The organism is Gemelliphila sp. 1F1 (genome assembly GCF_056897515.1).
The window spans coordinates 1-57,671 of sequence record NZ_JBXHBE010000002.1 but is presented as its reverse complement, the minus strand read 5'-3'; the positions used below and the strand labels follow the sequence as shown (position 1 = coordinate 57,671).

48 protein-coding genes and 1 CRISPR repeat array (1 of these 49 running past the window's edge) are annotated in these 57,671 nt (G+C 27.9%); of the genes, 40 read left to right on the top strand and 8 right to left on the bottom strand.

The genetic code is table 11. The features are described from left to right. From hisS to AC1XWJ_RS02490, 8 genes are all read left to right on the top strand, one after another. Positions 1 to 323 carry the 3' portion of a histidine--tRNA ligase gene (gene hisS / locus AC1XWJ_RS02525; RefSeq protein WP_483334585.1) on the top strand. The gene continues 952 nt to the left of window position 1, outside the view, so only the last 323 of its 1,275 coding nucleotides appear in the window; the start codon falls outside the window, past its left edge; the stop codon is at positions 321 to 323. Positions 324 to 325: 2 nt separating this feature from the next. Beyond that, positions 326 to 2,098: an aspartate--tRNA ligase gene (gene aspS, locus AC1XWJ_RS02520; protein ID WP_483334320.1), complete on the top strand. Its 1,773-nt coding sequence runs from the start codon at positions 326 to 328 to the stop codon at positions 2,096 to 2,098. A gap of 142 nt (positions 2,099 to 2,240) precedes the next feature. Next, positions 2,241 to 2,789: a ribonuclease M5 gene (gene rnmV / locus AC1XWJ_RS02515; RefSeq protein WP_483334319.1), complete on the top strand. Its 549-nt coding sequence runs from the start codon at positions 2,241 to 2,243 to the stop codon at positions 2,787 to 2,789. Next, a complete protein-coding gene (rsmA, locus tag AC1XWJ_RS02510; RefSeq protein ID WP_483334318.1) occupies positions 2,789 to 3,655 on the top strand; it encodes a 16S rRNA (adenine(1518)-N(6)/adenine(1519)-N(6))-dimethyltransferase RsmA in 867 nt (288 codons plus the stop codon). The genes rnmV and rsmA overlap by 1 nt, the downstream gene beginning before the upstream one ends. Positions 3,656 to 3,851: 196 nt before the next feature. Continuing rightward, positions 3,852 to 4,820: an ABC transporter permease gene (locus tag AC1XWJ_RS02505; protein WP_483334317.1), complete on the top strand. Its 969-nt coding sequence runs from the start codon at positions 3,852 to 3,854 to the stop codon at positions 4,818 to 4,820. Then, positions 4,810 to 5,772: an iron chelate uptake ABC transporter family permease subunit gene (locus AC1XWJ_RS02500; protein WP_483334316.1), complete on the top strand. Its 963-nt coding sequence runs from the start codon at positions 4,810 to 4,812 to the stop codon at positions 5,770 to 5,772. Before AC1XWJ_RS02505 ends, AC1XWJ_RS02500 begins: the two co-directional genes overlap by 11 nt. After that, positions 5,759 to 6,517 carry an iron ABC transporter ATP-binding protein gene (locus tag AC1XWJ_RS02495; RefSeq protein WP_483334315.1) on the top strand — a complete coding sequence of 253 codons (759 nt, stop codon included), beginning with the start codon at positions 5,759 to 5,761 and terminating at the stop codon, positions 6,515 to 6,517. Before AC1XWJ_RS02500 ends, AC1XWJ_RS02495 begins: the two co-directional genes overlap by 14 nt. Positions 6,518 to 6,537: 20 nt before the next feature. Beyond that, positions 6,538 to 7,488 carry a siderophore ABC transporter substrate-binding protein gene (locus AC1XWJ_RS02490; protein WP_483334314.1) on the top strand — a complete coding sequence of 317 codons (951 nt, stop codon included), beginning with the start codon at positions 6,538 to 6,540 and terminating at the stop codon, positions 7,486 to 7,488. Between the two features lie 55 nt (positions 7,489 to 7,543). On the opposite strand, the gene AC1XWJ_RS02485 is transcribed toward AC1XWJ_RS02490, so the two are convergent. Further along, positions 7,544 to 8,428: a LysR family transcriptional regulator gene (locus AC1XWJ_RS02485; protein WP_483334313.1), complete on the bottom strand. Its 885-nt coding sequence runs from the start codon at positions 8,426 to 8,428 to the stop codon at positions 7,544 to 7,546. A 202-nt stretch (positions 8,429 to 8,630) separates the two neighbouring features. Here AC1XWJ_RS02485 and AC1XWJ_RS02480 point away from each other — a divergent pair, with 202 nt between their 5' ends. Further along, complete coding sequence (locus AC1XWJ_RS02480) at positions 8,631 to 10,325, top strand: proline--tRNA ligase (RefSeq protein WP_483334312.1); 1,695 nt, start codon at positions 8,631 to 8,633, stop codon at positions 10,323 to 10,325. An 18-nt stretch (positions 10,326 to 10,343) separates the two neighbouring features. Then, on the top strand, positions 10,344 to 14,678 hold the full coding sequence (locus tag AC1XWJ_RS02475) for a PolC-type DNA polymerase III (RefSeq protein WP_483334311.1): 4,335 nt from the start codon (positions 10,344 to 10,346) through the stop codon (positions 14,676 to 14,678). Positions 14,679 to 14,740: 62 nt separating this feature from the next. On the opposite strand, the gene AC1XWJ_RS02470 is transcribed toward AC1XWJ_RS02475, so the two are convergent. After that, on the bottom strand, positions 14,741 to 16,345 hold the full coding sequence (locus tag AC1XWJ_RS02470; RefSeq protein WP_483334310.1) for an L-lactate permease: 1,605 nt from the start codon (positions 16,343 to 16,345) through the stop codon (positions 14,741 to 14,743). Positions 16,346 to 16,688: 343 nt separating this feature from the next. Here AC1XWJ_RS02470 and pgeF point away from each other — a divergent pair, with 343 nt between their 5' ends. Both pgeF and AC1XWJ_RS02460 read left to right on the top strand, forming a co-directional pair. Continuing rightward, on the top strand, positions 16,689 to 17,381 hold the full coding sequence (gene pgeF, locus AC1XWJ_RS02465) for a peptidoglycan editing factor PgeF (RefSeq protein ID WP_483334309.1): 693 nt from the start codon (positions 16,689 to 16,691) through the stop codon (positions 17,379 to 17,381). Between the two features lie 15 nt (positions 17,382 to 17,396). Continuing rightward, on the top strand, positions 17,397 to 17,927 hold the full coding sequence (locus AC1XWJ_RS02460; protein ID WP_483334308.1) for a hypothetical protein: 531 nt from the start codon (positions 17,397 to 17,399) through the stop codon (positions 17,925 to 17,927). 83 nt (positions 17,928 to 18,010) lie between these two features. Here AC1XWJ_RS02460 and AC1XWJ_RS02455 read toward each other — a convergent pair whose 3' ends face one another. Continuing rightward, the gene (locus tag AC1XWJ_RS02455; RefSeq protein WP_483334307.1) at positions 18,011 to 18,550 is read right to left on the bottom strand and encodes a hypothetical protein; all 540 of its coding nucleotides are present in this window, start codon (positions 18,548 to 18,550) and stop codon (positions 18,011 to 18,013) included. A 135-nt stretch (positions 18,551 to 18,685) separates the two neighbouring features. Here AC1XWJ_RS02455 and AC1XWJ_RS02450 point away from each other — a divergent pair, with 135 nt between their 5' ends. From AC1XWJ_RS02450 to rpsR, 5 genes are all read left to right on the top strand, one after another. Beyond that, positions 18,686 to 20,020: a S1C family serine protease gene (locus tag AC1XWJ_RS02450; RefSeq protein WP_483334306.1), complete on the top strand. Its 1,335-nt coding sequence runs from the start codon at positions 18,686 to 18,688 to the stop codon at positions 20,018 to 20,020. Between the two features lie 333 nt (positions 20,021 to 20,353). Next, positions 20,354 to 21,232, top strand: coding sequence for a UTP--glucose-1-phosphate uridylyltransferase GalU (gene galU / locus AC1XWJ_RS02445; protein ID WP_483334305.1), 879 nt, complete (start codon positions 20,354 to 20,356; stop codon positions 21,230 to 21,232). A gap of 194 nt (positions 21,233 to 21,426) precedes the next feature. Further along, positions 21,427 to 21,714: a 30S ribosomal protein S6 gene (gene rpsF, locus AC1XWJ_RS02440; protein WP_483334304.1), complete on the top strand. Its 288-nt coding sequence runs from the start codon at positions 21,427 to 21,429 to the stop codon at positions 21,712 to 21,714. Positions 21,715 to 21,729: 15 nt separating this feature from the next. Beyond that, positions 21,730 to 22,275 carry a single-stranded DNA-binding protein gene (locus tag AC1XWJ_RS02435; RefSeq protein WP_483334303.1) on the top strand — a complete coding sequence of 182 codons (546 nt, stop codon included), beginning with the start codon at positions 21,730 to 21,732 and terminating at the stop codon, positions 22,273 to 22,275. A 24-nt stretch (positions 22,276 to 22,299) separates the two neighbouring features. Further along, positions 22,300 to 22,548: a 30S ribosomal protein S18 gene (gene rpsR / locus AC1XWJ_RS02430; RefSeq protein ID WP_483334302.1), complete on the top strand. Its 249-nt coding sequence runs from the start codon at positions 22,300 to 22,302 to the stop codon at positions 22,546 to 22,548. A 45-nt stretch (positions 22,549 to 22,593) separates the two neighbouring features. Here rpsR and AC1XWJ_RS02425 read toward each other — a convergent pair whose 3' ends face one another. Beyond that, on the bottom strand, positions 22,594 to 23,562 hold the full coding sequence (locus tag AC1XWJ_RS02425; protein ID WP_483334301.1) for a lactonase family protein: 969 nt from the start codon (positions 23,560 to 23,562) through the stop codon (positions 22,594 to 22,596). A gap of 162 nt (positions 23,563 to 23,724) precedes the next feature. Here AC1XWJ_RS02425 and AC1XWJ_RS02420 point away from each other — a divergent pair, with 162 nt between their 5' ends. The 5 genes from AC1XWJ_RS02420 to AC1XWJ_RS02400 all read left to right on the top strand — a co-directional run bounded on the left by AC1XWJ_RS02420 (position 23,725) and on the right by AC1XWJ_RS02400 (position 30,665). Beyond that, positions 23,725 to 24,570, top strand: coding sequence for a YitT family protein (locus AC1XWJ_RS02420; RefSeq protein ID WP_483334584.1), 846 nt, complete (start codon positions 23,725 to 23,727; stop codon positions 24,568 to 24,570). 169 nt (positions 24,571 to 24,739) lie between these two features. Further along, the gene (gene polA, locus AC1XWJ_RS02415; RefSeq protein ID WP_483334300.1) at positions 24,740 to 27,346 is read left to right on the top strand and encodes a DNA polymerase I; all 2,607 of its coding nucleotides are present in this window, start codon (positions 24,740 to 24,742) and stop codon (positions 27,344 to 27,346) included. A 27-nt stretch (positions 27,347 to 27,373) separates the two neighbouring features. Next, positions 27,374 to 28,234: an RNase adapter RapZ gene (gene rapZ / locus AC1XWJ_RS02410; RefSeq protein WP_483334299.1), complete on the top strand. Its 861-nt coding sequence runs from the start codon at positions 27,374 to 27,376 to the stop codon at positions 28,232 to 28,234. 4 nt (positions 28,235 to 28,238) lie between these two features. Then, positions 28,239 to 29,219, top strand: coding sequence for a gluconeogenesis factor YvcK family protein (locus tag AC1XWJ_RS02405; RefSeq protein WP_483334298.1), 981 nt, complete (start codon positions 28,239 to 28,241; stop codon positions 29,217 to 29,219). 96 nt (positions 29,220 to 29,315) lie between these two features. Then, the gene (locus AC1XWJ_RS02400) at positions 29,316 to 30,665 is read left to right on the top strand and encodes a glucose-6-phosphate isomerase (protein WP_483334297.1); all 1,350 of its coding nucleotides are present in this window, start codon (positions 29,316 to 29,318) and stop codon (positions 30,663 to 30,665) included. 150 nt (positions 30,666 to 30,815) lie between these two features. Here the strand turns inward: AC1XWJ_RS02400 and AC1XWJ_RS02395 are convergent, their stop codons facing one another. Then, positions 30,816 to 32,411, bottom strand: coding sequence for a hypothetical protein (locus AC1XWJ_RS02395; RefSeq protein ID WP_483334296.1), 1,596 nt, complete (start codon positions 32,409 to 32,411; stop codon positions 30,816 to 30,818). A gap of 2 nt (positions 32,412 to 32,413) precedes the next feature. Continuing rightward, positions 32,414 to 33,163, bottom strand: coding sequence for an ABC transporter ATP-binding protein (locus AC1XWJ_RS02390; RefSeq protein ID WP_483334295.1), 750 nt, complete (start codon positions 33,161 to 33,163; stop codon positions 32,414 to 32,416). Between the two features lie 119 nt (positions 33,164 to 33,282). Between AC1XWJ_RS02390 and AC1XWJ_RS02385 the strand changes: the two genes are divergently transcribed. The 10 genes from AC1XWJ_RS02385 to AC1XWJ_RS02340 all read left to right on the top strand — a co-directional run bounded on the left by AC1XWJ_RS02385 (position 33,283) and on the right by AC1XWJ_RS02340 (position 42,290). Next, positions 33,283 to 33,771, top strand: a complete 489-nt coding sequence (locus AC1XWJ_RS02385; RefSeq protein ID WP_483334294.1) for a hypothetical protein — start codon at positions 33,283 to 33,285, stop codon at positions 33,769 to 33,771. Position 33,772: 1 nt separating this feature from the next. Beyond that, positions 33,773 to 34,717, top strand: a complete 945-nt coding sequence (locus AC1XWJ_RS02380) for a polyprenyl synthetase family protein (protein WP_483334293.1) — start codon at positions 33,773 to 33,775, stop codon at positions 34,715 to 34,717. 11 nt (positions 34,718 to 34,728) lie between these two features. Then, complete coding sequence (locus AC1XWJ_RS02375; protein WP_483334292.1) at positions 34,729 to 35,904, top strand: tetratricopeptide repeat protein; 1,176 nt, start codon at positions 34,729 to 34,731, stop codon at positions 35,902 to 35,904. A 261-nt stretch (positions 35,905 to 36,165) separates the two neighbouring features. Continuing rightward, positions 36,166 to 37,629, top strand: coding sequence for a BglG family transcription antiterminator (locus tag AC1XWJ_RS02370; RefSeq protein WP_483334291.1), 1,464 nt, complete (start codon positions 36,166 to 36,168; stop codon positions 37,627 to 37,629). Further along, a complete protein-coding gene (locus AC1XWJ_RS02365; RefSeq protein ID WP_483334290.1) occupies positions 37,629 to 38,009 on the top strand; it encodes a PTS sugar transporter subunit IIA in 381 nt (126 codons plus the stop codon). The genes AC1XWJ_RS02370 and AC1XWJ_RS02365 overlap by 1 nt, the downstream gene beginning before the upstream one ends. A 16-nt stretch (positions 38,010 to 38,025) precedes the next feature. Then, a complete protein-coding gene (locus AC1XWJ_RS02360; RefSeq protein WP_483334289.1) occupies positions 38,026 to 38,478 on the top strand; it encodes a PTS sugar transporter subunit IIA in 453 nt (150 codons plus the stop codon). 73 nt (positions 38,479 to 38,551) lie between these two features. Next, positions 38,552 to 38,827 carry a PTS sugar transporter subunit IIB gene (locus tag AC1XWJ_RS02355; RefSeq protein WP_483334288.1) on the top strand — a complete coding sequence of 92 codons (276 nt, stop codon included), beginning with the start codon at positions 38,552 to 38,554 and terminating at the stop codon, positions 38,825 to 38,827. 27 nt (positions 38,828 to 38,854) lie between these two features. Beyond that, positions 38,855 to 40,114, top strand: coding sequence for a PTS galactitol transporter subunit IIC (locus tag AC1XWJ_RS02350; RefSeq protein ID WP_483334287.1), 1,260 nt, complete (start codon positions 38,855 to 38,857; stop codon positions 40,112 to 40,114). 87 nt (positions 40,115 to 40,201) lie between these two features. Next, on the top strand, positions 40,202 to 41,239 hold the full coding sequence (locus AC1XWJ_RS02345) for a galactitol-1-phosphate 5-dehydrogenase (RefSeq protein ID WP_483334286.1): 1,038 nt from the start codon (positions 40,202 to 40,204) through the stop codon (positions 41,237 to 41,239). A gap of 19 nt (positions 41,240 to 41,258) precedes the next feature. Then, a complete protein-coding gene (locus AC1XWJ_RS02340; protein ID WP_483334285.1) occupies positions 41,259 to 42,290 on the top strand; it encodes a zinc-binding dehydrogenase in 1,032 nt (343 codons plus the stop codon). Positions 42,291 to 42,353: 63 nt separating this feature from the next. Here the strand turns inward: AC1XWJ_RS02340 and ulaG are convergent, their stop codons facing one another. Next, on the bottom strand, positions 42,354 to 43,445 hold the full coding sequence (gene ulaG / locus AC1XWJ_RS02335; RefSeq protein ID WP_483334284.1) for an L-ascorbate 6-phosphate lactonase: 1,092 nt from the start codon (positions 43,443 to 43,445) through the stop codon (positions 42,354 to 42,356). 373 nt (positions 43,446 to 43,818) lie between these two features. Between ulaG and AC1XWJ_RS02330 the strand changes: the two genes are divergently transcribed. The 7 genes from AC1XWJ_RS02330 (at position 43,819) to AC1XWJ_RS02300 (ending at position 50,729) form a co-directional block, all read left to right on the top strand. Beyond that, positions 43,819 to 45,288 carry a PTS ascorbate transporter subunit IIC gene (locus AC1XWJ_RS02330; protein ID WP_483334283.1) on the top strand — a complete coding sequence of 490 codons (1,470 nt, stop codon included), beginning with the start codon at positions 43,819 to 43,821 and terminating at the stop codon, positions 45,286 to 45,288. 54 nt (positions 45,289 to 45,342) lie between these two features. After that, entirely contained in the window at positions 45,343 to 45,621 is a 279-nt protein-coding gene (locus AC1XWJ_RS02325; protein ID WP_483334282.1) for a PTS sugar transporter subunit IIB, read from the top strand. 67 nt (positions 45,622 to 45,688) lie between these two features. After that, positions 45,689 to 46,168 (top strand): PTS sugar transporter subunit IIA, encoded by a 480-nt coding sequence (locus AC1XWJ_RS02320; protein WP_483334281.1) that lies wholly within the window; start codon positions 45,689 to 45,691, stop codon positions 46,166 to 46,168. Positions 46,169 to 46,185: 17 nt separating this feature from the next. After that, a complete protein-coding gene (locus tag AC1XWJ_RS02315; RefSeq protein ID WP_483334280.1) occupies positions 46,186 to 46,824 on the top strand; it encodes a 3-keto-L-gulonate-6-phosphate decarboxylase UlaD in 639 nt (212 codons plus the stop codon). Between the two features lie 5 nt (positions 46,825 to 46,829). Further along, the gene (locus tag AC1XWJ_RS02310; protein WP_483334279.1) at positions 46,830 to 47,684 is read left to right on the top strand and encodes an L-ribulose-5-phosphate 3-epimerase; all 855 of its coding nucleotides are present in this window, start codon (positions 46,830 to 46,832) and stop codon (positions 47,682 to 47,684) included. Continuing rightward, on the top strand, positions 47,684 to 48,385 hold the full coding sequence (locus AC1XWJ_RS02305; protein WP_483334278.1) for an L-ribulose-5-phosphate 4-epimerase: 702 nt from the start codon (positions 47,684 to 47,686) through the stop codon (positions 48,383 to 48,385). The genes AC1XWJ_RS02310 and AC1XWJ_RS02305 overlap by 1 nt, the downstream gene beginning before the upstream one ends. Positions 48,386 to 48,650: 265 nt before the next feature. After that, positions 48,651 to 50,729 carry a PRD domain-containing protein gene (locus AC1XWJ_RS02300; protein WP_483334277.1) on the top strand — a complete coding sequence of 693 codons (2,079 nt, stop codon included), beginning with the start codon at positions 48,651 to 48,653 and terminating at the stop codon, positions 50,727 to 50,729. Positions 50,730 to 50,795: 66 nt separating this feature from the next. On the opposite strand, the gene AC1XWJ_RS02295 is transcribed toward AC1XWJ_RS02300, so the two are convergent. Continuing rightward, positions 50,796 to 53,891, bottom strand: a complete 3,096-nt coding sequence (locus tag AC1XWJ_RS02295; RefSeq protein ID WP_483334276.1) for a G5 domain-containing protein — start codon at positions 53,889 to 53,891, stop codon at positions 50,796 to 50,798. 267 nt (positions 53,892 to 54,158) lie between these two features. Between AC1XWJ_RS02295 and lysS the strand changes: the two genes are divergently transcribed. Next, complete coding sequence (gene lysS / locus AC1XWJ_RS02290) at positions 54,159 to 55,661, top strand: lysine--tRNA ligase (RefSeq protein ID WP_483334275.1); 1,503 nt, start codon at positions 54,159 to 54,161, stop codon at positions 55,659 to 55,661. 294 nt (positions 55,662 to 55,955) lie between these two features. Next, a CRISPR array of direct repeats spans positions 55,956 to 57,393; the repeat unit is 36 nt; unit sequence GTTTTACTTATATAAAAATTCACATATCTCTAAAAC. Positions 57,394 to 57,671 lie beyond the last annotated feature (278 nt).

Sequence of the window (57,671 nt, the reverse complement as noted above, 5' to 3'; positions counted from 1 at the left end):
GTGAGGATATTACTTTGCCTATAGATGATACTATTGATATATTTGTGGTTTCTATGGGAGATAAAGCAGGAGAATTTGCAATAAAATTAACCAATGATTTGCGACTTAATAATTTAAAAGTTCAAAACGATTATTTTGATAAAAAAATGAAAGCTCAATTAAAATTAGCTGATAGATACAAAGCTAAATACACCGTCATAATAGGAGATAATGAATTATTAGATAACAATGTAATTATTAAAGATATGACAAAATTTACGCAAGAAACAGTAAATGTAAATAACATACTAGAATATTTTGAAGAGAGAATTGGAGGAAGATAATAATGAGTGCATACGGAAGAACGGATTATGCAGGTTTAATAGATGAAAAATATGTTGGTCAAAAAGTTACTATAAAAGGATGGGTAAGCAAGCGCCGAGATCTTGGGAATTTAATATTTATTGATGTAAGAGATAGAATGGGTGTTGTTCAATGTATTTTTTCTGGAGAAAAAAATGAGCAAGCTCATAAAGTAGCTGATACATTGAGAAATGAATACGTAGTATCTATAGAAGGTGAAGTAGTTTTACGAAGTGAAGGAACTGTAAATGACAAAATACGTTCTGGTAAAGTAGAAATTATAGTTGATAATGTAGAAATCTTGTCAAGTTCAAAAACATTACCGTTTGTTCTTGATGACGCAAGTTTGTCAAGTGAAGAGTTACGAATGAAATATCGTTACTTAGATTTACGTCGTACAGAATTAGCAGATGTAATACATCTAAGATCTAAGATAACTAAAGCTACTAGGGATTATTTAGATAATCAAAATTTTGTAGATGTAGAAACGCCAATCTTGACAAAATCTACGCCAGAAGGAGCAAGAGATTATTTAGTTCCTAGCCGTGTTCATCCCGGGGAATTTTATGCTTTACCACAATCACCACAACTATTTAAACAATTATTGATGGTGGCAGGTTTTGATAGATATTACCAAATAGCTAGATGTTTCCGTGATGAAGATTTAAGAGCTGATCGTCAACCAGATTTTACACAAATTGATATGGAAATGAGTTTTATGTCACAAGATGAAATTATAACCATGATTGAAGGTTTAATAGCTCACGTTATGAAAGAAGTTAAAGGTATTGATGTTAAGTTACCTTTTGAAAGAATGGACTATAACGAAGCTATGGAAAGATTTGGTAGTGATAAACCAGATACTAGATTTGGTATGGAGCTAAAAGATGTTAGCGACATAGTAGAAAATAGTGATTTCAAAGTATTTTCTAATGCAGTAGAACAAGGTGGAGCAGTCAAATGTATCGTAGCTAAAGGAGTAGCTGAACAATATTCAAGAAAAGATATTGATGCCTTAGGGAACTATGTAGCTAATTATGGTGCAAAAGGTCTTGCTTGGGTAAAAGTTACAGAAGAAGGATTTACAGGAGCAATTGCAAAATTCTTTAATGAAGAACTAGTTGCTAAAATTAAAGAACGTGTTGATGCAGAAGTAGGAGATATAATTTTATTTGCAGCAGATAGTAAAAAAGTATGCTATGCCTCTTTAGGAGCATTGCGTCAAAAATTGGCACGAGATTTAGACTTAATTGATCCTAATAAATTTAATTACTTATGGGTAGTAAATTGGCCATTATTAGAATTTGATGAAGAAAGTGGTAAGTATAGTGCAGCTCACCATCCATTCACTATGCCAAAAGTTGAAGATGTACATTTATTAGAAACAGAACCAGAAAAAGCTTATGCGCAAGCTTATGATATAGTTCTTAATGGATATGAGCTAGGTGGAGGAAGTATGAGAATATATGATAAAGATATTCAAACTTCCATGTTAAAAGCGTTAGGATTTAGTGAAGAAAGTGCAAGAAGTCAATTTGGTTTCTTGTTAGATGCTTTTGAGTACGGAGTGCCACCACACGGAGGATGTGCTATAGGATTAGATAGATTTGTTATGTTACTTGCAGGTCGTGACAATTTAAGAGATACGATAGCATTCCCTAAAACAGCAAATGCATCTTGTTTGATGACAGACGCACCATCTAAAGTAGATTTAGAACAATTATTAGAGTTAAATATTTCAGTTATAAGAAAATAAACTTAAAAATGTAGCTTATAAAATAAATAAGCTACATTTTTTATAGTAATTAGCTTTATAAATTTAATTAGAATACTACAATATAATTAACAAATATGATATTATAATAGTTAATACTCTAATATTAAGGATATATTATGCTATGAAAATAAAAGAAATAATAGTAGTTGAAGGTCGTGATGATACTAACAGAGTAAAAGAAGCTGTAGATTGTGATACATTTGAAACTAACGGATCGGCAATTACGAAAAGAAAAATAGAAAGATTGAAAATATTGTCGCAAAATAGAGGAATAATAATATTAACTGATCCTGATTATGCAGGCAAACGCATTAGAAATATAATAACTCAAAATATTCCTACAGCCAAACAAGCATACATATCTAATAAAAAAGCTGTTGATAAAAAAGGTAAGATAGGTATAGAAGCGGCAAGTAAAGAAGATATTATTTTTGCATTAGAAAAATGTTATACACCTTTGGAAACAATCAAAAATGATATAACTAATGAGCTATTAATAAAATTAGGTCTAGTTGCTGATAAATCCTCAAAAATTTTAAGAGAGAAACTTTGTGAAAAGTTAAATATTGAATATACTAATGCTAAGCAATTGCTAAATAAATTAAATATGTATAATATTTCAAAAGAGCAACTAGTAGCTAAAATTAACGAAATAGAAGGAAAACATTAATGATAGGTACACCTAAAAAAACATTTCAAATATTAAAAAAATATGATTTTAAATTCAAGAAAAGTTTTGGGCAAAATTTTTTAATAGATAACAATATTTTAAACAGAATTGTAGATGGTGCTAGAATAGACGAAGAAACAGCTGTAATAGAGATAGGTTCAGGAATAGGATCATTGACTGAAGCTTTAGCCAAAAAAGCTAAAAAAGTTATTTCTCTTGAAATTGATAAAAGATTATTACCGATTTTAGAAGAAACATTATTTGACTACGATAATGTCCAAATTATTAATGAGGATATTTTAAAGGTTGATGTTGATAAAGTTATAAAAGAGCAATTAGTCGACTGTAATAAAATTATGGTGGTAGCTAATTTACCATATTATATTACCACGCCCATACTTACTCATTTATTAGAAAATACTACATTAATTGATGGTTATGTAGTAATGATGCAAAAAGAAGTTGCAAATAGATTAAATGCTAAAGTAGGCACAAAGGATTATAATTCGTTAACTGTGCTGTTAAATTATTATACAAATGTAGAATATTTATTTACTGTGCCTAAAAAAGTTTTTGTGCCAGCACCTAATGTTGAGAGTGCGGTAGTTAGAATTATGACTAAAGATAACAAAGAAATTGATATTGATGAAGACAAATTTTTTAAATTTGTTAGAAAGTGCTTTGCGCAACGTAGAAAAACATTAATGAATAATCTTATTGCTTTTGTAGGAAAAGATAAAAAAGAGATTTTAACAACAACTTGCTTAGAAGTAGGAATTGATCCTGCTAGAAGAAGTGAAACATTGTCAATAATTGAATTTAACAATTTACATAAGAAATTATTAGAAATGAATGTAATTAACTAATAAAATAATATTTAAATAAGAAAAGAAGAATATTTAGTATTTTACGATAGTAAACTATTAAATATTCTTTTATAATTTGATTAATTTTTTAATATTATAAAATATATAAAACTAAAACTTAATAATAAATATTGTGTATAGGAATACAATATGATATAATAACAACTGATAATGGTTATCAATTCATTTAAAGGAGATGATATTTATATATAGAAAGAGAGCTTTTTGGATAGTATTGTTCGTCTTATTATCTATCTTTTCATTAACTATTGGCGTTGAAGATTTTAGTATTGCACAAGTTATTAAAGGTGACGAAGAACATACCAAGCTTCTTTTATTGAGTAGACTACCTAGATTATTGAGTATTATAGTTACTGCAAGTATCTTAAGTATAAATGGTTTAGTTATGCAAACTATGGCGAACAACAAATTTGTATCTCCATCAACAACGGGAATAATGGATTGGTGCAAGTTAGGTGTATTATTTACATTATTTTATTATCAAGATGCCAGTATTTTGATGAAAATATTGGTGGCTTTAATATTTGGTTTATTTGGTAGTTTTTTCTTTATGAAGTTGATAAGAGTTATAGGTACTAAAGATAATTTAATGTTGCCACTAATAGGTATAATGCTTGGAGGAGTTGTAGGAAGTGTCTCGACATTCTTTGCTTATAAGTACGATATTTTGCAAAATATTTCTTCGTGGCTACAAGGTAATTTTGCTTTAATATCTAAAGGTAATTATGAAATACTTTATTTTGGGGTACCATTGCTATTTGTTGTCTATTCTTATGCTAATTTATTTACTATTTCTGGATTAGGAGAGAAGATAGCAACAAATTTAGGACTTAATCATAATAGAATACTTAGTATAGGGATGATGATAATTTCTACGACTACAGCAATAGTGGTTGTTACTATAGGGAGTATCCCATTTGTAGGGTTAATAATTCCAAATATTATTAGTATGATAAAAGGAGATAATCTAAAATCTACTATTTTTGATACAGCACTTTTAGGCTCTTACTTTTTATTAATAGCAGATATTATTGGTAGATCTTTATATATGCCATATGAAATACCTATAAGCGTTGTAGTTGGAGTAGCAGGTAGTATAATATTTTTATTTATTTTATTAAAAGGAAAAAAATATGCAAGATAGTGTAGTAAGAAAAAAGTTAATAATACTTTCTTTAGTTTCTTTGTTTATAGTTTTAACATATATATTTATTGGAGCAAACTCAGATTATATATTAAATTTACGTATAAAAAAAATAGCAACTATAATTTTAGTTTGTTATGCTACCGGATACTCATCTGTTGCATTTCAAAGTATAACTAACAATAATATTTTAACTCCTAGTATTATGGGGTTAGAAAGTTTATATATATTTTTACAAACATTAGTAGTTTATATTTTTGGATCTAGTAAGCTTAGTAAGATGACAGGTTTTACTGAATTTTTTGTATCATTATTTCTAATGATTATATTTTCACTAATAATTTATGTATTTCTATTTGAGAAATTGTCAGCTAGTGTAAATATGGTAGTTCTTTGTGGTATAGTATTAGGTGGTCTGTTTGGATCGCTATCTAATTTTATGCAAGTATTGTTAGATCCGAATGAATTTTTAGTATTACAAGGGAAAATTTTTGCTAGTTTTAATACTATTAGTTATGGATATTTACAGATATCGGCCATATTATTAATTATAGTGTTAATAGTATCATTATATTTTATGGCTAAATTAGATGTTCTATCACTAGGGAAAAAAACCTCAATATCTTTGGGGGTTAATTATAGTAGATTAGTTAAAATTATTTTTATTTTAATTTCTATTTTGGTTAGTGTATCTACTGTTTTAGTCGGTCCTATGACTTTTTTAGGAATAATTGTAGTTAGTATAACTAGACAATATATTTCTAGCTATAAGCACATTTATAAAACTGCTTTTTCTACAATAATAGGAATTATATTAGTTGTAGGCTCTATGTTAATTATGGAAAGAGTATTTTCTTACGATACAGCAGTATCAATAATTATAAACTTTATTGGGGGAATTTACTTTATTTATTTAATAATTAAGGAGAATAAGCGAAATGTTAGAAGTTAAAAATATAACTAAAGTTTACGGAAAATCTAAAGTTTTGGACAATGTAAGTTGTAAAGTTGAAAAAAATAAATTCACAGCATTTATAGGGAGTAATGGAGCAGGTAAAAGTACATTAATTAATATAATGGCTAGAACTCTAAAAGCTGATAGTGGAGATGTTATTATTGATAATAAATCTTTAACTAATTGGCAAACGGAAGAGTTAGCCCAAAAAATTTCTATATTAAGTCAATTTAATAATATTAATATTAGAATAACAGTACGAGATTTAGTTTCTTTCGGTAGATATCCATATTGTAAAGGAAATTTAAAATTAGAAGATAAAGAAAAGGTTGATGAAGCACTCAATTATATTGGAATAGAACATTTACAAAATAAATTTTTAGATGAGCTTAGTGGTGGGCAAATTCAGATGGCTTATATAGCTATGGTAATAGCTCAAGATACTGATTATATCTTGCTTGATGAACCACTTAATAATTTAGATATGAATCATTCTGTAAAAATAATGAAAGTTTTACGCAAATTGGTAAGAGAAAAAAATAAAACTGTTATAGTTGTAATTCATGATATAAATTTTGTATCTGTTTATGCAGATAATGTAGTGGCACTAAAACAAGGTATAATAGTAGCAGAAGGATCTAATGAAGATGTAATAACTAAAGAAGTTTTGCAAGATATTTATTCTTTAGATATGGATATATATTCAGTAAATAATTGTAGAATATGTATGTATTATAATTAAAATAATTTGGAGGTTAAAAAATGAAAAAATTTAAAAAAATATTAATGCCATTTGCAGCAGTAGCTATGGCAACAACGTTGGTGGCGTGTTCAAGTAGTAGTGATTCTACAACACAAAATAGCAGTATGACTAAGGTGAATATTGAGACTAGCAAAGGAAATGTGGAAGTGGTAAAAAATCCTAAAAATGTTGCAGTCTTTGATATAGCTGTTCTTGATTTAATGCAACGTTATGATGTGAAAGTAGAAAATTTAATTACACCTAAAATATCAGCTAATTATGTTTCAGATATGATAAAAGATACTCAAAAGGGTGGTAGTTTGAAAGAACCAGATTATGAATCCATTAGTACATTTAAGCCTGATGTAATATTTACAGCCGGTAGACAAGAAAGTGTTCTTGATGAATTAAAAAAACTTGGAACAGTAGCATACTTTACTACAGATAATAATAATTTCTTTGATAGTATGATAAAGACTAATATGGAAGTGGCCAAAGTATTTGGTGTTGAAGATAAAGTGAATAAAGATAAAGCTAACTTTGAAGCAAAAATAAAAGAAATATCAGAAAAAGCAAAATCTTCTGGTAAAAAAGTTTTAATAGTAATGACTAATGAAGGAAAAATAACAGCATTTGGACCTAATAGTCGCTTTGGATATATTCACAGTTTATTTGGATTTGAGGCTGCAGATCCTAATATCCAAGAAAGTTCTCACGGAAATGAAATAAATTATGAATATATTTCAAAATTAAATCCTGATATTATATTCTATGTTGATCGTAATAAAGTTGTTCAAAGTAAAACTAACGCTAATGCACAATCTACATTAGATAATGAGCTTGTTAAAACTACAAATGCGAGCAAAAATGGACAAATTTATGAATTAGATGCTGAATATGTTTATTTAGCACCTAATGGTTTAACTTCTTTTGAAAGAACTATTGATCAAATAGCAAAAGCAGTAAATTAAAAAATAAGCTATATATTAACTAAAATATGCTTAGGTTAATATATAGCTATTTTTATTATTTAATTATTTTATATCGTTCAATAAAATCAATAAAATTACAAACAACAGGCAACTTAGTGTCGTTTTTTAAATATGCCATATAAAAAAAACTATTTTGTTCTATATCTTGAATTTGTAATTTTTTAATATTTAATTTATTTAATATGGGTAAATCAGGAACAATAGCTATTCCTAAATGTTGGCTTACTAATCCTATTATAGTTTGTTCATCTTCAGCAGTATATAATATATTAGGAAATTTATTTACACGCTTAAAATTATTCATAATAACATCGTGTAAGCAATTTTTTTTGTTGAATGAAATAAAGTCAAAGGAGATTAAATCTTTAATTAAGATATTCTCTCTTTCGACTAGTTCATGCTTATTAGGAACTATTAATACTAAATTTTGATTAGTTATTGGCACATATTCTATAGAATTATCATTATCAATTTTTGAGGTAAATATTACATCGTAATCACCATTTTTAAGGCCTAATGATAGTTTTTCGGTGAAATTATTATAAAAGTTAAATCTAATATCTTTACTTTCGTTAATTTCTTTAAAGTTTTTACAAAATTTTGGAATTGTTTTTGAACCTAAAATATGAAGTAATCCTATGTTAATTAGGCCACTACCACTATTAATTTTTTGAACATAATCTACTGCGTCATCAATGCTTTCAAGTGCTGATTTTATTACTTTAAAAAATATTTTTCCAGATTTAGTAAGAACAACGTTTCTTCCCTTTTTTTCGAACAATTTTATTAACATTTCATCTTCTAAAGAACTTATAGCGTTACTCAAGCTAGGTTGAGTTATATTAAGTTCTTTTGATGCCTGAGTATAATGTTCTAATTCTGCTAATTTAACAAAATATTTTAAGTGAAATAGATTCATATTTATTCCCCCTTATCTATTACCCTTTAAGTAGATTATACCTAAAAATACTAAAAAAATCTATATATTGATATACTTGATTAAATTTATTATAAACTTTACACTAAAAAATTTTTAAATTGTTATATAAATGATTAAATTTAAATCTGATATATGATATAATTATATACATATTAAAAAAAAATTATGAGGTGGTATTTTTATGAGACAAACTAGAACTTTTATTCCAACTACAAGGGAAGTACCAGCCAACGCAGAAGCGACAAGTCATAAGTTGTTAATTAAAGCAGGTATGGTTAAGCAGGTGTCAGCTGGTGTATACACATACTTGCCCTTAGCTAATAACATTATAGAAAAAATTAAAAAAATAATTAGAGAAGAGCATGAGGCAATTAACTCTGTAGAATTACTTATGCCTATACTTCAATCTCAAGAATATTGGGAAGAATCAGGTAGATGGCATAAAATGGGTGATGAATTAATGCGTCTGAAAGATAGAAAGGGAGCAGGATATGCACTAAGCCCAACAGCCGAAGAAATAATATGTCAAACAGTTAATAATATGATAACTTCATACAAACAACTTCCGATGAGTCTTTATCAAATTCAAACAAAATTTAGAGATGAAGTTAGACCGCGTTTAGGACTTTTGCGATGTAAAGAGTTTATTATGAAAGATGCGTATACATTCCATGATAGTCCAGAATCTTTAAGAGAAACTTACAATGATTTTTATAGTGCTTATTCGAAAATATATGATCGTTTAGATCTTAAATATCGTGCAGTTCAAGCAGATTCTGGGAATATAGGAGGAAGTTATACTCATGAATTTCAGGCGTTAGCAGACGTAGGAGAAGATACAATTGTTTATACTGAAGAAAGTGATTATGCTGCTAATATAGAAACTGCTAAAGTAGTCGAAGAAAACTACACAATGCCCGTTTATGAGAAAAAAGAAAGAAGTTTATTAGAAACACCAGCACAAGAAACTATTGATGAGATAGCTGCATATTGTGGAGTTGATGTAACTCGTGCTATGAAGGGTCTAGCTTTGAAAGCTGATGGTGAGTTATATTTAGTTCTTATGCGAGGGAATGATCAATTAAATGAAATAAAATTCAAAAAAGCTACTAATACTTCGGAAGTAGAGATGGCAACTCCTGAAGAAATAGAGAGTATGGGTTCTGTAGTAGGATATATGGGACCATTTGATATAAAAAATTGTAAAGTTATTGCGGATAATGCTGTTAAATATATGTACAATCATAGTTGTGGAGCTAACAAAAAAGGGTTCCATTATATAAATGTTAATCCTGGAGATTACGAAGTAGACGGATATTATGATTTACGTATGATTGAAGAGGGCGATCTTGCAGAAGATTTATCGGGTCCTGTTAAATTTGCTAAAGGTATAGAGATAGGGCAAGTTTTTGAATTAGGAAAAGGATATTCGGAGTCAATGAATATTACATATCTTGATGCTAATGGACGAGCTAATCACTTCTATATGGGATGCTATGGAATAGGGGTATCACGTCTATTATCTGCCATTATTGAACAACATAACGATGAAAAAGGTATAATTTGGCCAAAAGAGGCTGCTCCTTATCAAGTACACGTTATTTGTGTAGATGTTAAGAAAGAAGAGCAAGTAAAACTTAGTGAAGAAATCTATGCACAGTTAAGAAATAAAAAAGTAGAAGTATTATTTGATGATAGAGCAGAACGTGCAGGAGTTAAATTTAATGATGCTGACCTTATAGGTATTCCTATTCAAATAATAGTAGGTAAAAAAGCAGGAGAAAATGTAGTTGAGCTTAAATATAGAAAAACTGGAGAAAAATTAGAATTATCTCCAACAGAAATTTTAGAAAAAGTTCAGCAATTTTATAAATAATAAGATTATGGAGGAACAATGAGTAATAAAAATTTTTCCTTGTTATTAAAATCCTTAGAATTAGAACACTTTTTTTACAAAAGCAATTTTCAAAATATGACTTTAGAAAACATTATTAAGAATAATGTTAATAAAGAATGGATTTTTAATTTTAAAACAGAAGAATTACCTATTGTTACTGATTGGATGCTATTAATTAATAAGATGCGAGATAGTTTTTTTGAAGACTATCTCGTTAATTATAGTATCACAGTAAAAAATAAAATTACAGATCAAAATATATTGGAATATTGGCCATTTGTAATAAATGAAGTCTTCTATACTGGAGAGAATAATACGATTATAGATGCAATCATTGCCAATAAGATTGTTGTAGAAAAGACTAAAATAATTGTAAATATAATTACTCCTACAATTTGGAATAATTTCATAAATTCTAAAAAAAATAATATTTTAGAAATCTATCGAAGTTTAGGGATTGAAATAGCAAGTATAGAAGCTAATTTCAAAACAGAGGAGTTGGCTACTAAACACGAACAAATTATTAATGAAGAAATATCAAAATTAGAAAAAATACAAGATATTTCCAAAGATAATATAGTTTATGCCAAGAAATCAACTAAAAAATTAGAAAAATATGGAAAAAATATAAAAGATGAAAGTATAGTAGATATTAAAGATATAGTAGGATATTCAGGAAGTGCTACATTACTCGGTCAAATTTTCGATACAGAAAGAATAGAATTTAGAAATGGTAGTAGCCAGTTTAGAATTAAAATTACAGATTATAGCGACTCTATAATAGTAAGAATGTTCGTAAATTCTAATAACGGCAAATTTAAGAATAGTTTTAGAAAAAATGCCTTAGTTGATGTTATGTCATCACTTAAAAAAGGACAGTGGATAAAAATTGAGGGTAATGTATCTTACGATACATTTTTGAATGACACAGTTATAGAGCCAAGATCTATAGAGAGTGTTATAAGAGAAGAAAAAATTGACGATTATAATGGTAAGAAACGTATAGAATTGAATGTTCATACAAAGATGTCTCCGTTAGATGGTGTAAGCAGTGCGAAAGAATATTTGGAACGTGCTGAAAAATGGGGGCATGAAGCAATAGCATTTACAGATAGCTACGGGGTTCAAGCATATCCAGAAATATGTCTTAGTTCAAAAGGAAAAGATGTGAAACCTATTTATGGTTTAAATGCATTTATTTTAGATGACAGTATCACAGCGACAACTAATCAAAAAGATATTTTTTTAAAAGATGCTACTTATGTAGTATTTGATGTGGAGACGACAGGACTTTCAGCAGAACGAGATAGATTAATAGAAATAGCTGCAATAAAAGTGAAAAATGGAAAAGAGATAGATAGCTTTGAAAGTTACATAAATCCAGAACGGAAAATATCACAATTAATTACAGATATAACAAGTATAACTAATGAAGATGTAAAAAATGCTCCTTTAGAAAAAGAAGTTATGACTAATTTTTATAATTGGTTGAGTGACGATGATATTTTGGTTGCGCATAATGCAAAATTTGACCTAGGTTTTATAGGTAAATCTTTTGAAAGATTAGGTATAATGAACGAACTCCACTATGGAAGTATAGATACACTGTTTTTATCACGTTCAATTAATAAAGAAGCAAAACGTCATGGATTGAATAATTTAGTAAAAATGTATAAAGTTAGATTAGTGCAACACCATAGGGCTATTTTCGATACTAAAGCTACAGCGGAAGTTTTTGTAAAGATGTTAAATCAACTTTACGATCTCGGGATAGAAAAGCATAATGAAATAGATATGAAAATAGATTCAAGGCTGGCTCATAGAAGATCTCGCTCATTTCCGTGTTCAATATTAGTGAAAAATTCTAAAGGCCTAAAAGATTTATTTAAACTAGTATCTTACAGTTCTACTCAATACTTATCATCAGGGAAACCCACTATTCCAAGGTCATTACTTAATAAATATAGAGAGCACATTTTAATAGGAAGTGGTAATAGTGATAATGAACTATTTGAAGAATTACTAAACTCTAGAGAAGATAAATTAAAAGAATTAATAAAATTTTATGATTATGTAGAAATTCAGCCTCTACATCATTATGAAAAATTTATACGAAGTGAACGTATAGAAAGTAAGTTAGAACTGAAGAAAGAAATAAAAAGATTAATTAATTTAGCTATATCTCAAGAAAAAATAGTGGTGGCAACAGGAGATACATATTATTTAGATGAATATAAGCATGTTTATAGACAAATTTTACGTTTAACGGTGAAAAATAATCCAGCTGCAAGAGATATAATGCCCGTAGCGAACTTTCTAACTACTAAAGAAATGCTAGAACAATTTAGCTATTTAGAAGATCAACAATTAATAGAAGATATAGTTATTAATAATACCCATAGGATAAATGAAATGATAGAGTATGTCGTGCCACTAAAAGATAAGCTATATACTCCAAAAATAGAAGGTGCTGAAGAAGATGTTCGTAATATAAGTTATCAAAAAGCTCGAGAAATCTATGGGAATGAATTGCCAGAAATAGTAGAGAAAAGATTAGAAAAAGAGTTGGATTCTATTATAGGTAATGGATTTTCTGTTGTATACTTAATTTCTAGTAAACTAGTTAAGAAATCTTTATCTGATGGATATTTGGTGGGATCACGAGGCTCTGTTGGATCTTCACTAGTAGCAACAATGATGGATATAACAGAAGTTAATCCTTTAGTTCCACATTATGTATGTCCAAAATGTAAAAATAGTGAATTTTTCTTGAAAGGAGAATTTGCATCAGGGTTTGATTTACCTAATAAAGAATGCCCAAATTGTAAGATGTTAATGAAAAAAGATGGTCAAGATATTCCCTTCGAAACATTTTTAGGATTTAAAGGAGATAAAGTTCCAGATATTGATCTTAATTTTTCGGGAGATTATCAACCAACTGCTCACAATTTTACTAAAGAGATATTTGGAGAAGATTATGTTTATCGTGCAGGAACTATTTCTACAGTTGCTCAAAAAACAGCTTATTCATTTACAAGAGAATATTTTGAAAAGAACGAAATTGATAAAAGAAATATTGATTTAGAAAGAATTGCAACAGGTTGTGAGGGAGTTAAGAGAACAACAGGACAGCATCCTGGTGGAATATTGGTAGTTCCTAATGATATGGATATATTTGATTTTACACCATATCAATATCCAGCAGATGATGAAACTAGTTCGTGGAGAACTACACATTTTGATTTTCATTCAATTCATGATAATATCTTAAAATTTGATATTTTAGGACATGATGATCCTACAATGATAAGAAAATTACAAGATTTATCCGGTATAGATCCTACAGAAATAGATGTTTCTGATCAGGAAGTTATGAAAATTTTTTCATCGCCAGATGTATTAGGAGTTACAAAAGAAGAATTAGGTTGTTCTACCGGGACTTTAGGTATTCCAGAGTTCGGCACTAATTTTGTTATTCAAATGTTAGAAGATACAAAACCTACTACATACTCTGAATTAGTACAAATATCAGGATTATCTCATGGGACAGATGTTTGGCTAGGAAATGCGCAAGATTTAATTAAGAAAAAAATATGTACATTAAAAGATGTTATAGGTTGTCGAGATGATATAATGGTCTATTTAATATATGCTGGATTAGAAGAAAGTCTTGCATTTACTATTATGGAAAGTGTTCGTAAAGGTAAAGGTCTTACAGAGGAATTTGAAGCTTCAATGAGAGAAAATAGTGTCCCAGAATGGTATATAGATTCTTGTAAAAAAATTAAGTATATGTTCCCCAAAGCTCATGCTGCTGCATACGTATTAATGGCATTGCGTATAGCTTGGTTTAAAGTGCACCAACCTATAGTATATTATTGTTCATATTTTTCAGTTAGAGCTAACGACTATGATATAAAAACAGTTATTCAAGGAAAAGATTTTTTAGGAAATAAAATTAAACAGCTAAAAGAATTAGGACGTGATCAAATAACAGGAAGAGATCAAGCCGCTTTAGTAAGTTATGAGATAGCTTTTGAAATGCTAAGCAGAGGATATAAGTTTTTAAAAATAGATTTAGAAAAATCGCAAGGATTTGATTACATTATAGAAGGTGATTCTCTTATTCCTCCGTTTTCTATAGTTCCAGGTTTAGGAGAGAACGTAGCGCTAAAAATAGTGCAAGCACGTGAAGAAAATCCTTTCTTATCAATAGAAGATTTTTCTAAACGTTGTGGTGTATCATCTACAGTTTTAGAATATTTAAGAGATTTGGGAACTTTCAAAGGATTACCTGAGAAAGCTCAGTTATCGTTTTTTGATGATCTTTAAATAATAAAAATAAATAGCGTAGAAATTTTGTTCTGCGCTATTTATTATTTTGATTATATAATTTAGAAGATAAGTGGGAAAATAAATGTGGCTACAATTGCAGCTATAATACCATATGTAATCATAGGAATAGCTGTACGCTTCATAATATTTCCTTCTTCGTTATGAACGTTTGATACTGAACAAGCAGCTATAATGTTGTTAATACATGTCATATTACCCATCGCTCCACCAACTGATTGCATAGCAAGTATAGTTCCGACAGATAATCCAGTGCTTTGTGCGATAGATTGTTGAACACCACCGAATATTAAATTGGAAATAGTATTAGATCCTGAGAAGAATGCTCCTATAGATCCTAAGTATGATGCAAATATTGTCCAGTAAGAACCAGTAGCATCAGCAAGAGCAAGTCCTATAATTTTAACCATTGATTTATCGCCACCAATTAGCATAAACTTAACCATGATAACACCACCTAGTAAAGCAAGGAAAGGCAGTTTTATTTGATTGAAAGTTTCTTTAAGCATAGTACCAACTTTACCATTCATTTTTGGATAAAGTGCTAGTAATATAAATACTGTAAAGAAGAATGGTATTAAAGCAGGAGCATATAATAATTCGTAAGCTTCTTTTTCTTTTGTTCCTAGAACATCAAGTAACGAAATTTTGAATGCTTTAGTAATATTTAATTTTGCAAATCCTAAATCAGTTTCAAATAAAATGCTATCTGTTTTAAGTAATCCTTTTAATGGTAATTGCTTAACACGAGTTAATATAAGTGTTAAAATTAGAACTATAGTTGGAAGTAAAGCTTTAAACACATCCTTGAATGGAACTTTTTCAATTACTGTTGAGTAATCTTCTACTAAGTTGACAGAATCTTTCGAAAGACCTATACCTTTGCTTGCCAAGAATACTGATATAAAGAATCCAATTGCTCCTCCTATTAAAGAAGGAAATTCATAGTTAACTGTTGATAGTAATGTCATAGGTACTGCACAAGAAAATACTGTTAAATAAATAAATATAATATTTTTTCTAACTTCTTTCCATTCGAAAACAAAAAGTAGGGCCATTACTGGAACTATCATTCCTGCAAACAAGTGAATTATAGATGCTTTAAGACCTATCTCTGTAATCATAGTTTCAGAAAGACCTAAAGATCCAAAACCGAACCAAGTTGGAGTACCTACAGCCCCAAATGAAACAGGAACTGAGTTGAATGCTAAAACGGCAATAACAACTTTTATTGGTTGATATCCAAGTCCTATTAATATAGGAGCGGCTATTGCTGCTGGAGTTCCAAATCCGCTTGCTCCTTCAATCATAAATGCAAAAGCAAATCCGATAATCATAAATTGAGCAATTGGATTTTTAGTTATAGACTCTAACCATTTATTGATAGTCTCTTGACAACCAGAAAGTTGTTGAAATCTATTAAACAGAACAGCTCCCGCTATTACTGTTATAGGTGTAAGAACCGCTAGTGAACCTGTGATAAGTCCTGAGTTAAGTAATGCAAAATTTGTTTTAAAATAGGCAATGTGTATAATGTATACAAATAGTGCTGTTATAGGAAGGGCGATGTGAGAAGGAACACTCTTTTTCTTAGTCATCATCCAAACTAAAGTAACTATAGGTATAACACTTAAAAATACGCTCATACGTAAATCTCCTTTGAATAATTTGTTAAATTATGAATACATTCTTAATATTAATTTATATTACAAAAGACAGTTTTTGAAAGTATTCAATATTTACACATAATATTATCTTATCCACAAGAAAATGTCAAGCGTTTTCTTGTATTATAAATTTAACTTTTGATTGTAATACAACAATAAATATAATTGTAATATATACGTTAATTTTTTATTATATTAAGTTATACAAAAAAGCTTCATATATGTATTTTAAAAAGTGTTTTAACTGTAGTATTTTTATTTACTTTTTATAAAAAAATAATTATAATAAAGATATATTTATTGTATTCTAGGAGGTATTAAAATGAAAGTAGAAAAAAATATTTATTTATTTCATGATAAAAATGTAAAATTTGCATTCACTAACAAAAGTATAGATGCTAAAAATATATTGTTTTTAAAAGAAAATTTAGAAAAGTATGATTTTACTGTGAAAAATTTAAGTTATGGAACACAAGTTCACGGAACAGATGTTAAAGAAGTAGATAAGGTGGGAAATAATTATGAAGAATTTGATGCTTTAGTAACTAACAAAAAAAATATTCCATTGTTAATATTTACGGCAGACTGTGTTCCTTTGATATTTTATGATTTAGAGAATAAAGTTGTAGCTCTAGCGCATGCAGGATGGAGAGGAACATATAATAATATATCTAAAAATGTTATAAATGTTATGATAGATAAATATAATTGTAGTGTTTCTAACATCCAAGTTGTTATAGGACCTCATATTAAAGCAAATAATTATGAAGTATCAAAAGATTTAATTGATAAATTTGCTTCTTTAGATGTACCAAATTATTACAAAGTCAATAAGAATAAATTTTTTCTAGATTTAGAACAAATAAATATTATGTTGCTTAAACGTATGGGAATTAGAGGTGCTAATATAATTAACACTAATTTTTGTACAGTAGATAATAATGATAAATTTTATTCTTATAGACAAGATGGTGCAACTGCTGGTAGAATAGGAACAGTAATAGAATTAATATAAGGTAAGGAGAAACTTATGCAAGATAGTAAATTAGTAGAACAAATAGCTGCATTTAAAACGTTAAGAGTAGGAGATGATAACTGGAGATTAGCATTCTACCATATAGCAAAAGAATTTTGGGATTTAGATGAACATTATGTAGTGATAGATAAGCAAAGTTATGAGAGAGAAGGATATACCTTGCCTTTAATAAGAGAATATAAAGGTACGTATGCTGTTCAATTTTTTACGAACTATGAGAAGGCTAGATTATTTGTAGAGAAAGATTACGATAATTTTTTAATTGACGGAAGAAAATTAATTTATAAAATGAAAAAAGGTGCCTTTCAACAAGTATTTGCTCCATTTTTAGCTCAACAACAATTAAATTATATAATTAATGATATTGGCGAGCACTTTTTGGATACATTTGAGCGTTTGATAGCTGTAATGGAAGCAGATACTGATTTTATTGTGGATAAAGAACAAGAGCAATTTTTGAAAGATGGCGATTATGCAAAATTTTATGCTAATGCTTGTAAAAATTATTTGAATTATATAGGTTAGTATTTATTAGATTTTGATAGTGTTAATTTACAAATTCAAAAATAATATTTACTTTAGATAATTATCTAAAGTAAATATTATTTTTATTTTTTATTATGTTTTATTTGTCTGTATCTAAAAAATGTTAATAAAAGAATTATTATAAAGGCAGTAGTAAAGTAAGGGTATGTAATAAAGAATGTATCATTTTCTAAAATATTAACATAGAAGCTTTGTATCATTATAGGTAAGAATACTAGTATTCCTGTAATGAAAAAAGGTTTATTTTTAGCTGAAATAATAAACGATACAAATGCAATTATAGTTATTACGAAAAAAACTTTTCTGTCTATGTCTAATATATAATTATCATATTTAGGAAAAGGGTTATAGTAAAAAATAATAATTGCTAATAAAACTAATACTGTACCGATTCTGCTTCTTTCCTGTTGATCGCTTTTTATAATATCTTTTATAAAAAATAAGTACCATGCAAATAACCACAAAATAAATAAAACGAATATAATAAACATATTTAAGTAATTAATTTGTCTATTAATATGAAGATTAATATTCAAAGTGTATAGAAATACAAAAGACATTAATATAGTATAAGTGAATAAAAAATACTTTCTTAAAGTCATAGCTTACTCCTTTAATGATATACTATAAATTATAACATCTTTAGTAATCAAAAACAATGAAGTTAATTTAAGTTATTTTTTAAGTTTTTGTGATAATATATTAATAAAATAACTTATATAAAAGGGGATTTTTTTATGAACAATTCAAGAGATAATATTGAAAATAATGATGAGTTAATTAATAATGATTCAGAAGAATTATTAGATAATAAAGAATTACATAATGAATATGTAGATGATGAGTCGCATAATGAAGAGGATTTTGAAAATATTGATAATAAGACTATGAACCAAAATAATAGAAGTACTCCAAACTATCTTAAAATATTTTTGACTGTATTTGGATCTTTTGTTTTAGGTGCTTTTAGTGTATTTGGGGTACAGAATTTTGTTAGTGGTAATAAGCAGGTTACGACTTCTCGTGTAGCGAGTTCTGATAAAGAGAATAATACACAAGAAACTACAATAAATGCAGTTTCTAAGGCTAAGGATGCAGTAGTTTCTATAGTTAATTATCAACAAAATTCTTCTAATAGTCTAGGAGGAATTATAGGAACTAACAGCAGTGACAATGAATTGAAACCAGCTGCTAACGGTAGTGGTGTTATTTACAAGAAAGATGGAAATACAGCTTATATAGTTACTAATGAACACGTAATAAAAGGTGCTAAAAAAATAAATGCTATATTAAGTGATGGTAAAACTGTTGAGGCTGAACTGGTAGGTAGTGATGTCTGGACAGATTTAGCAGTTTTAAAAATAAATGCTAAAGATGTAAAAGTTGTTATGGATTTTTCTGATAGTAATAATGTAGCCGTTGGTGAAACAGCTCTAGCAATAGGATCACCGTTGGATGTATCTTTATCTAATACAGTTACCAGAGGAATAGTTTCAGCTTTAGATCGTCAGATTCCTATTGATATTGATAAGGACGGTACACCTGATTGGTATCAAACTGTAATTCAGACTGATGCAGCGATAAATCCTGGAAATAGTGGAGGAGCTTTGATAAATAATAAAGGTGAGTTAATTGGAATTAATGAATTAAAAATATCGAATGCAGGAGAATCTGTTTCTGCTGAAGGAATAGGTTTTGTTATTCCTGCTAATGAAGTGAAAATAATAACAGAACAATTAGAGAAGACAGGTAAAGTTGTTAGACCTGCATTGGGAGTACAATTGACTTCAGTATCATCATTAAATAAGGATTTATTAGAGGGAACATTAAATTATAATACTGATAAGAAAGGTGTAATTATACGAGGAGTCGAATCAGGAGGTTCAGCGGAGAAAGCTGGCTTGAAGCAATATGATATAATAACTAAATTAAATGGTTCAGATGTTACTAGTGTTGCAGAACTTAGAAAGTATATTTTTGAAAATACAAAGATAGGTGATACAGTTAAAGTTACATACTATAGAAATGGTAAAGAGTATGAAACTAATGTAACTTTAAAAGCTTTAAATTAAATATATTTTATAATTATGATTGCGAGTTAGTAGCTCGCAATTATTTTTAAAAAACTTTATCTACATCTATTGACAAAGAGACAAAATAAATAAAAAATTTCGATATTCAAAAAAATGTTCATATAATGTTTGAAAAATGAGAGTAATATATTTTTTATTGTATGAATTAATATTTAAATGTTGAAAAGTAGAGGTTTATATAGTTGATTGATTCTAGCAATAACAATAATGTGTTTGATTTTTTATAGAAAAGCACAAAACTATTTTAAATTTTAATAAAAGATGTTATAATGATAGCATAAATAAGAAAATGATAGAAATAAAGGTGAAAACATGAAAAAAGTAAAAAAAGCAATAATACCAGCGGCAGGCTATGGTACTAGATTTTTGCCAGCTACGAAAGCAATGCCTAAGGAGATGTTACCTATTATTGACACTCCAACTATTCAATATATAGTAGAAGAAGCAGTAGCTGCTGGTATAGAAGATATAATAATAGTAACTGGGAAACCTAAAAGAGCTATAGAAGATCATTTTGATAAAAATGTTGAGTTAGAAACTGATTTAGAAGCAAAAGGAAAATTAGAAATGTTAGAAAAAGTTCGTCATGCTACGAACTTAGCTAATATTTATTATGTGCGTCAAAAAGAAATGGCAGGATTAGGTGACGCTATCCTAACTGCTAAAAGTTTTATAGGAGATGAACCATTCGCTGTCTTGTTGGGAGATGATATCGTAATTAGTGAAGATGTCCCAGCAATTAAACAACTTATAGATGAATATGATAAAACACAAAGTTCTGTGATAGGAGTTCAAAAAGTTGCTAGTGAAGACACTCATCGATACGGAATAATAGATCCGAAATCAAAAGAAGGTAGACTGTATGAAGTTAATAGCTTTGTAGAAAAACCGGAACAAGGAACAGCTCCATCGAACTTAGCTATTTTAGGTCGATATTTACTTACTCCCGGAATTTTTAAACATTTGGAGAAAAAGCATATAGGAGCAGGAGGAGAAGTTCAGCTAACTGATGCTATTCAAATGCTTAATGAAGAAGAAAAAGTCTATGCCTATGATTTCAAAGGTAAAAGGTATGATGTAGGAGAAAAAATTGGTTTTGTAAAAACAACAATAGATTTTGCACTAAGAAGTGATTTTAGAGATGAGTTGGTAGACTACTTAAAAGAAAAATTGACAGAATTAGATAAATAATAAAAATAACAACAATGTATGGTAATTTACATTGTTGTTATTTTGTCTTTATATATTTTAGAAATGTATATAAAATATAAGTATATGTATTGCAATTATTTTAAATAATTGTTATAATAACAAACGAGTAATTTTATTACTCCTTACTCTTTAGTATATAAAGAGTCGCAAAGACCAAAAGGAGGTAACACAAAATGAGAAAATATGAAGTAATGTTTGCTGTTCAACCACGTATTGAAGAAGAAGCTAAAAAAGCTTTAGTAGACAGATTCGTAGGTATTCTTTCAGAAGGTGCAGAAATCACAGAAGTAAAAGAGTTAGGTAAAAAGCAACTAGCTTATGAAATCGAAGATTTTTCAGATGCTTACTACTTTGTAGTAGAATTAACTTCAGAAACAGATGCGTCTACAAGAGAGTTTGATCGTTTAGCAAAAATCAACTTAGATATTATTCGTCATATAGTTGTAAGATTAGAAAAATAATAGGAGGAGCTTATCTTGATAAATAATGTAGTATTAGTAGGACGTTTAACAAAAGATCCAGAATTAAGATATTCTAGTTCGAATATTCCGATGGTGTACTTTACTATTGCAGTTAATAGAAATTTTACAGACCAAAGTGGACAAAGAAATGCTGATTTTATCGGTTGTGTAGTTTTTAGACGACAAGCAGAAAATATGGCAAGATTTCTTGCTAAAGGTAGCTTAATAGGTGTTCAAGGTAGAATACAAACTAGAAATTATCAAGGAAAAGATGGTAATACTGTCTATGTTACAGAAGTGGTAGCAGATAATATTCAGTATTTAGAATCTAGATCTAATACGAACAGACAACAAGATAATGGTTTTGAGGCTATGAATTTTGGTCAGTCTCAACCTCAATATCAACAAAATAATTTTTCTAATGCAAATACGAATAATAATGCAGCAATGCATGATTTTATGAACGATAGTTCATCTTTCTCGGATTTCGGAGAGGATTTTCCGAGTAATTTAGATGATGATTTTTTACAGGATGTAGTTAATCCGTTTAAAGAAGATTAATATTAATACAAGGAGGATAAGCAGATGGCACAATTCAATAATCGTCGTAACAATATGCGTCGTCGTAAAAAAGTATGTTATTTTACAAAAAATAATATTGAAACAATTGATTATAAAGATGTAGAATTACTTAAAAAATTCATTTCAGAACGTGGAAAAATATTGCCACGTCGTGTAACTGGTACTTCAGCTAAGTATCAAAGAATGTTGACTACGGCTATTAAGAGAGCACGTCATATGGCTCTTTTACCATATGTAGTAGATGAAAAATAAAATATTATAAAAACACCTAAAACAATTTGTTTTAGGTGTTTTATTTTATCTTATTATACAAACAACCTCTGGAGCAAATATATTGTGTTCAATAGTTTTTAATGTTCCGTCTGATATATTACGTTCAAATAATGTTAAGTTATCCGATTCTTGATGACCAACAATTATAAAGTTTTCATCACTACTAAAATTAAAATCTCTAGGTATGTCTCCCGAAGTATTATAAGATGCTATTTTCTCTAAATTTCCATTTTCTAATATTTTCATTGCTATTATTAGATTTTTACCGCGATTTGTTGCATATAAATATTTTGAATCATTTGTAATTCTTATAGCAGATGCCCACTTTTGTTCGTTATCTGATACTAGATTAATTTTATTAATCAATGAAAACTCTCCATTTTTATCATTATATTCTAGAATTTCAATAGAGGAATCAAGTTCACAAATTAAATAAGCAATTTTATTATTTTTATGAAATACTATATGTCTTGCCCCTGAGTTATGTGTTGACTTATATTCGTTAATTTTTTTTAATTTATTATTTTCTAATTTATATGTTAAAACTCCATCTGTACCCAAGTCACAAGCTATTATAAATTTGTTATCGGGTGTGTATGCACAGTAGTGAAGGTGAGAATTTTTTTTATGAATTACTTCATCTAACTTAACAACTTTATTATTTTTTAATTTATAAGCTACAATACTTCCAGTATGATAATTAGCAGTCAAAACAATATCATTATTAGAATTATAGCTTATATAACAAGGTGTAGCATTCTCAAAATGTTCATTTATAATAGTATCTTTATTAAAAACAGTTATACCACCTAAATTATTTTTGTTGGAAACCGCCAAAATTTTATCATTATTTTTAGCTATATATGTTGGATTCTCAATTTTTTTTTCTAATTTTAAATCAAATAATTTGTTTTTACTTTTATCTAATTTTATAGAATATATTCCTTCACTAGTCCTTTTTGTGTATGTTCCTAAATAAAATTTTTCTATCATAGTTGTAACTCCTAATTTATTATATTGTTATTATATCAATAATTAATTAATATAACAAATTGTAAGAAACCTAATTAATTTATAATTTTTAGAAATTATGTTAAAATTAAATTAAGTATGTTTATAAAAAACTAACTTTTAATATGTTTGGAGGTAGAAATTATCAAATTTTTGAAATTATTTAGAAAGTATTTTCTTATTTTTATAGGATCGGCTATTTTTGCAGCAGGACTAGAATTCTTTTTAATTCCTAATAAAATACTAGATGGAGGAGTAGTAGGTATCTCTATTATTGCACAAAACTACATAAGTTTACCGATAGGGGTGTTTATTTTCTTATTCAATATACCTTTCTTGTATTTAGGTTATAAGCAAATAGGATTAAATTTTACAATAGCATCATTATTTGGAGTTACAGCTTTATCTGTGATGACAGCAGTATTTCATCCTTATCCACCGTTAGTTACAGATCCATTTTTGGCTTGTATTTTTGGCGGAATAATATTAGGTATAGGAGTGGGACTTGTTATTAGAAGCGGTGGTACTTTAGATGGAAGTGAGATGTTTTCTATTTTCGCTACCAAAAATTTACCTATATCTGTGGGAGAAATGGTATTAGCTATTAATGTTGTAATTTTTGTTGTATCTGGTTTTATTTTTAGTTGGGAATCAGCTTTATATTCTATGATAAGTTATTTTATAGCTGCTAAAGTTATGGATATCGTAATTGAAGGGTTAAATGATTCTAAGTCAGTTATGATAATTTCTAAAGAATATCAAAAAATAAGTGAAGCGATACAGCAACAATTAGGTAGAGGAGTAACTCTTTTAAATGGAGAAGGTGGTTATAGTGGAGATGAAACTAAAGTAATTTTCTGTGTAATTACTCGAATTGAGGAGGCAACTTTGAAAAGTATTGTTGTCGAGAATGATAAAAATGCCTTTTTATCTATAGGGAATATAGCTGAAGTTAGTGGAGCTAACTTTAAGAAAAAAGATATACATTAATTAATCATTTATATAAACTAGCAATGAATTATGAGAAAATTTATTGCTAGCCTTTAATTTATTTGTAATATATTTTGTATAATTAAGTTCTATATATTAAAACATTACAGATACTATAATTTGTGATATAATCAATATTGTAATTATAAAAAGAATTTGAGGAAATATTATGGCAAAAATTTTGTTGTTAGATGGTAATAGTTTAAGTTTTAGAGCTTTTTATGCTATGCCACCTTTGAAAAATAAAAAAGGATTGTATACGAATAGTGTTTATGGTTTTACACTTATGTTAGATAAATTAGTACTAGATGTAAATCCTGACTACGCATTGGTGGCGTTTGATAAAGGGAAGTCTACATTTAGACATAAGAGTTATGAAGGTTACAAGGGAACGCGTAATAAAACTCCTAATGAATTAATAGAACAGTTCGGTTATGTTAGAGAACTTATAGATAGTTACGGAATTAAATATGAAGAGCACGATGATTATGAAGCTGATGACATTATAGGATCATATGCAAAGAAAGCAGAATCTTTGGGGCATGAAGTTATAATAGTTACAGGAGATAAAGATTTAACACAGTTAGCAACTGATAAAATAACAATATATTATACAAAAAAAGGTGTTACAGATATAGATTACTATACCCCTACCTTTATTGAAGAAAAGTATGGATTGTCCCCATTACAAATAATAGATATGAAAGGTCTTATGGGAGATAAGTCTGATAATATTCCGGGTATTGCAGGAGTAGGAGAGAAGACAGCTATAAAATTATTAAAAGAATATAAAACAGTAGAGAATGTTTTGAATAATATTGCTAATATTAGTGGTGCAAAATTAAAAGAACGTTTAGAATTAGGAAGAGAAGATGCACTAATAAGCAAAAAATTAGCTACTATTTTTACTGAAGTTCCATTAGATAATAATATAGATTCCCTAAGTTTTGAAGAAGACACAAATAAAAAGATAGAACTCTTTGAAAAATTAGAATTTACATCATTTTTGAAAAAATTAGAGAATAATGTTGAAAATAAAAAAGAAATAGAGTTAGATATTATAGTATCTGATTATTCAACAGAGATAGAATTAGAAGATAGTAGTATTCACTTAGAATGTTTTACAGAAGATTATCATAATAGTGAAGTTTTAAATGTAGCAGTATACACTAATGCTAAAGTATATATTTTTTCAGAGCAAGACTTTTTCCATAATAATTATGTAAGAGATTTTTTAGTTAGTAATAAGGAGAAAAATATTTATGATTTAAAGAAAGTATCCTACATTGCTAAAAAATATGATTTAGATATAGAGGGTTATGTATTTGATACAAAAATTGCTAATTATTTGATTGATGTGAATATTCCTGATAATTTTAGTAAAATAGTAAATCATTATTTAGGAGAGAATGTTCCTACTGATGAAGATATTTATGGTAAAGGAGCAAAAAGAGCAATACCAGATATTGATATTATAAATAAATATATCGGTAATGTAGCATACTTGAACTATAAACTAAAATCTGTATTAGAAGAAATTATGAAAGAAAGAGAAGTCTTTGACTTATACAAAAATATAGAACTGCCAGTGGTTAATGTATTGATGAATATGGAGTATGAAGGAATATGTGTTGATAAAGATACATTATCAAAAATAGGAGAAGATTTAGATGAACGCATTAGCAATTTAGAAAGAGAAATTTTTGATTTATCTGGTACAGAATTTAATATATCATCTCCAAAGCAATTAGGAGTTGTGTTATTTGAAGAATTAGGTTTACCAGTAGTGAAAAAAACAAAAACAGGATATTCTACTTCAATAGAAGTATTAGAATTTTTAGAAAATAAACATCCTATTATTCCGTTAATAATGGAATATAGAACTATTACAAAATTAAATTCTACATACGCTAAAGGTTTAGTTAAAGATATAACTAAAGAAGGTAAAATTCATACTAGGTATGAACAAACATTAGCGGCGACAGGAAGACTATCTTCAATCAATCCTAATTTACAAAACATACCTATAAGATTAGAAGAAGGAAGAAAAATAAGAAAAGCATTTATTCCTGAGTCAAGGAATAATGTAATTTTAGGAGTAGATTATTCTCAAATAGAACTTAGGGTATTATCGCACATATCAGATGATAAAGTAATGGTAGAGGCGTTTAATAATGATGAGGATATTCATACGAAAACAGCTAGTCAAGTCAATGGAGTAACATTGGAAGAAGTTACTGATACTATGAGAAGAGAAGCAAAAGCTGTAAATTTTGGGATAGTTTATGGTATATCAGATTTTGGATTGTCCAATAATTTAGGAATAAGTAGAAAGAGAGCCAAAGAATTTATTGATAAGTATTTAGCCACATTTTCAGGCGTAAAAAAATATATGGAAGATATAGTTCAATTCGCCAAAGATTATGAGTATGTACAGACACTATATAATCGTAGAAGATACTTGCCAGAAATTAATTCAAAAAATAAAATGATATTTAACTTGAATTCTAGAATAGCTATGAATACTCCTATTCAAGGAACTGCAGCAGATATAATAAAAATAGCAATGATTAATGTTTTTGATTATTTACAGAATAGTAATCTACGAGCTAAGCTATTACTTCAAGTACACGATGAATTAATATTTGATGTACACAAAGATGATGTAGAAAAATTAGAACAAGCAGTAATAAATATTATGGAAAATGCAGCGGATTTAAAAGTTAAATTAAAAGCAGATTCTTCTATAGGGAATAATTGGTATGAAGCTAAGTAGTAATATATTTTGAAAGGAGCTATCTATATGAAAAAAGATTTAGTAATAATAACTGGGATAAGTGGAGCCGGCAAAAATAGTTCGTTAAATGTTTTTGAGGACTTTGGATATTTTTGCGTAGATAATATGCCATCATTATTAGTAGATTCATTTTTGAAATTACTTATAGATAAGGATATACAAAGATCAGCAATTAGTATTGATATAAGAAGTAAGAGTTTCTCTTTAGAACTTAATTCTTTAATTAACAATTTACGAAAAGATGATAATTTTAATGTTAAAGTAATTTATATAGAGTGCAATGATGAAGTATTAGTAAATAGATACAAAGAATCTCGAAAAAATCATCCACTATCAAATGAAAAAAGTTTACTAGAAGGTATTCGTGCAGAAAGAGAACTTATTGAAAATATTAAATTTACAGCTAACTATATTTATGATACTAGCTATTTAACGGTGAAAGATTTAGTGGAGAAAATATCTAAAGATTTTAGCATAATGAAAAAAGATAAGTATCACGTAACGATATCTAGTTTTGGGTACAAATATGGAGTTCCGATTGATGCTGATAATATTATAGATGTAAGGTTTCTAACTAATCCATTTTATGTAGAAAGCTTGAGAGAAAAAACAGGATTAGACGATGATGTCTTTAATTATGTTTTTGATGATAATAATACAAAAGACTTTTATGAAAAATTAAAAAATTTATTACTATATATGATAGAGAAGTATCAATATGAAGGTCGAGATAAAGTTGCTATAGCTATAGGGTGTACAGGTGGAAAACATAGATCGGTAAGTATTGCCAGAAAATTATTTGATGATGTTCAACAATCTGGATATAAAACATATATTTCTCATCGTGATATAAATATAGGAAGGTGAAATAATGACTAGAGAATTAAAGGTAGTATCTATAGGAGGAGGAACGGGATTGTCTGTTCTTATGAGAGGGCTTAAGGACTATCCTTTAGATATTACAGCCATTGTAACTGTTGCAGATGACGGGGGAAGTTCTGGAAAAATACGAAGTGATATGAATATTCCTTCTCCTGGAGATATAAGAAATGTTATAGCAGCGTTGTCAGATGTAGAACCACACCTAGAAAAAATGTTTCAATATAGATTTGATATAGGAGAAGTCAGTGGGCATCCCGTAGGAAATTTGATGATAGCAGCTATGGCAGATATTTATGGAGATTTTTCTACTGCTGTAAAAGTTATGAGTAAAATATTAAATGTTAAAGGAACAGTTCTTCCTACTACAAATGATATAGCTACTTTAAATGCTCGTATGAAAAATGGACAAATTGTTAGAGGTGAATCTTCGATAACTGACTATGGTGGAGAAATAGATGAAGTGTATATAACACCTAAGACAGTTAAACCTACTGACTATGTTCTAAAGGCTATTGATGAGAGTGATTATATAATTATAGGGCCAGGTAGTTTGTACACATCTATTATTCCTAACTTAGTAATTGATGGTATTGCAGAAAGAATTGTTAATAGCAAAGCTAAGAAGATATATGTAGCAAATGTAATGACTCAATTAGGGGAAACAACAGGATATTCTGTAAGTGATCATATAAAAGCTATTAATAAGCATATTGGAGATAATATATTTGACTTGGTAATAGCCAATTCAAAAGATATAGATAAAGATATTCTTCTAAAATATTCTGAGTCTGGTCAAGAAAAAGTGGAATTAGATTATAAAGAATTAGATAAATTAGATATAGAAGTTATTAGTGATGAAGATATTGTCAAAATTGAAGGAACTAATATAAGACATAATACAGAAAAAGTAGCAGAACTAATATATGAATATATATTAGAGAATAAATCAACTATTGTATATGAAAGATAAAGTATTGTAAATTTACTTTTAAATTTACTTTACATTAATAATCAAATGATATAGAATATATATTATATTACAGTAGATAAACAAGGAGAATAGAAAATGCATTTAAAATTTGATTATTCAAAAGCATTAAACTTCTTTTCTGAACAAGAAGTAAAAAATATGCAAGATTATGTAAAAGTCGCTCATAATCAACTTCATAACAAAACTGGACAAGGTAATGATTTTGTAGGATGGTTAGAATTGCCTACTAATTATGATAAAGAAGAGTTTGCTCGTATAAAAAAAGCTAGTGAGAAAATTAAAAATGATTCAGATGTACTTGTAGTTATAGGAATAGGAGGATCATATTTAGGAGCTAGAGCAGCAATAGAAATGTTAAATGATAGTTTTTATAATTTCTATGAGAAAGATAGAAAAACTCCTCAAGTATTTTTTGCAGGACATACTATTTCTTCAACATATACACAAGAGTTGGTTAATTATTTAAAAACAACAGGAAAAGATTTCTCTGTTAATGTAATTTCTAAATCTGGAACTACTACAGAACCAGCAATAGCTTTTAGAATTTTTAAAGATTTATTAGAAGAAAAATATGGAAAAGAAGAAGCTAAGTCAAGAATTTATGCAACAACTGACAAAGCAAGAGGAGCGTTAAAAACTTTAGCTGATAGCGAAGGTTACGAAACATTTGTAGTTCCTGATGATGTTGGTGGACGTTTTACAGTCTTAACAGCAGTAGGATTATTACCTATAGCTGTAAGCGGAGTTGATATTGACAAAATGATGGCAGGGGCAAAACTTGCACAAGATGAATTAGCTACTGATGATTTATCAACAAATATTTCTTATCAATATGCAGTTATGAGAAATATTTTGCAACAAAAAGGTAAACTAATAGAGATACTAGTTTCTTATGAACCATCAATGGTCTATTTTAATGAATGGTGGAAACAACTTTATGGAGAATCAGAAGGTAAAGATGGAAAAGCTTTGTATCCATCAAGTGTCTGCTTCTCAACAGATTTACATTCTATGGGACAATATGTTCAAGAAGGTCGTAGAATTTTATTCGAAACAGTATTAAAAGTAAAACAGCCTAACTTGAATATTGATTTAAAAGAAGAGCCTACTGATTTAGATGGACTTAATTATTTAGCAGGTCAAACTATGGATTTTGTAAACACCAAAGCATTTGAGGGAACTTTACTAGCTCATACTGACGGAGGTGTACCTAACTTTGTAGTTGAATTACCAGATATGTCAGAATTTACTTTTGGATATTTAGTATATTTCTTTGAAAAAGCGGTAGCGATATCTGGATATTTACAAGGTCTTAATCCATTTGATCAACCAGGGGTAGAAGCATATAAGAAAAATATGTTCGCCTTATTAGGTAAACCAGGATTTGAACAACTAAAAGCAGAATTAGAAGAGCGTTTAAAATAATAATATTTAATATAATTAATGTTATTGCAAATATAGTTTAATGGTACTTATCAAAGTTTATAATTTGTAATAAGTATGCATTAATAAGATATAAAAATTTGAAAATAAAAAACTCAAGCATAATAGCTATATGCTTGAGTTTTAATTTTATTAAAAATATTTTATTTCTCTATTTAGAATAATTGTAAATGTAATTGTCATCGTTATTATGATAGAAATGTATATACCAGATAAGAGCCACCATAAATTAGGGAACATATTTGTAAATAATACTGTTAGAGCAATTATAGCATTAGTTACTGCTATTACTACAAAAAATATAAATAATTGTTTCAATTGAGAACCACCTCTTAACAATAATTGTGTAATATTGTTCCAATTAGTAAAAGGTTTTTTCAAATCTTTAGTAAACAGGTATATAGAATATATTATAGATACTGTTAAGAATGTAAACATAGCAGTAATACTGAAAAATAGAGAAGTATTTAAAATAATAATGCATATAATAAATAGTACAGATGATATTAATGTTTGTAATATAGTCGAAATAAATAATTTTCTAAGTAAAAATTGCTTTAAATTTAGTGGTAGAGTTTTTATATATTCAAAATTTTTATAATCTATAGAAATTGCTAACGCACTAAAAGATGCATTACTATGTAAAAATATTCCTCCTACAGTTCCCACGATAATTGCAGTAGGTAAAATAACTAGTTCTTGTTGTAAATAACTATGTCCTTTAAAAGTCATTATTATACCTATAAATAAACATATAGAAATAAATAGGGATAATATATTATTTGATATAAGTGTCCCATTTTTAAAACTTTTTATTGTCATATTATCAAATATTCTTTTTTTATTGAATTTTTTATTTTTATTATGCTTCGTTACTTTATTATTTTTATTTGAATTTTCTGCAAGATTTATGTTATGTGTAAAATAAGGTTCTATTACAAATCTATTAAGTAGCCATACTAGTACAATTAATATTCCTGTAAATATTAATATTTTACTAAGTGATTGTAAGCTAGTCGGTTTTGTAATGATGTTAAGGGAAAAATCTCCTTTATAATTACTAATTGGAGTAACTTCTCCTGACATAAAAATAGGCACCATAAAGAAATAACTACCAAATATTAATATAAACAGAGTAACCTGTGAAACAACTATAAAAGTAGTTCTATATTTTTTGAATAATTTAGTATTAGTAAGAAATGATGATATTAGCATTGTAATAAATAAAACACAAAGTGATACAATTATAGTATATATAAAAACTATTATAATTGATAACAATACATTATCACTAGTATATCTTATTGTAGAAATAATATTTAAAACAATTAATATTAAAATAGATGATGCAGAATTAATTATCATAAAAAGAAATTTGCTATAAAAAATTTCTTTTTGGGTTATTGGAAGATTTGTTAAACTAATTACATCTTTTCCTTCATAAAATACATTAAAAAATACAGAGAAAATGGTAATTACTAAGAATAATAATAAAAATATTATAGTCAATTTATATCTACTAGCATCATAAGAAAGATCATTAATAAATCCTATAAATATTGAAATTACAATAAAAATAACAATATTACTATATAGAAAACTAGAAAACATTTTTTTTGTTAAATTTTTATTTTTCTTTTTATATTTTTCTCGTAATATAGATGTTCTTGAAGGATTTGCATAAAGAAAATTTATCAAAAATAGACTTTTTATAATAGACCAACGCATATCTACCCCTCACTTTCGGTACTATCAAAAATATTAATATTTTTGATAATACTCAAATAAATACTTTCTAATGTATCACCAGGATATTGTTCTTTTAGTTCTTCCAACGTTCCTACAAAAATTAGCTTTCCTTTACTCAAAATACCAATTCTATCACATAGATGTTCGGCAACTTCTAATACGTGTGTTGAAAATAGTACAGTGTTACCTTTTTTTGTATGTTCTTTCATAAGATTTTTTAAATCAAAAGATGCTTGAGGATCTAATCCAGTTAAAGGTTCGTCCATTACCCAGTATTTAGGACTTGCAATTAGCGATGCTATGATAAATGTTTTTTGACGCATTCCGTGGGAGAATGACTCTATAGACGAGAACATTTCATCATACATATTAAATAATCTAGAGTAATGATTTATGCGTTTTTCACGCTCATCACTATTTATATTATAAATGTCTGCAATAAGTGTCCAATATTCAAAAGCTGATAATGTTAGAAACATATCAGGACTGTCGGGAATATAAGAAATTTGATTTTTACACTCGAGGCGATTTTCTGACAGTTTTTTATTGTCGAAGTATATCTCTCCAGAGGTAGGATTTATAACGCTAACTAGAGATTTGATTGCTGTAGATTTTCCAGCACCATTATGACCTATCAAACCAAAAATTTCTCCATCATTAATTGTCAAGTTTAAATTATTTAATGCTATTTTTTCGTTATATTGTTTTTTAATATTTTCAAATTTAATCATAAAATAACCTCCTTAAAATTATTATATCACACTCAAAGAAAATTGAAATTAGAAATTGTAAATAATAGTATAATTTGTGGTATAATTATATTATTGTAAATTTTAGAAGGTGTAGGTATATGATTTCTTCAAAGTATAGTTATAACAAAGAATTAATAAAAAAATTAGGATATATTGATTTAATTAAAAAATATAATTTTAATAATAATTTATATAATGAAGTTATTTTTTTGGCTGTAACTTCACTAGATTATCACTTATTAGATGTTAAAAATCAAAATATCGATACTTTGAATATTTTATTTGGTGATTATTTTAGTTTTGCTTATTATGATAAGTTGTTTGTCGATTTAGAGAAATTTATTGAATTAACAAAATCTATGGAAAAAATTTATATTACTCTAGCTAAAGAGGAGTTGAATATTTCAACTTTTAAATTTTTGTCTTGCTCTTTGGCGGAAGTGTTATTTTCTTTTTACGAAGAAATATTAACAGAAGATATTAAAGATTTTTTATTTAAAAATTTCTGTAAAGTATATTCTAATGAATTAGATTTTGTTATAAATAGTAATGTTCAAACTAATAAAAATATAATTGAGGAAAGATAGTATGTTATTAGATTATGCAGAAGATATTTTAGAATGTAAAAATAAAATAAAAAAAATGATAACATTAGATGATGAAGAAATAAATACTATTATTCAAGATTATTTTAATACCGAAGGAAAAGGTGTTAGACTGAAGCTTGCTTTGATTTGTGGAAGACTCGGAAATTATAATAGAAATAAGGAAGAGATTAGAAATATTGCATCTTTGGTGGAAATAATACATACAACTACACTTATACATGATGATATAATTGATGGAGCTAAAGAAAGAAGATCTAATTTAACATTGAATAATATATATAATAATAGAAAAGCATTATATATTGGTGATTTTTTATTTGCGAGAGTTCTTACAGAGGTTTCTAAAATTAACAATATTAATATTCATAAACATTTAAGTACAGTTTTAAAAGAACTATGTATAGGAGAAATAAATCAATATAATGATTTGTTTAATATAGATACTAGAAAATTAGATTATTTAAAAAAAATAAAAAGAAAAACAGCTATATTAATAGCTTTTTCATGCATAGCAGGGGCAATAAGTAGTGAAGCTAGTGATGAAGATATAGAAAATAGTTATAAATTTGGGTATTATTTAGGAATGAGTTATCAAATAATGGACGATTATTTGGATTTTGTAGCAAATAGCAATATATTAGGAAAAGATATTGCTCAGGACTTTAATAATGGAAATATAACTTTACCTATAATTTTGAAAATAAATAAAAATAAGGAACGTTTTGTAAATTTTAGAAATATGACATCAAAAGAGAAAGATGATTTTATTTTTGAAATAAGAAATGATAAAGAAATACTAATGGAAGTAAAAAGTTTGAGTATCAAATATTTAGATAAAGCAAGACAATCTATAGAAAATATGAGAGAAGATGTAAAAATGGATTTATTGTTAGTATTAGATATGTTATCGTATAGAAAAAGATAAGGAGATTACAAATGGATTTTGAACAATTTTTAGTAGAGTACAATGAATTAGATATAACAGAATTAGAGAGAGAGCAGTTAGAGAGTTTTAGAGATATATTTTTTGAACAAGGGATGTTAGACAAATCATTAGAATTATCTAAATTTATATATGATAAATATCCAAATGATGAAGCGGCAATAATTAGTTACGTGGACAATTTAATGTATCTTGATAAAAAAGATGATGCTCTGATAGTATTATACAATTCAGAAAAAACTGCTCAAACTTTACTAATGGAAGCTCTTATATATAAAGGAGATATGTTGTTAGATGTTGCGGAGCAAAAGTTAAAGAGTGCAAAAGATTTAGTAAAAGATGATGAGGAATTAAAAAATATCATAGACTATGAATTATCTAATATTTATACAGAAGGAGATAAAGTAGAGGAATCATTAGATATTGTTATTGATTTATTTAATAGAGATAATAGTTTACAAAATTTAAAGGTAGTAATAGACAATATGTTACTTTTGGGTAATTATGTAGATGCTATTGCATTTTACTTAGAGCATGGTGAAGAATATGAAGATGCAGAACTTTATTTTGCTATATCTTTTGCTTATAATCAAATGCACGATTTAGAAAAATCTAAAACTTATCTTCTTAAAACCATATCTTTAGATAATGAATTTCGAGATGCTTATATGCACTTAGGATACATGTCTAAAGGTGGAGAAGCTATTGAATATTTTGAAAAATATCTATCATTGCAAGGAACATCACCAAATGTCTATATCCATTTAACAGAATTATATAGACAAGAAAAACAATACAATAAGATTAGAAGTATGGTTCGTGATATACTTACTAATATGGGTATCGATAATGACACCCTGTATATATCAATAAACGCTTTAAGAAGTTTATATGAGGTAGAAAAAATTTATGAAATATATAATGAGCAAAACATAATAAAAGATGATTCGTCATTATTGGCGTTAACATTATTAGCTTTATCCGAAGATGAAGATTACGTAGATTTTGTCCTTGAAGAGATTAATAAATATCATCCGTTTTTATATGATGAACCTACTTACTATGCTGTATTAACTAATGTATATGAATTTACGGGTAATGATATTATAAGAAGATATATGCAAGAAATAGAATTAAAAAATAATTACAATACTTATGATGAATTCTAAGATATATTACAATAAATTAACAATATAAATTTATATTTATTTATGAGATATTCAGTTCTAAAACTGAATATCTTTTTTTTGTTTTGAGTAACTTTAGATATATTTAGTAACTATAATTTTTAATTTATATTATAATAGAATAATAACAGTTTTTTGTTATTGTTTAAAACAGACAAAAAAGTCTATATATATGTGGACAACAAATGTTATATACATCTATCTGGAAACGTATTATAATTTATATATAAGGAGGTAACAGTAATGTCAGAGTTAAGCAACAGAGAGATTCAGCTCATAACAATGTTAACTGAGGCAAACGATTATCTGCCTGTAAGAACTATAGCAGAAAGATTAAAAATTTCTTCAAAAACTGTATATAGAGATTTAGAAAAGATAGAATCTAAACGTACAGATTTGAAATTTGACAAAAAACAAAGTAAAGGTATAAAAATAAATTTTTCAAAAATTTCTTTAGATACTCTGCAAAATCAAAAAGTAATGAAATATTCTATAGAAGAAAGACGAATAAAGATATTACTTAAACTTCTTAGAAATTCTAATAAATATACTTCTATTGAAGCATTATCAGAGAAATATTATGTAGGTAAGTCTAGCATAGTAAATGATTTAAAATATATAAAAACTAATATGCTAGGCAATATACTAAATATTGAGCAAGGAAGACAAGGAACGAAGATAATAGGTAATGAAAAAGATATTAGATTAAAAATTGCCGAAATAATGGGAAAGTATTCATTTATAGTTAGGAATGATTATATTACAGATTACTATTCTGAACGAATAAATAGTGATACTATAAGCGAACTGTCTTTGAGATTCGGTGTAGAATCTGTTCAAAAAGTAGAAAGAATTATTAGTAATTACGAAGATAACTTACCTTATACAATAGGTGATTTATATTATACTAATTTGGTAGTGCATATATTAATAGCTATTGAAAGAATAAAAAATGGTAATTATATTGTAACTAATAATAAGATAGGTCGTGATAAGAGTTACTATAATGTTGCTATGAATATAGCAAGAGATCTTGAAAGAGAGTTTTCTGTAGATTTCCCGAATAGTGAAATTTATTATATATACCAGTATCTTGTTAGCACAGGAGTTGGAGAATTAAATGACGAGCATCTTGTAGATTTAGATGACAACATAGAAGATATTGCACATGAGTTCTTACAAAAAATAAATTTAGAAAATTTTGCTCGATTAAACGAGGATGAACATATTTATTATGTTTTTAAATTGCATATAAGAGCATTAGTAAAAAGATTAAAATTTAATATTAGCATAAAAAATCCTTTAACAAAAAAGATAAAGAAAGATTATAAAGTATTATTTTTATCTGTAAAAAATATAGCAGAAGAAATATTAAAGAAAGAAATTTCAGATGATGAAATTGCATATTTAACGGTATATATACAAGCTATACTAGAAAATAATGTAATCAATAAAAATGTCCTTTTAGTTTGTCATAGTGGATTTGGTACAACACAATTTCTAAAGAAGAGGATAGAATCAACGTTTAGTAAGTTGAATGTTGTGGATACAATTTCAGCACGAGAATTGAGTATGTATGATTTAACTAAGATAGATTATATAATTTCAACAGTTAAATTATCATCAAGTATAAAAAATGTTATAAATGTAAATGTGCTATTAACTGAAGACGATATAAATCTTATTAATAAGGAGATATTTGATTGATGATTGTAGTTGATACTGTAAATGTTGAAAGCCAAAGTATAGATGATATATATAAAAACATTTCATCATATCTTTTTGATAACCAAATTGTTGAAAATGAAGCATCTATTTACGATGAACTAATTGAAAGAGAGAAAATTGGTAGTATTAAAATATATGAAGATATGTATTTACCGCATCTGGTAAGTAATAATATTTTGATTGATTCTGTAATTAGAGTTAGAGGTAATTGTTCTAAAGTTCTATTTATATTATTAGGAGAACACTCTGATAGAACAAAGGGTGTAAAAATAGTTAATAAATTATTAGAAAGAGAATTTGTGGATAACTTATTTTCTTGTAGTAATGAAAAATTTAGAGACATAATATTAAAAATTTAAGATGGTAGGAGTTAACATGGAAAAATATTTTAGTAAACAAAATGTATATATTGACATAGAAGGAAATAATTTTTCTGAAGTTTTGAGAAATGTTACAAGAGAGTTAGAAAAAGAAAATTTTGTAACTGAAGATTTTTATGAGAAAGTTTTGGAAAGAGAAAAAGAATTTCCAACAGGATTAGAATTTCCAGAACATAACATAGCTATTCCACATACTGATCCAGTTTATGTAAAAGAAAGTGGTATAGTAGTTATTAAACCAAAAAACTCAGTTGTTTTTAAGGATATGGCGACTAATACAAAAGATTTAAATGTAAATATAATTTTATTGTTGCTTATTGGTAATAACGAAGATCAGGTAAAAGTGTTATCTAGTATTATAAATAAATTCTCTGATAAAGAATTTTATAATAACATTTTGAGGAGTGATGATAACGAAGAAGTTTATAATATTTTAGTTGCTAAATAGTTTAGAAAAGTTTATGAGAGTTTATAAATAAAATAATTAATATTAATAAAAAATTTTTAGGAGGATTTTCACTATGAAAAGAATATTAATCGCTTGTGGAGCTGGAATAGCAACATCTACAATTGTTGTTTCAAAAGTAGAGGAGTTGGTTAGAAAACATAATATAGATGCCTCTATTAAGCAAATAAAAATAGCAGAGGCAGCATCTATGCAGAATGAAGCAGATTTAATAGTATCAACGACAATGTTGCCAACAACTTACTCTATACCAGCTATAATAGCAACAAGTTACATCACAGGTTTTGGGGAAGAAGAATTAGAAGAAGAAATTTTATCACATTTAGTTTAATAAAATAATATATAAGGAGATGATATAATGGATAAATTAATGAATATTGTACAAGGTTTCTTAGCATTAGGACCTACAGTTATTTTACCTATAGCAATTTTTATTTTAGCAATTATATTTAGAGTACCATTTAGCAAAGCTATAAGATCAGCTTTAACTATAGGGATTGGATTTGTAGGTATTAATGTTGTTGTAGGAATCTTAACTAGTAATCTTGGTCCTATAACTAAGAGTATTGTTGAAAAATATGGATTGGCATTAGACACTATTGATATAGGGTGGCCAGGAGCGGCTGCAGGTTCGTGGGCTTCACCAGTAGCAGCTGTATTAATTCCAATATGTTTGGGTGTTAATATTCTTATGATTGCCTTAAAAATGACAAAAACATTGGATATAGATGTTTGGAATTATTGGCATTTTATAGCAGCAGGTGCAACAGGTTATGTAGTATCAGGAGGAAACTGGTGGTTTAGTATCCTTTGTGCAATTCTTTACGAAATAATGGTTTTAATTATGGCAGATAGAACACAAAGAGATGTTGAGAATGTTTATGGATTAAAAGGAATTTCATTGCCTACAGGATCAACAGCAGCATTCGGTTTTGTTGGTATTCCAATAGCGTGGCTAATTGCAAAAATTCCTGGAATAAAAGATGCGCATATAGATGCAGAAACTATTCAAAAACGATTTGGTATCTTTGGGGAACCTATGGTTGTAGGATTGTTTTTAGGGTTAGGTTTAGGAGCATTAGCAGGATATGATGTAGGACAAATATTACAAGCAGGAGTTGCTATGGCGGCATTTATGGTTCTTATGCCTCGTATGGTTAAGTTGTTAATGGAAGGTTTAATTCCTATTTCAGAATCTGTAAGAGAATATATGAAACAACGTTATAAAGGTAGAGATTTATACATAGGATTAGATGCGGCTGTTTCTATAGGACATCCATCTAACATTTCAACTGGATTAATTTTAGTTCCGATTACTTTATTGTTAGCTATAATTATACCTGGAAATAAAGTTCTTCCTTTTGGGGACCTAGCTACAATTCCGTTTTATGTATCATTCATAGTAGCTAACAGAAAAGGAAATATTCTACACTCAGTATTAGCGGGAACGGTAGTTATTGCTTTATCTCTACTAATGGCAACAGACTTCACTGCTGCACATACAGCAATGATGGCTGGTGTAGATGGATACGGACAAAATACGTCTATGAGTTCTCTTGATTTAGGAGGAAACTTCTTTAACTGGATAATTTTAAAATTTGCACAGTTATTCTATTAATTAATATTTAATTTTTAAACGGTAATTATGTATTTATAGGTTTTCTATTGAATATTAATAATTACCGTTTTTGTAATGGAGGTAAAGATGAAAGCAGCAGTTTTGTATGAAGGAACAAATATAGAAACTAGAGAAGTTGATGAATTAATTTGTGAAAGTAAAGATGTAAAGATTAAAGTTAAAGCTTGTGGAATTTGTGGATCGGATATTCACAAAATGCAGACAACATGGAAATATGATTATCCTGCAGTTATGGGACATGAATTTGTTGGAGAAATTGTAGAAATAGGTCAAGATGTAGTAACACATAGTATAGGAGATAGAGTAGTTTGCATTCCATTCTTACCTTGTAGAAAGTGTAATTATTGTGAACAAGGTAATTACTCAATGTGCGAAAGTTACAAAATGATAGGAACTCACATATCAGGGGGATTTGCAGAATATAGTGTAGTTCCAGAAAGTAACGTATTAAATATAAAAGATTTAGATTTCGATCGAGCTAGTTTTATAGAACCTTTAGCTGTCGTTATGCACGCTATAATGGGAATAAAAATAGAAGTAGGAGATTCTGTGCTAATTTTTGGTGCTGGAACAATAGGGATGCTATCGCTACAAGTTATAAAGAATATCGGAGCAAGTAAAATTATAGTAGTGGATATTGATGATGATAAATTAGCATTAGCGCAAGAATATGGAGCAACTCATGTAATTAATTCATTGAACGAGAATTTAAAACAAAAAGTTAATGAATATACAGAAAATTTAGGAGTAGATGTATCTCTGGAATGTGCAGGTAGCCCTATAACACAAGAACAGACATTATTAGTTACTAAAAAGAGAGGTAAGATAGCATATACAGGAATAGCGTATAAAGATGTAACGCTTAGAGAAGAAGCATTTGAAAATATTTTTAGGAAAGAATTAACACTTAAAGGATTCTGGAATTCATATTCTGCTCCTTTTCCTGGAAGAGAATGGATAAATGCTATAGATTTTCTAGCTACAGAAAAAGTTAAAGTAGATAATCTTATATCTCATAGATTTAATATTGATGAAGTCGACAGAGCATTTGAAATGATATTAAGTAAAAAAGAAAAATATAATAAAGTATTAATAAAACCTTAATTAATGGAGGAACAGTTTTATGTTAGCAGTTGTAAAAACAAAAGCTGGTTACGATAACTTAGAATTATTAGAAGTTGATGAACCTAAAGTTTATGGAGATAGAGTGAAAATTGAAGTAGGTTACACAGGAATATGTGGATCAGATATTCATACTTTTAAAGGTGAATATAATAGTAGAGGATTGCCTGTAATATTAGGACACGAATTTTCTGGAGTGGTTGTTGAGGTAGGACCTGATGTAAAAAATATAAAAATAGGTGATAGAGTAACTAGTGAAACTACTTTTGAAACTTGCGGGGAATGTATATATTGTGAAAGTAAAGATTATAATTTGTGTTCAAGAAGAAAAGGAATAGGAACACAGGTTGATGGAAGTATGACTAAATATGTAATTTCACGAGAGGAAAGTTGTCATATAATACCCGATAATGTATCATTGAAAGCAGCATCTTTAACTGAACCATTAGCTTGTTGTACACATGCAGCACTAGAAAAAACGACAATTAACAAAGGAGATGTTGTTTTAGTAATAGGTCCTGGACCTATAGGACTTTTATTAGCGCAGGTAGCTAAAGCTAATGGAGCTAAAGTTATTTTAACAGGAATTACTAGAGATTCAGCTAGATTAGAATTAGCAAAAGAGATAGGAATAGACATAACAATAGATACTTTAACAGAAAATTTAGAAGAAATAGTGCTAAAAAAAACAGATGGCTACGGAGTAGACAAAGCATTCGATTGCTCTGGCTCAATAATTGCAGTTAATTCGGCGTTAAGTTTAGTGAAAAAGAAAGGTGATTTTGTTCAAGTAGGCTTATTTGCTGAAAAATGTAATTCACTTGATCAAGAAGCAATAATTCAAAGAGAACTTAACTATATAGGATCAAGATCACAAAAACCATCTTCATGGAAATTAGCATTAGACTTGTTAGAACGTGATAAGATAGCAGTTGATAAAATGATTACAAAAATATTTGATTTAAAAGATGCACGTCAAGCATTTGAAACTGTAATGCAAGGAAAAGAGATAAAAGTTTTAATAAAATCATAAAACAATTATCTCTAAATATAAAAGGTAATTTAATATCCCGCCATAAAGGTGGGATATTTTTAATTATAACATTGATTTGAATTGAATGTTAGGTTCTTGCTCGAAGCAATCATCAAATCCACGTGGATGATGATATTCTATTAAATCTTTATCTTGAGGATAAACATATTTTCCTCCAACTTCCCAAATAAATGGATGGAATTTGTATTGTAATCTATCTTTACGCATACGCCATAAATCAATTATTTCTTGTGTGCTTGCCATAAAGTTAGTCCATATATCGTGATGAACAGGTATTATTACGTTAGTGCGCAAACATTCTGCCATACGTAATAAATCAATAGAAGTCATTTTGTCTGCTATACCTACAGGGTTTTCTCCATAGTTATTTAAGGCTACATCAATATCAAATTCTTTCCCGTGTTTTGCAAATTGAATAGAATAATGTGAGTCTGCTCCGTGATATATATTTCCACCAGGTGTTTTGAATACATAGTTTACAGCTTTTCTACCCATTTCTTCATCAGATGGACAAAGTCCAGCTAATTCTCCTCCTTGTACTTCAGCACCTTCTACTGGTAAAGTAACAAGACAAGTTCTATCGAATGAATCAAGAGCGTGGATTTCTACATCTTTGATAGTAACTACATCACCAGGTTTAACTGTAATTAATCTATCTTCAGGTACTCCCCATTTTTTCCAAAGTTCTGTACAATGCCAAGGTCCAACGAATTTTACATGGTTTAATTTAGGATTGTTAATTATAGCAGCTGCTACATTAATATCAATGTGATCACTATGGTAGTGAGATGCTAGAATAAAATCTACTTCATTGATTGCGAATGGATCTATTACCATAGGTTGTGCTCTTAAATTTGGTTGTAGCTTTCTAACCCCTGCCATATTTGCCATTTGGTGTCCACGAACCATATCTTTTACTTTTTTTGTGTTTTTTCCACGGCTAGCCCAAAGATCCATACATATATTAGCTCCACCAGGTGTTTTAATCCAAACTCCTACACAACCAAGCCACCACATAGCAAAATTTCCTTCTGGGACAACTTCATTTTCTATTTCTTCATTTAGCCAAGTTCCCCATTCTGGAAAAGTGCTTAAAATCCAAGACTCTCTAGTTATTTCATTAACATTAGCCATTTAATTATCCTCCATTTGTTATTTGATTTTAGTATATATGATATTGTAATCAAAAAAAAGTCCAATTACAGAACAGATATTCTGTACAATCTTGTTATATATGAATAATTAAAAATATTTTTGTTATAAAAAATGTATATATTCTAAAGTTTAAATATAAATTTCTTCCATATAATGTTAAATAATTTATTATCAACAATAAAAACATTTAACTATCCATTTATAACAATAACCTGTCTAAGTAAATAATTTTTGAAGTTTGTTAAATTTGTACATTACTATTGTTACGTAATTGGTATTTTTTTTTATTAATGTATAGTATAGAATTAAACTGTAATCGAAAACAACAAAATAAATTTTAGGAGGAACTTCTATGAATGTATTTATGCAAGTGCTAAATTGGTTTGTTACAAACATTTTAACAAAACCAGAATTTTTCATAGGTATTATTGTATTTGTAGGTTATATGCTTCTTAAAAAGCCTGTATATGAAAGTTTTGCAGGATTTATAAAAGCAACAGTAGGATTTATGATTTTAGGTGTAGGATCAAGTGGACTTGTAACTACATTTAGACCTATACTTGCAGCATTAAAAGTAAAGTTTGAAATTGATGCAGCAGTAATAGATCCTTATTTTGGATTAGCGGCAGTAAATGATGCGCTAAAAGGAATTGGACAATCAGCATCTAACGTAATGATTTCATTGTGTATTGGATTTGCGATAAATATTTTAATGATTGCGTTGCGTAAGGTTACACGTACACGTGCTTTATTTATTACAGGACACGTAATGTTACAACAAGCGACAACTACTACGTGGATAATCTTTTCTATATTCCCAGATTTGAGAAATACTACTGGAACGGTGATTATAGGCGTTTTAGTTGGGCTTTATTGGGCAGCGGGTACTAACTTAACAGTAGAACCTACACAACGTTTGACAGGTGGAGCAGGATTTTCAATTGGACACCAACAGATGTTCTCAATTTGGATAGCGGATAAGATAGCGGCTAAAGTAGGTAATCCTAAAAAACGAGTTGCTGATATTAAATTGCCTAAAGCTTTATCAATTTTCCATGATAATGTAGTAGCAACTGGAACTTTAATGATGTTCTTCTTTGGGGCAATATTGTTATTCCTAGGACCAGAACTAATGTCTGATCCAAGATTAGTAGAGTTGACTGGAGATAAAGCAGTAGCAGGAGTTTTATTCGACAAAAAGATTTGGTATGGAACTTATATTTTGTCAACTTCACTAAAATTCTCTGTATACTTGGCTATCTTAATGATGGGTGTGCGTATGTTCGTTACAGAGCTTACTCAAGCGTTCCAAGGTATTTCAAACAAATTACTACCTGGTTCACTTCCAGCGGTAGACTGTGCAGCGGCATTTAACTTTTCTCATCCTAATGCAATATTATTCGGATTTGCGACTGGATTAGTTTCGCAACTTACAATGATTGCATTACTAGTAGTATTCAAATCACCAATTTTAATAATTACAGGATTCGTACCAGTATTCTTTGACAACGCAACTCTTGCAGTTTATGCAGACAAGCGAGGAGGAGTAAGAGCAGCAGTTATAGTAGCAGCTATCTGTGGATCACTTCAAGTTATCGGTGGTGCAATAGCTGTAGGATTATTCCAATTAGCAGGCGGATGGCACGGAAGTATAGACTGGTCAACAGCGTGGCCATTGTTTGGATTTATTATGAAGAACTTAGGCTATGTAGGAATAGCAGTAGTTGCAATAATATTAATTGCAATACCTCAACTACAGTATGCACGTGCTAAAGATAAAGAAGCATATTATAGAGCAGAAGTTGAACCATTAGAAAATTAATAGTGAATTAAATAATATATAAAATACAAATTAAAAATTTAGGAGGAAATAATTATGGTAAAAGTATTAGCAGCATGTGGTAACGGAATGGGATCAAGTATGGTTATAAAAATGAAGATAGAAAATGCACTACGTAAACTAAGTGTTAGTGATTTTCAAGTTGATTTTTGTAGCGTAGGTGAAGCTAAAGGTGTAGCAGGAAGCTATGATATAGTAGTTGCTTCTCAGCATTTAATTCATGAATTAGAAGGGCGTACACAAGGGAAATTAGTAGGACTTGACAATTTAATGGATGATAATGAAATAACAGAAAAATTACAAGCGATACTTTAAAATTTTAATAAGAGGATGATGGGGTTATCCTCATCATCCTTTAATTTTTAAACTGAGGAGAAGAAAGATGAACTTAAAAGAAGCGTTAATAAAAAATAATTCAATAAAACTAGGTTTAGAAGCGGCAACATGGAAAGAAGCAGTAAAATTGTCTATAGAACCGTTAATTGAGAGTGGAGCAGTAGAAGAGAGATATTACGATGCGATACTAAGAGTTACAGAAGAATTTGGACCATATTATCTACTTATGCCAGGAATGGCAATGCCTCATGCGCGTCCAGAAGATGGTGTTAAAGCAGATGCATTTAGTTTAATAACATTAAAAGAGCCAGTAACATTTTCTGATGGGAAGGAAGCTTCAGTACTAATAGCACTTGCAGCTACGTCTTCTGAAATTCATGCTTCAGTAGCTATTCCGCAGATTATAGCATTATTAGAATTAGATAACTCTATCTCTCGTATGGTAGATGCAAAATCTGTACAAGATATATATGATATGATAGATGAAACTAAAAATAGTCCATATTTACAAGGATTCGAAAATTAAAATTAAGGAGAAAAGAGATGGCGATACCAAAATTACAAGTAGCATTAGACAATAATTCAACAGAAAGTGCTTTAGAATCTATTAAAGCGTGTGGTGATGTAGTGGATGTAATCGAAGCAGGAACTATTCTTTGCTTAGCTGATGGAATGAAAGCAGTAAAATGTCTTAGAGCATTGTACCCTAACAAAGAATTAATAGCAGATACTAAATGTGCAGATGCAGGAGGAACGGTAGCCAAAAACTGTAAAGATGCAGGTGCAGATATAATGACAGTTATCTGTTGTGCAACTATTCCAACTATGAAAGCAGCACAAAAAGAGATAGGAACTCTTCAAGTAGAGTTATATGGAGATTGGACTTTTGAGCAAGCAGCACAATGGCTAGAAGCAGGAATTGATCAAGCAATTTATCATCAAAGTAGAGATGCACTGCTAAGTGGAGAAACTTGGGGAGAAAAGGACTTAAATAAAGTAAAAAAATTAATAGATATGGGATTCAAAGTTTCTGTAACTGGAGGTCTGTCTATTGATACTTTAGAACTATTTAGAGGAATAGATGTCTACACATTTATAACAGGAAGAGGAATTACAGCAGCAGAGGATCAACGTCAAGCAGCTCTTGATTTTAAAGCTGAAATCGAAAGAATTTGGGGGTAATTTTTATGGCTAGACCATTAGGAATATATGAAAAAGCAACGCCTAAAAATTTAACTTGGCGAGAACGATTAGTATTTGCTAAAAATCTTGAATTTGATTTTGTAGAGATGAGCATAGATGAGCAAGATTTCCGTCTAGCAAGATTAGATTGGACTAAAGAAGAACGATTAGAAGTAGTACAAGCAATTTTTGAAACAGGAATAAAAATACCTACTATATGCTTTAGTGGACATAGAAGATTTCCTTTAGGTTCTAATGATCCATTAATAGAGCAAAAATCTTTGGAACTTATGCAAAAATGTATAGACTTAGCTAGTGATTTGGGAGTAAGAACTATTCAATTAGCTGGTTATGATGTATACTATGAAGAAAAAAGCGAAGAAACTAGACAAAGATTTTTAACAAACTTAAAGAAATCATTAAAAATGGCTGCAGAGAAACAAATCACATTAGCTATAGAAATTATGGATGATCAATTCATTAATAGTGTTGAAAAATATTTAGCGATTAGTAAGCTTGTAGATTCTCCTTGGTTAATGGTGTATCCTGATTTAGGAAATTTAAGTGCGTGGCATAACGATATTAGATCAGAATTTATTTTAGGAAAAACACATATAAGCGCTATTCATCTAAAAGATACTTATCCTGTAACTGAATCTAGTAAAGGACAATTTAGGGATGTTACGTTTGGAGAAGGTTGTGTAGATTTTGATAATTGTTTCAAAATTTTAAAAGAAATAGATTATAGCGGCCCATTTTTAATTGAGATGTGGTCAGAAAATAGCGATAATCCAGAAAGAGAAATTCAAAAAGCTAAAGATTACTTATTACCAAAACTAAGAGAAGCGGGGTTATTATAATGTTATTAGAAAAATTAAGAGAACGAGTATATAAAACTAATATGCAACTTCAAGAAAAAGGGTTAGTGAAATTTACTTGGGGGAATGTTAGTGGTATAGATAGAGAATTAGGTTTAGTAGTCATTAAACCGTCTGGAGTAAAATATGAAGAGCTTAGTCCAGAAAATATGGTAATAGTTGATTTAGATGGCAATATAGTAGAAGGAGACTTAAATCCATCTAGTGATTTAAAAACACATTTAGAATTGTATAAAGAATTTGAAGAAATTGGAGGAGTTGTACATACTCACTCAGAAGAAGCAGTAGCATGGGCACAAGCAGGTCGTGATATCATATCTTATGGAACAACGCACGCAGATTATTTCTACGGAGATATACCGTGTGCAAGAAGCTTAACAGAATCAGAAGTAAATGGTGAATATGAAAAAGATACAGGAACGGTTATTATAGAAACTTTCAAAAATAAAAAAATTAATCCAAAATATATTCCTGGAATTGTAGTAAGAAATCATGGTCCTTTTACGTGGGGTAAAGATCCAGAAGAAGCAGTTTATCACGCTGTTGTCTTAGAAGAAGTTGCTAAAATGGCCAGAAAAACTGAACAAGTGAATGCAGATGTAAAAAGAGTAGATCAATATTTATTAGAAAAACATTTTTTACGTAAACATGGAGAAAATGCCTACTACGGTCAAAAAAAATAATAAATTTTATAAATATATAATACTTTATTTACTATATTAACAACAAGGTAAAATAAACAATTATTTTTAACGTATATGAAATCGGTACTTTAACAAAGTATTGATTTTATTTATTTTGGCGTAACAGCCAAAAATTTCTTAAATATTAATAAAAATAAAATATTTGTACTCTTGAAAATTTATTAGTATAATTATTAAAGATATTTTGATTTAATCAATATTACTAAAGTAGTACATATTTTTTATTATATAATGGTAGGGTGTTATGATAGTAGATAAAAAAATTTATGATTTAATAGAGTACTTGATTCAAAACAAGAAAGCAGGTACTATAACTAATATAGCAAAAGAATTAGAACAAAATAGAAGAGTTATTTACTATAATTTAGATAAACTGAATGATGAAATTGAGAAAGGTAAAGTATGTAGCAAAATTTTCAATAAACAAAATATTGGAATAGTTATAGATAGTGATCAAGAAAAATTTCTAAAAAAATTATTAAAATCATATGATAATTCTGTATATTTTATGAGTATAGAGGAGAGAAAACTATGTATAGCGATTTTAATTGCTACATATCCACAAAAGATAACTATAGATTTTTTAATTGAAACTTGTTTTGTAAGTAGAAATACTATAGTTAATGATTTGAAAGATATTAAAGAAAATGTTTTAAAATCTAATTTTAATGTAACATTAGAAGTTAATAAAAAGCAAGGTTACTTTTTCTTAGGAAGTGAATTAGAACTTGTTCAATACGTTTACTATTTACTTAATGAATTGTACTGTCATAGAAATGATAAATTAAAAAATTATATAAATAATATTTTAAATGTAGATAATAAGTTGTTTAGTACATCTTTTTATGTCAATTTACTTCTAGCTACTGATAATCATGTGAATATTCTAGGTAAAGAAATAACATCTTCAGAAAATAAAAAGTTTCTATTTGCATTTCCTTATATAATAGCAACAATAAGAAAAATGGAAGATAATATAGCTTTAGGGGTTGACTATATAACATTAGTAGAACAACGTATAGAATATAAATTTATTAGTTGTGTTGCAGATGATTTATATAACTTATCTGGAATAAAGTTAAATGAAAATGAGAAAATTTTATTGACTATTATAGTTTTATGTTTAAAAAAAGATTTGGATAGTCATAATCATAGTGAAGATTACAAAGAATTAATAAAAAATATAAAAACTATGATTAATATATTTGATCAAAATGCAGGTGTTAGTCTAAAAAGTAATGAAAAATTTATAGATAGATTAACAACTCATTTCAAATCATTGTTGTTTAGAAAAAAATTCAACATAGTTACTAATAATACCTTAACAGATAATATTATTCATAATTATAAAGACGTATTTTTAGTTACTAGACTTAGCGTTAAATATATAGAAAGTGTTTATAAAATTAAATTTACAAAATCAGATATAGCTTATTTAAGTTTGCACTTTGGTTCAGAACTTGTAACTAGCCATCAAAAAATTAATAAAATAAAAAAAGTTCTTATTGTAACGGAAGAACAATATTCTATACAACATTTAATTGAAAATCAATGTAAACACTATTTGACTAACTGTAACATTGTAGATGTCGTTAATAAAGAACAGATAAAAAATTACAGTAATATAGATTTTTTAATTAGTACGGAATTTTTGGATATAGAAATTCCTTATGTAGTTATAAGTCCACTAATTACAACAGAAGATATAACAAAAATTGTTAATTTTATGCAAAATATAAAAGAAAATGATTACTATTATGAACTTGATAAGAAGTTAGATAGACTTGCATCAGATTATATTAAAGATAAACATAAGGTTGTAGAGTTTAAAAATAAAATAAAAAAATTATTAAAAAAAGATATGGTGGTTAATGGTAAAAAAAATAATATAAAACTAAAAGATATTTTAATTAAAAATAATATTTTGATAGAAACTAATGTTCATAATTTAAAAGAAGCTATAAATATATTATCAAAATCTTTAGTATTTAGTGGAAAACTAAGTGAAGAATATGTAAATAAACGTTTAAAAATTGATGAAAATTATACTTACAACCAACTTTATTCAGATACGTTGTTAGTATGTTTCAAATCAGAATTTTCATATACAAATCCTAATGTAGCTATGCTATTGTTAAAAGATTCTTTAACAATAGATAACAGAAATTACAAAACTATATTTTTGTTAACAACTTTAGATAACATGGAACATCTGAATATAATTTCGGATATCGATAAATTGGCTAGAGATAAAGTATTCCAACAAAATTTGGAAAGTTTTGTTGATGAACAAAGCATAATAGATTATATTTATAAAGTATAACAAATATGGAAAAATACGAGAGATAATAACAATTTATCTCTCGTATTTTATAAATATTATATTTAATTATTTATGCTTTTTTCTTTTCGTAACAAGAATAGTTAGTAATAACATAAGCCCAGTGAATAATGATAAGTTAGTAGTCATTTCTCCAGTTTTTGATAAAGTTTTTTGATTTTGATAACTATTTACTTCTTTTTTTGTTCCAATTTTTACTACCTTATTGATAGGTTTAGTAGTAATTTCATTAGAAATAATTTCCTCGCTTATAATTTCCCCAGTATTAAGATCTTTTACTATACGTTTTGTTATTTTTCTTTCTCCACTTATTCCACCAACTTCTATTTTTTCTTCTCCTTCTAATAATTCATCAGTTTCAATTTTATCAATTTCGAATGGTATTTCTTCTGTATATGTTACATACTCTGTATGCGTAGTTGTATTAATTGATTTTTTCTTTGTTCCGACTTTCATAACTTTATTAGTAGGTTTAGTAGTAATTTCATTAGAGATAATTTCTTCTCTTAGAATATTTCCGTTAGAGTCTTTTATTATACGTTTATTTATAGTTTTTTTACCAACTACTCCTTCTTGCTCAACTTTTGTTTCGTCCTCGAATAATTTATCAGTTTTTATTATCTCTACGTTGAAAGGTACGTCTTCTGTATAAGTTGTATCTTCAATTTTTATAGATGGATTTTCTGGTGTATTAGTTGATTCTCCTAAGATTTCTCCTTTTTTAAATTGAATTTGTACTAAAAGAGGATCATGGTCTGAAGCTCGTCCATCTTCTTCCATAAATGAAGAATTTACATGAATTGCATCAAATTTAATATCATTAGCGATATTGTTAGATACTAGAATGTTATCTAAACTTTGGTTGTTTCCACGGTAGAAATAAGAATATCTATCACTTTTATCATGATTAGACAGTAAATCTGTTAAAATATCTCCTTTTAATGATTTTATTGTATTAGAAAATTCGAAATCATTAAAATCTCCAGTTAAAATAAATTTAAGATTAGGATTTTGTTTTAAACCTTCTTTAACAAATTTATTAATTTCAAGTGCTTGTTCGATTCTGCTAACTTGAGAATTTTCTACTGCTGGTTGTATTTTTCCGTAAAGAGGATTATCGCCATTTTTTGATTTCAAGTGATTATTGATTACTATTATTCTTTCTCCTTTGAAATCAAATTCAGCAGCTAAAGATTTTCTTACACCTTGAAATGCTTTACTGTTAGGGGATACACGTACAGGGTTTTTAGTAAGTTCTCCATTTACGAATACAGCATCATCTGTACTATTACCCGCCTCTTTATCTACTAATGTTACACGACTAGGATTATATAGATAGGCAACTCTTATATTAGCTCCAGGTTTACCCCCATCCGCGTTGTTTACAGGTTCAACTTCAATATATTTGTAGTCTGGACCACCTAGTGATTTTATTTTACCAGCAAGCCTTTCTCCACTTTTGACACCACTAGTAGTTCCATCATCGATACCACCATTGTCATCTTGAACTTCTATTAAAGATATAATATCTGGCGAATTAATTTCATTAATAAATGAATTAGCAATTTTTTCAACTTTACTATCTGGTGTTTCTTTTGAACTAGAATTTGCAGAAAAGTTTTCTATATTGTATGATGCTATTGTTAATTTATTTTCGTCAAATTTAATATTAGATTTTTCACGCTGTAAGTTACCGTCTATTTTCTTAGGTAATTCTGTGTTTGTTACATCAATTTTATATTCGCTATAATCATAAGTTACATTTCCTATTATATTACCATCAAAATAATCACTAGCTTTAGCTCGGTATTTTCTATTACCAGTCATTATAGCTATAATTTCAGTATTTTGATAACCTTCTTCTAAACTTATTCCACCAGAATTGTTTCTATCTCCTTTATAAGTTGCAGGTAATACATATAGATATCCATATTTTTGTGGGCCTAGGATAGTAGGACGTTCTATCTCTACTCGCATACCTTCTATACTTTCCCAGAAATCTATTGCATCTTCTTGTGGATCAAAAATAGAGAAGTTATCGTTATCGATTATTTTTTTAGGAATATTGTCTCCTAATTTTAATGGAGTTGGAAGTTCACTAGTACCATTTTTTATAATTTCTTTAGCTTCTAATTGAGTTATTGTTAAGTCAGTACTAGTTTTTTCTGCATATCCAGCTCCATATTTTTCTTTAACTGTACCTCTTATAGTAAGTTTGTCTCCAACATTTACTTTCTCTTTACTAGATATATAAATTGCATCAGATGTATTAGGATTGTTGTCTGGTTCTATGTCCTGAACATAAAAACCTTTGTTTCCATCTATCTTTGTAACTACAACATTTTCTATATTCACAATTTTATCAAGTAAAGGTGATGTATGACTTTCTCCTTGAATATTGCCGATTTTATATGTTACTACATTTTCGTTATCTATATTATCTTTTGTTATATTTATTTCAGTAGCTTCTGTAGGTTTAATTTGATATTTACCATTAAATGTAGTTAAAATACCTTTTACTGAGGTAATAGTATCATTAGTAGTAAGTTTTTTAGAATATGAATCAAAATCATTAAAAACTCTGTTATCTGCAAATATTTCAACTTCGTTATTACTAGAATCTTCTGCAGTAATTACTGTATTTTTATATTTTCCTTGTGATTTAAATGACTTAATTTTTAAGTTGTTAAGTTCTACATAACTATCTTGTAAGTTTTGAGAAATACCATCAATAGTAATTTTTACTGGTATTACATTATTGTTGCTACTATTTACTTTAACATTTTTTAAAGATACTAATTGTAAATTTTTATTATATTCAGTAACAGTTGCTGTAAATGAAACATTGTCCCCTTTATTAATTTGGTTATTACTTATTTCATTTTTTCCTGGGTAAACATAAATGCTTTGATTGTCGCTTGTAGTTATATAAAATACTTGACCACCAAAAATACCAGGTTGAGTAGTAACAGTTCCAGTAATATTGACAGTATCACCTTTAGTTAAAGTAGATCTGTTAAAGTTAGAAACTGTGTTTTCTGCTTTTGCTACCAGTACATAATCATTAATACTTTGAGGTATTATGAATGAGGTAGCTAATAATGTAGATGATAGAATTGCTATAAACTTTTTATTTTTATTCATAAAATTAATTTCTCCTCCCAAAGTTTACTACAAAAATTATAACATAAAAAAACTATTCGTTAAATATTTTCTAGTAAAATGTTACGAAATTTATCGTTTTCTTACAATGTAAAGCCTTATCAAGATGTTTAAAGTTCGGAAAAATATTTTTAATATGATGTAATTAATATAAAAAATTAATTTATATCTATTTATACAAACTAAAGTAGAAATATGTTATAATAGTTGTTATATTATTAATGACGTGAAAATTTAAGAGGAGAAAAAATGACAGAAGAAATATTAAATATTGCTGGCGAAGAATTAAATGATCAAATGCTAGTTCGTCGTGAAAAGATGGAGGCAATAAGAGAAAAAGGTTTAGATCCTTTTGGAACAAAATTTGAGAGAACGCATTTAACAAATGAATTAGTAGAATTATTTGATAGATTCTCAAAAGAAGAATTAGAAGAAAAAAATGTAGAAGTAACTATTGCTGGACGTGTAATGACTAAGCGTGGAAAAGGAAAAGCAGGTTTTGCTCATATTCAGGATTTAGGAGGACAAATTCAAATATATGTTCGTCAAGATAGAGTAAGGGATAATTACGAATTTTTTAAATCTGTAGATTTAGGAGATATAGTAGGAATATCAGGCGTTTTATTTAAAACAAATGTTGGAGAATTATCAGTAAAAGCAAATAGCTTTGATATTTTGACAAAGTCTTTACGTCCATTGCCAGACAAATTCCATGGACTAAAAGATGTAGAAGAAAGATATCGTCGTCGCTATGTTGATTTAATAATGAACAAAGAATCAAAAGATACATTTATTATGCGTTCAAAAATTATTCAAACTATGCGTGGTTATTTGAATGATAGAGGATATTTAGAAGTAGAAACTCCTATGATGCATTCAGTAGCAGGAGGAGCAGCTGCTAGACCATTTGTAACTCATCATAATGCGTTGGATATGGAACTTTTTATGCGTATCGCATTGGAATTACCTCTAAAACGTCTTATAGTAGGTGGTTTAGAAAAAGTTTATGAAATAGGGCGTGCATTTAGAAACGAAGGTGTTTCAACAAGACACAATCCGGAATTTACGATGATAGAATTATATGAAGCTTATGCAGACTATAATGATATTATGAACTTGACAGAAAATATGATTGCTTATATTTGCGAAAAAATTCACGGTACTACAAAGATTCCTTATGGGGAAGATATTATAGATTTAACACCTAATTGGAAAAGAATGCATATGGTAGACGCTATAAAAGAAGTGGTAGGTGTAGACTTCTGGAAACAAATGACAGATGAAGAGGCTCACGCCATAGCTAAAGAGCATAATGTAGATGTTAGAAAAGATATGAAAGTCGGTCATATTATTAATGAATTTTTTGAGAATTTTGTTGAAGAAACTTTAGTGCAACCGACATTTATTTATGGACATCCAGTAGAAGTTTCTCCTTTAGCGAAAACTAATACAGAAGATTCGCGATTTACAGACAGATTTGAATTGTTTATTGTGCGTAGAGAACACGCAAATGCATTTAGTGAATTAAATGATCCAATAGATCAAAAAGAAAGATTTTTATCACAAATGGACGAAAAAGATGCAGGAAACGATGAAGTTTATGAAATGGACGAAGATTTTGTAGAAGCATTGGAATACGGAATGCCACCAACAGGCGGTTTAGGAATTGGAATAGATAGACTAGTTATGCTACTAACTAATTCACCATCAATAAGAGATGTATTGTTATTTCCATATATGAAACATAAATAAAATAACTATATTATGTCAAGGTTATTTTATGTCTTGATATTTTTATAAGAAAATAAAGGCAATTAGAATTAAATTTTTCTAGTTGCCTTATATTATTTTCTCTGTAATTTTTTAAGTTTTATGAGTTTATATATTTTAAAAGGTACTGTTATATCTCCAAGATATATAATTTTTTATGTATATTAAAATATCAAAGAAGTATATTTAATATAATTAAGTACATCCTATTATTAATCATTATATTTATAAAACTTTACTATTTGAAAGTAAAAAAACAATCATTTATTAATAATGATTGTTTTTTTTTAAAAATTCACATATCTCTAAAACAATGATATTCATCGTATGCATTAAAATATATAAATCAATTTTAAGTATTTTAATGCAAAAAATTTATTTATATAAAAATTCATATATTCCTAAAACAATAGCGTTAGTAACTCAACCTTTACCACTGTTTTACTTATATAAAAATTCACATATCTCTAAAACAGAAGAATTTGCCAACTACAAGACTGATAGGTTTTACTTATATAAAAATTCACATATCTCTAAAACCGCTCCTGCTTTTAAATCAATAACGTGAATGTTTTACTTATATAAAAATTCACATATCTCTAAAACCATACGATGAATATCATTGTTTTAGAGATAGTTTTACTTATATAAAAATTCACATATCTCTAAAACGAAAATATACAACAAGCGGTACTGGAAAGCGTTTTACTTATATAAAAATTCACATATCTCTAAAACATCAATGTGTCAACTAATATTTATTATAGGTTTTACTTATATAAAAATTCACATATCTCTAAAACCTTTGGCGCTCAAAGCATATCGGGTATTGTTTTACTTATATAAAAATTCACATATCTCTAAAACACGTAGTATATCCACTGTTTTTAAAGGTTGTTTTACTTATATAAAAATTCACATATCTCTAAAACATGTTAACCGGAGGTGGGCAAAACGGAAAGTTTTACTTATATAAAAATTCACATATCTCTAAAACCTACTTGGGATAACAGCTGTGCTAGAAAAGTTTTACTTATATAAAAATTCACATATCTCTAAAACTGACATCTTTCAAATAATTCAACTCGTGAAGTTTTACTTATATAAAAATTCACATATCTCTAAAACATAAAATATTAAAGGAAAATTAAATAATGGTTTTACTTATATAAAAATTCACATATCTCTAAAACAATGTCCAAAATAGTAACATTATCTTTTTGGTTTTACTTATATAAAAATTCACATATCTCTAAAACCAAGATTTAGCTGATAAAGCTGATTTATCGTTTTACTTATATAAAAATTCACATATCTCTAAAACAGTGCGGGTAAACAACGAGATGAGCAGTTGTTTTACTTATATAAAAATTCACATATCTCTAAAACAGCTCTAGTAATATCAAAATTGTTTGATGTTTTACTTATATAAAAATTCACATATCTCTAAAACTTCTCGTAAACCCAAACTTCAGTATCTTTGGTTTTACTTATATAAAAATTCACATATCTCTAAAACATTTCAATTTCTGATTTTTCTTTTGAAACAGTTTTACTTATATAAAAATTCACATATCTCTAAAACAATGAATATATAAGGCAAGCGGGTATATTGTTTTACTTATATAAAAATTCACATATCTCTAAAACGTCGCAAGACGAGTGAATAAACAAGGTAGTTTTACTTATATAAAAATTCACATATCTCTAAAACTCAAATAATTTTAGTTATATGCGAATAAAAAATTCCCACTAGGGAGTTCTTACGAACGATGTACATAAATGTTTATTTTAACTCGATACATGAATTTAACTAAATTATAACAAATGTTTTGTAAAGAATCAATAGTTTAAGAATTAAATTATTATTTTTTATGTAGAGTTACAATAGAAGTGAGACAAAAGGAAGAAAAAAGAAGAGCAAATCCAGTATAATGAAATAACCACAAATCAAAAAAAGGAAATTACTCTTATGAAAACAATTATATCAGA

Bases quoted from the DNA above. Each gene is read 5' to 3' on its own strand.
- AC1XWJ_RS02450 (WP_483334306.1), top strand. From the start codon at position 18,686: ATGAACAATTCAAGAGATAATATTGAAAATAATGATGAGTTAATTAAT.
- AC1XWJ_RS02345 (WP_483334286.1), top strand. From the start codon at position 40,202: ATGAAAGCAGCAGTTTTGTATGAAGGAACAAATATAGAAACTAGAGAA.
- rpsR (WP_483334302.1), top strand. From the start codon at position 22,300: ATGGCACAATTCAATAATCGTCGTAACAATATGCGTCGTCGTAAAAAA.
- AC1XWJ_RS02460 (WP_483334308.1), top strand. From the start codon at position 17,397: ATGCAAGATAGTAAATTAGTAGAACAAATAGCTGCATTTAAAACGTTA.
- AC1XWJ_RS02400 (WP_483334297.1), top strand. From the start codon at position 29,316: ATGCATTTAAAATTTGATTATTCAAAAGCATTAAACTTCTTTTCTGAA.
- AC1XWJ_RS02330 (WP_483334283.1), top strand. From the start codon at position 43,819: ATGAATGTATTTATGCAAGTGCTAAATTGGTTTGTTACAAACATTTTA.
- AC1XWJ_RS02385 (WP_483334294.1), top strand. From the start codon at position 33,283: ATGATTTCTTCAAAGTATAGTTATAACAAAGAATTAATAAAAAAATTA.
- AC1XWJ_RS02350 (WP_483334287.1), top strand. From the start codon at position 38,855: ATGGATAAATTAATGAATATTGTACAAGGTTTCTTAGCATTAGGACCT.
- AC1XWJ_RS02475 (WP_483334311.1), top strand. From the start codon at position 10,344: ATGAGTAATAAAAATTTTTCCTTGTTATTAAAATCCTTAGAATTAGAA.
- AC1XWJ_RS02365 (WP_483334290.1), top strand. From the start codon at position 37,629: ATGATTGTAGTTGATACTGTAAATGTTGAAAGCCAAAGTATAGATGAT.
- AC1XWJ_RS02360 (WP_483334289.1), top strand. From the start codon at position 38,026: ATGGAAAAATATTTTAGTAAACAAAATGTATATATTGACATAGAAGGA.
- rsmA (WP_483334318.1), top strand. From the start codon at position 2,789: ATGATAGGTACACCTAAAAAAACATTTCAAATATTAAAAAAATATGAT.
- ulaG (WP_483334284.1), bottom strand. From the start codon at position 43,445: ATGGCTAATGTTAATGAAATAACTAGAGAGTCTTGGATTTTAAGCACT.
- AC1XWJ_RS02325 (WP_483334282.1), top strand. From the start codon at position 45,343: ATGGTAAAAGTATTAGCAGCATGTGGTAACGGAATGGGATCAAGTATG.
- AC1XWJ_RS02485 (WP_483334313.1), bottom strand. From the start codon at position 8,428: ATGAATCTATTTCACTTAAAATATTTTGTTAAATTAGCAGAATTAGAA.
- AC1XWJ_RS02295 (WP_483334276.1), bottom strand. From the start codon at position 53,891: ATGAATAAAAATAAAAAGTTTATAGCAATTCTATCATCTACATTATTA.
- AC1XWJ_RS02315 (WP_483334280.1), top strand. From the start codon at position 46,186: ATGGCGATACCAAAATTACAAGTAGCATTAGACAATAATTCAACAGAA.
- AC1XWJ_RS02480 (WP_483334312.1), top strand. From the start codon at position 8,631: ATGAGACAAACTAGAACTTTTATTCCAACTACAAGGGAAGTACCAGCC.
- AC1XWJ_RS02505 (WP_483334317.1), top strand. From the start codon at position 3,852: ATGATATTTATATATAGAAAGAGAGCTTTTTGGATAGTATTGTTCGTC.
- AC1XWJ_RS02470 (WP_483334310.1), bottom strand. From the start codon at position 16,345: ATGAGCGTATTTTTAAGTGTTATACCTATAGTTACTTTAGTTTGGATG.
- AC1XWJ_RS02355 (WP_483334288.1), top strand. From the start codon at position 38,552: ATGAAAAGAATATTAATCGCTTGTGGAGCTGGAATAGCAACATCTACA.
- galU (WP_483334305.1), top strand. From the start codon at position 20,354: ATGAAAAAAGTAAAAAAAGCAATAATACCAGCGGCAGGCTATGGTACT.
- AC1XWJ_RS02405 (WP_483334298.1), top strand. From the start codon at position 28,239: ATGACTAGAGAATTAAAGGTAGTATCTATAGGAGGAGGAACGGGATTG.
- AC1XWJ_RS02380 (WP_483334293.1), top strand. From the start codon at position 33,773: ATGTTATTAGATTATGCAGAAGATATTTTAGAATGTAAAAATAAAATA.
- rpsF (WP_483334304.1), top strand. From the start codon at position 21,427: ATGAGAAAATATGAAGTAATGTTTGCTGTTCAACCACGTATTGAAGAA.
- AC1XWJ_RS02310 (WP_483334279.1), top strand. From the start codon at position 46,830: ATGGCTAGACCATTAGGAATATATGAAAAAGCAACGCCTAAAAATTTA.
- AC1XWJ_RS02490 (WP_483334314.1), top strand. From the start codon at position 6,538: ATGAAAAAATTTAAAAAAATATTAATGCCATTTGCAGCAGTAGCTATG.
- AC1XWJ_RS02395 (WP_483334296.1), bottom strand. From the start codon at position 32,411: ATGCGTTGGTCTATTATAAAAAGTCTATTTTTGATAAATTTTCTTTAT.
- AC1XWJ_RS02320 (WP_483334281.1), top strand. From the start codon at position 45,689: ATGAACTTAAAAGAAGCGTTAATAAAAAATAATTCAATAAAACTAGGT.
- aspS (WP_483334320.1), top strand. From the start codon at position 326: ATGAGTGCATACGGAAGAACGGATTATGCAGGTTTAATAGATGAAAAA.
- AC1XWJ_RS02455 (WP_483334307.1), bottom strand. From the start codon at position 18,550: ATGACTTTAAGAAAGTATTTTTTATTCACTTATACTATATTAATGTCT.
- AC1XWJ_RS02425 (WP_483334301.1), bottom strand. From the start codon at position 23,562: ATGATAGAAAAATTTTATTTAGGAACATACACAAAAAGGACTAGTGAA.
- AC1XWJ_RS02340 (WP_483334285.1), top strand. From the start codon at position 41,259: ATGTTAGCAGTTGTAAAAACAAAAGCTGGTTACGATAACTTAGAATTA.
- rapZ (WP_483334299.1), top strand. From the start codon at position 27,374: ATGAAAAAAGATTTAGTAATAATAACTGGGATAAGTGGAGCCGGCAAA.
- polA (WP_483334300.1), top strand. From the start codon at position 24,740: ATGGCAAAAATTTTGTTGTTAGATGGTAATAGTTTAAGTTTTAGAGCT.
- AC1XWJ_RS02495 (WP_483334315.1), top strand. From the start codon at position 5,759: ATGTTAGAAGTTAAAAATATAACTAAAGTTTACGGAAAATCTAAAGTT.
- AC1XWJ_RS02370 (WP_483334291.1), top strand. From the start codon at position 36,166: ATGTCAGAGTTAAGCAACAGAGAGATTCAGCTCATAACAATGTTAACT.
- rnmV (WP_483334319.1), top strand. From the start codon at position 2,241: ATGAAAATAAAAGAAATAATAGTAGTTGAAGGTCGTGATGATACTAAC.
- lysS (WP_483334275.1), top strand. From the start codon at position 54,159: ATGACAGAAGAAATATTAAATATTGCTGGCGAAGAATTAAATGATCAA.
- AC1XWJ_RS02305 (WP_483334278.1), top strand. From the start codon at position 47,684: ATGTTATTAGAAAAATTAAGAGAACGAGTATATAAAACTAATATGCAA.
- AC1XWJ_RS02390 (WP_483334295.1), bottom strand. From the start codon at position 33,163: ATGATTAAATTTGAAAATATTAAAAAACAATATAACGAAAAAATAGCA.
- pgeF (WP_483334309.1), top strand. From the start codon at position 16,689: ATGAAAGTAGAAAAAAATATTTATTTATTTCATGATAAAAATGTAAAA.
- AC1XWJ_RS02500 (WP_483334316.1), top strand. From the start codon at position 4,810: ATGCAAGATAGTGTAGTAAGAAAAAAGTTAATAATACTTTCTTTAGTT.
- AC1XWJ_RS02300 (WP_483334277.1), top strand. From the start codon at position 48,651: ATGATAGTAGATAAAAAAATTTATGATTTAATAGAGTACTTGATTCAA.
- AC1XWJ_RS02375 (WP_483334292.1), top strand. From the start codon at position 34,729: ATGGATTTTGAACAATTTTTAGTAGAGTACAATGAATTAGATATAACA.